General features: G+C 45.8%; 48 protein-coding genes and 1 pseudogene (2 of these 49 cut by a window edge). 36 read left to right on the top strand and 13 right to left on the bottom strand.

Annotated elements, in window-relative coordinates:
• The 5 genes from ROR01S_RS02030 to yegD all read right to left on the bottom strand — a co-directional run.
• Nucleotides 1–185, bottom strand: the 5' portion of a protein-coding gene (locus ROR01S_RS02030) for a helix-turn-helix transcriptional regulator (protein WP_015583893.1). 433 nt of this gene lie to the left of the window's left edge; the window shows 185 of its 618 coding nt (coding positions 1–185); it begins with the start codon at nucleotides 183–185; its stop codon lies off the left edge, out of view.
• Nucleotides 186–336: 151 nt separating this feature from the next.
• On the bottom strand, nucleotides 337–474 hold the full coding sequence (locus ROR01S_RS26935) for a small membrane protein (RefSeq protein WP_054829388.1): 138 nt from the start codon (nucleotides 472–474) through the stop codon (nucleotides 337–339).
• 417 nt (nucleotides 475–891) lie between these two features.
• A complete protein-coding gene (locus ROR01S_RS02025) occupies nucleotides 892–1,587 on the bottom strand; it encodes a response regulator transcription factor (protein WP_032717909.1) in 696 nt (231 codons plus the stop codon).
• Entirely contained in the window at nucleotides 1,584–3,512 is a 1,929-nt protein-coding gene (locus ROR01S_RS02020) for a sensor histidine kinase (RefSeq protein ID WP_048024023.1), read from the bottom strand. Before ROR01S_RS02020 ends, ROR01S_RS02025 begins: the two co-directional genes overlap by 4 nt.
• A 510-nt stretch (nucleotides 3,513–4,022) precedes the next feature.
• Complete coding sequence (gene yegD, locus ROR01S_RS02015) at nucleotides 4,023–5,375, bottom strand: molecular chaperone (protein WP_032717933.1); 1,353 nt, start codon at nucleotides 5,373–5,375, stop codon at nucleotides 4,023–4,025.
• 137 nt (nucleotides 5,376–5,512) lie between these two features.
• Here yegD and alkA point away from each other — a divergent pair, with 137 nt between their 5' ends.
• From alkA to asmA, 4 genes are all read left to right on the top strand, one after another.
• Nucleotides 5,513–6,361, top strand: coding sequence for a DNA-3-methyladenine glycosylase 2 (alkA, locus tag ROR01S_RS02010; RefSeq protein ID WP_064359065.1), 849 nt, complete (start codon nucleotides 5,513–5,515; stop codon nucleotides 6,359–6,361).
• Nucleotides 6,362–6,590: 229 nt separating this feature from the next.
• Entirely contained in the window at nucleotides 6,591–7,232 is a 642-nt protein-coding gene (gene udk / locus ROR01S_RS02005) for a uridine kinase (protein ID WP_004864593.1), read from the top strand.
• Nucleotides 7,233–7,322: 90 nt separating this feature from the next.
• Complete coding sequence (gene dcd / locus ROR01S_RS02000; protein WP_004864592.1) at nucleotides 7,323–7,904, top strand: dCTP deaminase; 582 nt, start codon at nucleotides 7,323–7,325, stop codon at nucleotides 7,902–7,904.
• 27 nt (nucleotides 7,905–7,931) lie between these two features.
• Complete coding sequence (asmA, locus tag ROR01S_RS01995; protein WP_064359064.1) at nucleotides 7,932–9,779, top strand: outer membrane assembly protein AsmA; 1,848 nt, start codon at nucleotides 7,932–7,934, stop codon at nucleotides 9,777–9,779.
• Nucleotides 9,780–9,913: 134 nt separating this feature from the next.
• On the opposite strand, the gene ROR01S_RS01990 is transcribed toward asmA, so the two are convergent.
• Nucleotides 9,914–11,500: a TerC family protein gene (locus ROR01S_RS01990; RefSeq protein WP_032717932.1), complete on the bottom strand. Its 1,587-nt coding sequence runs from the start codon at nucleotides 11,498–11,500 to the stop codon at nucleotides 9,914–9,916.
• Between the two features lie 447 nt (nucleotides 11,501–11,947).
• Between ROR01S_RS01990 and ROR01S_RS26930 the strand changes: the two genes are divergently transcribed.
• From ROR01S_RS26930 to ugd, 24 genes and pseudogenes are all read left to right on the top strand, one after another.
• On the top strand, nucleotides 11,948–12,241 hold the full coding sequence (locus tag ROR01S_RS26930) for a hypothetical protein (protein WP_162268828.1): 294 nt from the start codon (nucleotides 11,948–11,950) through the stop codon (nucleotides 12,239–12,241).
• A gap of 165 nt (nucleotides 12,242–12,406) precedes the next feature.
• The gene (gene galF / locus ROR01S_RS01985; protein ID WP_073972271.1) at nucleotides 12,407–13,303 is read left to right on the top strand and encodes a UTP--glucose-1-phosphate uridylyltransferase GalF; all 897 of its coding nucleotides are present in this window, start codon (nucleotides 12,407–12,409) and stop codon (nucleotides 13,301–13,303) included.
• A 473-nt stretch (nucleotides 13,304–13,776) separates the two neighbouring features.
• Nucleotides 13,777–14,406, top strand: a complete 630-nt coding sequence (locus ROR01S_RS01980) for a phosphatase PAP2 family protein (RefSeq protein ID WP_064359062.1) — start codon at nucleotides 13,777–13,779, stop codon at nucleotides 14,404–14,406.
• Nucleotides 14,407–15,364: 958 nt separating this feature from the next.
• Complete coding sequence (locus ROR01S_RS01970; protein WP_064359060.1) at nucleotides 15,365–16,798, top strand: capsule assembly Wzi family protein; 1,434 nt, start codon at nucleotides 15,365–15,367, stop codon at nucleotides 16,796–16,798.
• 145 nt (nucleotides 16,799–16,943) lie between these two features.
• The gene (locus tag ROR01S_RS01965) at nucleotides 16,944–18,077 is read left to right on the top strand and encodes a polysaccharide export protein (RefSeq protein ID WP_064359059.1); all 1,134 of its coding nucleotides are present in this window, start codon (nucleotides 16,944–16,946) and stop codon (nucleotides 18,075–18,077) included.
• 4 nt (nucleotides 18,078–18,081) lie between these two features.
• Nucleotides 18,082–18,516 (top strand): arsenate reductase/protein-tyrosine-phosphatase family protein, encoded by a 435-nt coding sequence (locus tag ROR01S_RS25675; protein ID WP_073972270.1) that lies wholly within the window; start codon nucleotides 18,082–18,084, stop codon nucleotides 18,514–18,516.
• Nucleotides 18,517–18,530: 14 nt separating this feature from the next.
• Nucleotides 18,531–20,681: a polysaccharide biosynthesis tyrosine autokinase gene (locus ROR01S_RS01960; protein WP_064359058.1), complete on the top strand. Its 2,151-nt coding sequence runs from the start codon at nucleotides 18,531–18,533 to the stop codon at nucleotides 20,679–20,681.
• Between the two features lie 28 nt (nucleotides 20,682–20,709).
• Complete coding sequence (locus ROR01S_RS01955) at nucleotides 20,710–21,966, top strand: oligosaccharide flippase family protein (protein ID WP_064359057.1); 1,257 nt, start codon at nucleotides 20,710–20,712, stop codon at nucleotides 21,964–21,966.
• Nucleotides 21,967–22,070: 104 nt separating this feature from the next.
• A complete protein-coding gene (locus ROR01S_RS01950) occupies nucleotides 22,071–23,273 on the top strand; it encodes an O-antigen polymerase (protein ID WP_155728875.1) in 1,203 nt (400 codons plus the stop codon).
• A gap of 12 nt (nucleotides 23,274–23,285) precedes the next feature.
• Complete coding sequence (locus ROR01S_RS01945) at nucleotides 23,286–24,416, top strand: glycosyltransferase family 4 protein (protein WP_064359055.1); 1,131 nt, start codon at nucleotides 23,286–23,288, stop codon at nucleotides 24,414–24,416.
• A gap of 121 nt (nucleotides 24,417–24,537) precedes the next feature.
• On the top strand, nucleotides 24,538–24,942 hold the full coding sequence (locus tag ROR01S_RS27655; protein ID WP_081213128.1) for a DapH/DapD/GlmU-related protein: 405 nt from the start codon (nucleotides 24,538–24,540) through the stop codon (nucleotides 24,940–24,942).
• Nucleotides 24,935–25,477: a putative colanic acid biosynthesis acetyltransferase gene (locus ROR01S_RS26925; protein WP_155728874.1), complete on the top strand. Its 543-nt coding sequence runs from the start codon at nucleotides 24,935–24,937 to the stop codon at nucleotides 25,475–25,477. Before ROR01S_RS27655 ends, ROR01S_RS26925 begins: the two co-directional genes overlap by 8 nt.
• The gene (locus tag ROR01S_RS01940; protein ID WP_073972268.1) at nucleotides 25,470–26,396 is read left to right on the top strand and encodes a glycosyltransferase family 2 protein; all 927 of its coding nucleotides are present in this window, start codon (nucleotides 25,470–25,472) and stop codon (nucleotides 26,394–26,396) included. Before ROR01S_RS26925 ends, ROR01S_RS01940 begins: the two co-directional genes overlap by 8 nt.
• A gap of 7 nt (nucleotides 26,397–26,403) precedes the next feature.
• Nucleotides 26,404–27,522: a GDP-mannose 4,6-dehydratase gene (gmd, locus tag ROR01S_RS01935; protein WP_064359054.1), complete on the top strand. Its 1,119-nt coding sequence runs from the start codon at nucleotides 26,404–26,406 to the stop codon at nucleotides 27,520–27,522.
• A gap of 4 nt (nucleotides 27,523–27,526) precedes the next feature.
• Complete coding sequence (gene fcl, locus ROR01S_RS01930) at nucleotides 27,527–28,495, top strand: GDP-L-fucose synthase (protein ID WP_064359053.1); 969 nt, start codon at nucleotides 27,527–27,529, stop codon at nucleotides 28,493–28,495.
• Nucleotide 28,496: 1 nt separating this feature from the next.
• Nucleotides 28,497–28,955, top strand: a complete 459-nt coding sequence (locus tag ROR01S_RS01925; RefSeq protein ID WP_064359052.1) for a GDP-mannose mannosyl hydrolase — start codon at nucleotides 28,497–28,499, stop codon at nucleotides 28,953–28,955.
• An 11-nt stretch (nucleotides 28,956–28,966) separates the two neighbouring features.
• Nucleotides 28,967–30,181, top strand: a complete 1,215-nt coding sequence (locus tag ROR01S_RS01920) for a glycosyltransferase WbuB (RefSeq protein ID WP_064359051.1) — start codon at nucleotides 28,967–28,969, stop codon at nucleotides 30,179–30,181.
• Between the two features lie 320 nt (nucleotides 30,182–30,501).
• Nucleotides 30,502–31,905 (top strand): undecaprenyl-phosphate glucose phosphotransferase, encoded by a 1,404-nt coding sequence (wcaJ, locus tag ROR01S_RS01915; RefSeq protein WP_064359050.1) that lies wholly within the window; start codon nucleotides 30,502–30,504, stop codon nucleotides 31,903–31,905.
• 165 nt (nucleotides 31,906–32,070) lie between these two features.
• Nucleotides 32,071–33,477: an NADP-dependent phosphogluconate dehydrogenase gene (gnd, locus tag ROR01S_RS01910; protein WP_064359049.1), complete on the top strand. Its 1,407-nt coding sequence runs from the start codon at nucleotides 32,071–32,073 to the stop codon at nucleotides 33,475–33,477.
• Between the two features lie 173 nt (nucleotides 33,478–33,650).
• Nucleotides 33,651–34,084, top strand: a pseudogene (gene tnpA, locus ROR01S_RS01905) (IS200/IS605 family transposase).
• A 204-nt stretch (nucleotides 34,085–34,288) separates the two neighbouring features.
• Complete coding sequence (locus ROR01S_RS25660) at nucleotides 34,289–36,199, top strand: right-handed parallel beta-helix repeat-containing protein (protein ID WP_073972267.1); 1,911 nt, start codon at nucleotides 34,289–34,291, stop codon at nucleotides 36,197–36,199.
• 300 nt (nucleotides 36,200–36,499) lie between these two features.
• Nucleotides 36,500–37,915 carry a mannose-1-phosphate guanylyltransferase/mannose-6-phosphate isomerase gene (locus tag ROR01S_RS01900; RefSeq protein ID WP_064359048.1) on the top strand — a complete coding sequence of 472 codons (1,416 nt, stop codon included), beginning with the start codon at nucleotides 36,500–36,502 and terminating at the stop codon, nucleotides 37,913–37,915.
• Between the two features lie 23 nt (nucleotides 37,916–37,938).
• The gene (gene rfbK / locus ROR01S_RS01895) at nucleotides 37,939–39,309 is read left to right on the top strand and encodes an O9 family phosphomannomutase RfbK (RefSeq protein WP_064359047.1); all 1,371 of its coding nucleotides are present in this window, start codon (nucleotides 37,939–37,941) and stop codon (nucleotides 39,307–39,309) included.
• Nucleotides 39,310–39,470: 161 nt separating this feature from the next.
• A complete protein-coding gene (ugd, locus tag ROR01S_RS01890; protein ID WP_044350299.1) occupies nucleotides 39,471–40,637 on the top strand; it encodes a UDP-glucose 6-dehydrogenase in 1,167 nt (388 codons plus the stop codon).
• 385 nt (nucleotides 40,638–41,022) lie between these two features.
• Here ugd and ROR01S_RS01885 read toward each other — a convergent pair whose 3' ends face one another.
• A complete protein-coding gene (locus tag ROR01S_RS01885) occupies nucleotides 41,023–42,027 on the bottom strand; it encodes an NAD-dependent epimerase (RefSeq protein ID WP_064359046.1) in 1,005 nt (334 codons plus the stop codon).
• Between the two features lie 1,383 nt (nucleotides 42,028–43,410).
• Here ROR01S_RS01885 and ROR01S_RS01880 point away from each other — a divergent pair.
• The 8 genes from ROR01S_RS01880 to ROR01S_RS01845 all read left to right on the top strand — a co-directional run bounded on the left by ROR01S_RS01880 (nucleotide 43,411) and on the right by ROR01S_RS01845 (nucleotide 52,813).
• Nucleotides 43,411–44,178 (top strand): ABC transporter permease, encoded by a 768-nt coding sequence (locus tag ROR01S_RS01880; protein ID WP_015583927.1) that lies wholly within the window; start codon nucleotides 43,411–43,413, stop codon nucleotides 44,176–44,178.
• Nucleotides 44,178–44,918 (top strand): O-antigen export ABC transporter ATP-binding protein RfbB, encoded by a 741-nt coding sequence (gene rfbB, locus ROR01S_RS01875; protein ID WP_000433876.1) that lies wholly within the window; start codon nucleotides 44,178–44,180, stop codon nucleotides 44,916–44,918. The genes ROR01S_RS01880 and rfbB overlap by 1 nt, the downstream gene beginning before the upstream one ends.
• A 14-nt stretch (nucleotides 44,919–44,932) precedes the next feature.
• Entirely contained in the window at nucleotides 44,933–46,825 is a 1,893-nt protein-coding gene (locus tag ROR01S_RS01870; RefSeq protein ID WP_048023819.1) for a DUF4422 domain-containing protein, read from the top strand.
• An 18-nt stretch (nucleotides 46,826–46,843) separates the two neighbouring features.
• A complete protein-coding gene (glf, locus tag ROR01S_RS01865; protein ID WP_044352105.1) occupies nucleotides 46,844–47,998 on the top strand; it encodes a UDP-galactopyranose mutase in 1,155 nt (384 codons plus the stop codon).
• Nucleotides 47,995–48,885: a glycosyltransferase gene (locus tag ROR01S_RS01860; RefSeq protein WP_048023822.1), complete on the top strand. Its 891-nt coding sequence runs from the start codon at nucleotides 47,995–47,997 to the stop codon at nucleotides 48,883–48,885. Before glf ends, ROR01S_RS01860 begins: the two co-directional genes overlap by 4 nt.
• Nucleotides 48,886–50,031 carry a glycosyltransferase family 4 protein gene (locus tag ROR01S_RS01855; protein WP_023157139.1) on the top strand — a complete coding sequence of 382 codons (1,146 nt, stop codon included), beginning with the start codon at nucleotides 48,886–48,888 and terminating at the stop codon, nucleotides 50,029–50,031.
• A gap of 121 nt (nucleotides 50,032–50,152) precedes the next feature.
• On the top strand, nucleotides 50,153–51,457 hold the full coding sequence (locus tag ROR01S_RS01850; RefSeq protein ID WP_064359045.1) for a glycosyltransferase family 2 protein: 1,305 nt from the start codon (nucleotides 50,153–50,155) through the stop codon (nucleotides 51,455–51,457).
• A gap of 348 nt (nucleotides 51,458–51,805) precedes the next feature.
• Entirely contained in the window at nucleotides 51,806–52,813 is a 1,008-nt protein-coding gene (locus tag ROR01S_RS01845; protein ID WP_044023510.1) for an acyltransferase family protein, read from the top strand.
• A gap of 106 nt (nucleotides 52,814–52,919) precedes the next feature.
• On the opposite strand, the gene hisIE is transcribed toward ROR01S_RS01845, so the two are convergent.
• The 6 genes in view from hisIE to hisC are tightly spaced (each overlapping or abutting the next) and all read right to left on the bottom strand, a layout consistent with a single transcriptional unit that may run on beyond the window.
• Nucleotides 52,920–53,519: a bifunctional phosphoribosyl-AMP cyclohydrolase/phosphoribosyl-ATP diphosphatase HisIE gene (hisIE, locus tag ROR01S_RS01840; RefSeq protein WP_015583934.1), complete on the bottom strand. Its 600-nt coding sequence runs from the start codon at nucleotides 53,517–53,519 to the stop codon at nucleotides 52,920–52,922.
• On the bottom strand, nucleotides 53,513–54,289 hold the full coding sequence (hisF, locus tag ROR01S_RS01835) for an imidazole glycerol phosphate synthase subunit HisF (RefSeq protein ID WP_004864530.1): 777 nt from the start codon (nucleotides 54,287–54,289) through the stop codon (nucleotides 53,513–53,515). Before hisF ends, hisIE begins: the two co-directional genes overlap by 7 nt.
• Complete coding sequence (gene hisA / locus ROR01S_RS01830; protein WP_044348427.1) at nucleotides 54,271–55,008, bottom strand: 1-(5-phosphoribosyl)-5-[(5-phosphoribosylamino)methylideneamino]imidazole-4-carboxamide isomerase; 738 nt, start codon at nucleotides 55,006–55,008, stop codon at nucleotides 54,271–54,273. Before hisA ends, hisF begins: the two co-directional genes overlap by 19 nt.
• On the bottom strand, nucleotides 55,008–55,598 hold the full coding sequence (gene hisH / locus ROR01S_RS01825) for an imidazole glycerol phosphate synthase subunit HisH (RefSeq protein ID WP_015583936.1): 591 nt from the start codon (nucleotides 55,596–55,598) through the stop codon (nucleotides 55,008–55,010). The genes hisA and hisH overlap by 1 nt, the downstream gene beginning before the upstream one ends.
• A complete protein-coding gene (hisB, locus tag ROR01S_RS01820; RefSeq protein ID WP_015583937.1) occupies nucleotides 55,598–56,665 on the bottom strand; it encodes a bifunctional histidinol-phosphatase/imidazoleglycerol-phosphate dehydratase HisB in 1,068 nt (355 codons plus the stop codon). Before hisB ends, hisH begins: the two co-directional genes overlap by 1 nt.
• A protein-coding gene (gene hisC, locus ROR01S_RS01815) for a histidinol-phosphate transaminase (RefSeq protein ID WP_064359044.1) crosses the window boundary here: on the bottom strand, nucleotides 56,662–57,671 show its 3' portion. It continues 52 nt past the right edge of the window; 1,010 of the gene's 1,062 nt are visible here — the last part of the coding sequence; its start codon lies off the right edge, out of view; its stop codon occupies nucleotides 56,662–56,664. The genes hisB and hisC overlap by 4 nt, the downstream gene beginning before the upstream one ends.

Genomic DNA, 57,671 nt, shown 5'->3' with positions numbered 1-57,671 from the left:
CAGAGGTGAATCTCACCCGGGAGAATCTCAGCGATGATGATGTCCTGCGCGGACAACTCGCTGGAGTGACCGCTGAACTCAATCGTCAGGGCGTCGCTGGCCCGGGTGAGATCGTGGATAATTGCCATTAGCGACGCCCTGAGGAAGGTGTTGCGGCTGATAATCGCGATATTTATTTTTCTCATGACGTGACTATCCTGCGGCACTGGCATATAGCCATGCTGCGAGCAACCTTTCGGGCGTTTACGGCAATTGCCGTGTCTCAGGAATATCGTATTTATGAACGGAAGAATAACCTTTCATAACCACGACGGCAGTGGCAGGAGGCTGCCACGATTATTTTCTGCGCATTTTTCTGTTCGCGAAAGGAATACGCTCTTTTCTCCTGTCTTTTATATAAGAAATAAGGCTGTAAACGGAGACAGCGAGGAAAAACAGGCATAGCAATAAGGCCAGCCACGTTTGTAAGGCCATAATGAATAATCCTTAACTGAGTTTTATGCTGTGATAAATACGCCTCGGCGTGAATGCGAATATTATTATTCTGTTATTCCGCGTGAAGCTGCTAGCGTCGCGGCGTCTGCCGCAGAGAATATTCGCGTAACGTCGCCGCCTTGAACGAAACCCTGGCAGGGTTAAACCCCGCCTGTCCGCAGGTTGGCTAGTGCGAAAGGGGGCGCGCGTTCCCCTTCCGCAGCATGGCTGATTTCGGTCACGACATTTGCGGCATGAGGTCAATGTAAGAAAATTCTTAATTCACTGTCAGTCTCATTTCTCTCATTTCTCTCAAAAAATAAGAAAAATTAACAACAACAGCAAAATGAATAACTTATGGATAATAAAACTGGCGAAGAGTGCGTCTGCCCGCTGGCACGACGGCGATGAGAAACCTCAGGGAATAAACGCCAGGCCTTTGCCAAAAATGGCCCGGATGGGCAATGTTACCCCGTGCAGTCGCGCTTTGTTGCGCAGTCGGCTGATCACCACGTCAATGCGGTGCAGCTCCGCCTCAATTTCATCGGGGAAAAGAAACGCGTGCAGATCGACCTTGCGACAGACCTCGCCTGGATTGCGCATTAAGCGCGCCATCATCCGATGCTCCTGCTGGGTCAGCGGCAGCGCTATGCCGGACGGCGCCACCAGGTTTTCCGGCTGCAGTACCCAGGATGAAGAGGCTAATTTCTCGGCTACGGGGGCCGCGACCGGGGAGCCGGGGTGTTGCTGCATCAGCCGGGCGCCCAACGCATGGATGGTCTCTGCCAGAACGGAAAAATTCACCGGCTTGATGAGATAGAAATCTGCGCCAAGATTGAACGCCTGCAGTTTATCCTGCTCATGCCCCCTGGCCGTCATCACAATCAGCCCGTACTCGCCAAGCTCATGCAGATAGTCCAGAACGCTGAAGCCATCTTCGCCAGGCAAGCCAATATCAACCAGTACAATATCCACCGGGTCACGATGCAGCTGCCGCCAGAAGGCTTCCGCGCTGTGTACCCCCCATGCGTCGAAGCCGCGAAAGCGCAGGAAGGCCAGCAGTTCATCGAGGAGATCGGCGCTATCTTCAATGATGGCCACGCGTAATGTCATGATTTACCCTTCTGCTGTGGTAGGTCATCCTGGGGCAGCGTGAGCGCAAATTCGCATCCCGTCGGACCGTTATTGGCCAGCCAAAGCTCACCGCCGTGAGCTTGTATGATTTGCCGGGCGACATACAGTCCAAGACCGGTGCCGGCGGGCGTCGCGGTGCGGACTGCGCCGCGCCGGTAACGCTCAAAGATCTGGTCGATATGATCGACGGCAATACCCGGTCCCTGGTCACGGATCGCAATTTCACAGCAGTTCGCGTTTGGGCGAATGGCAATCGCAATCTCGCCGGACGGCGTGTACTTCACCGCATTGTCCAGGAGATTGGCCAGCGCAATGCACAGCAGCGCGCTATCGGCAAAGAGGGGGGGCGAACGGGTCGTCGCGTCGACGGTGCGCCCGGCCAGGGTGATCGTCAGAAAATGGTTTGACGAGAGTTCAACCACTGTTGCCGCCATGCGAATGACCGCTAGCAGATCGGCATTTTGCTTATCGACATGCAGCGCGCTGGATGAGAGCCGGGCATCGGCCAGACAGTTATCGGTTAACTGAACCAGACGCGTGGTGGCGCGCTGCATGCGGTCCAGGCGCGGCCGTTGCGCCGCCTCCGGAGAGCACAGGCGCAGGTTCTCCAGCGCGGCCTGGATAACCGAAAGCGGCGTTCTGAACTCGTGCGCCACCATCCCCATAAACTGACGTTGATGAAAGCTTGCTTCGCGTTCGATCTGCAGTTCGCGCGTCAGCTGTTGTTTTTGCACCAGCCTGCGATTTTCAGCCCGTACTCGCAGGACCGCAATGATAAGGACGGTGACAATATGAACAATCAGCGCGTACTGCCAGGCGGAATAGATGGTGTTATGAAAAGGGATCACCCCGTGTATCGAGAGAAGCACCAGCGCGGCGGAGGCCACGTAGACGGGCGGAAGCAGTCCCAACAGCAGCGTATTCAAATCGATGGCTTTGCGTCGCCAGAGCAGCCATGAGGTGATCAGCAGAATCGGCGCGGCAATAAAGAACATCGCTGCCTCGATCTGCATGGCCAGCCCATAAAAGCCGAGGGGCACGCTGGCGAGAAGCACAATATTGACGCCAATAGCAACGAGCAGCAGCCGGTGCAGGCGCGGCATATTGTTTTTAAGATCAAAAACCTCGCTATGCAACCACAGCGCGGTGGCGTAGCTGAGCAATGACAGGTAGCTGATCATCGCATCCTGCACGGGGAGAACGGCATCGCCAAAAAACCATTCCGGGTAGCCGTGTAGCGCCGCCACCAGCGGATAGTTGAGGGAAAACAGGCATATTCCCCACAGCAGGCGGCGACGTAACACTAAGGCAAGCCACAGGGCAATTCCGCTGGCAATCGCCGCCAGGCCAAAATAGAAGCTCCAGAATGCGGTATCCCGGGTTGCGGTGCTGACAAACTCCTGTGGAGAAGAGAGCGTCGCCAGCAGGATCAGGGTACTGCTGCTGCGCAGGCGAAAAACCATCTCGTATCCCGCGTCGCCAGGGGGCGGCGGTAAGATCAGAACGCTTTCACGATAGTCCAGGTCACTATCGCGGGTCGAGGCGTGGTCGCCAAACTCTTTGTGCGTCCACGGAAGATCGCTGCCGGCAGGACGATAGAAAACGCTGAGATGATCGATAAAGGAGGGGCCGAGCTGCAGCCAGCGAGATTCACCGTCAAAATCGGCCGCCGGCAGGCGGCTCTTAAACCAGTACGTTTTCGATGAGTAGCCAAATGAGGGGATGCGCTGCCCCGAATTGAGCTTACTCTCCGGCAGGGCGAGAAACGCCTCCAGCGTCATCGACCCGTCAATATCGGTCACCCACTGCACGGGAATATCAATGCCAATCTGACGACTTTGCGCCGCGACGGGGGAAGAAAACGACAGGCTGGCCGCAATGCTAAAGCCGACCCAGAAGAGCACTCTGTAGACCCAGGCGAACGACACGGCGAAGCCAGGAACGGCGCGTATACGATTCAAACTCCCCCCTGCGGCATGGATGAATAACGGTGACTGGAATAATCAATCATGTCTGCGACATGCACAGGCGGTCCCCCCGGATGTCGGGAAATAAAAGCGCAGTTTCAGACGGCACAGCATTCTGCAGGGGGCGGGGAGATTGTACCAGCGTTATTTGCAGCAGGCCGCACTGGCCAGACCTGTTCGCTACGCCGCGTCAGACAAGGCATGCGCGGTGAGGGTATCCGGCATGACGAGCCCCAAACGGGGTAACATGATGTCGCTTTGCCTATGCTGCGATATAAAACGCTACTGCCGGGAAAGCAGGGCGATGATAAAACCGCGGGGAGCGCATGTTTGCCTGGCGAGAGCCCATTTCCGGGAAGCTGATTTATGCCATGGCGCGATTTTCGGCGGTGGCGTTCCGGGAGGAGAAGCCACAGAGGAAAACGGGGCAGGGCTGCCCCGTGAACGTTAAGCGAAAACGACCTGCGCCCAGCGGGCCAGACCGGCGGTAACGGAGCCAAAATCATCTCCGCCGGCGATCGGAATACCCGGCAGGTGGGCCGCCAGCGCTTTCTTAATCAGCGGTGAGCGGGCGCTCCCCCCGGTCAGGTAGATCACATCCGGCGTTTCGCGGCTGTTGTCCAGCGCCAGCTGAACCTGCTCCATAATACGCGTCAGCGGCTGATTCAACGCCGCTTCAAGTCCCTGCTGGCTGATAGCCGTGGCCAGTTCGTTGCCGATAAACGGCAGCCCGGCGGTCACCTGCTCCTGCGCGGAGAGGGCGATTTTACTCTCCTCCGCACTGCGCACCAGGCGATAGCTCAGACGCTGGCGCCAGACTTTCAGCAGCAGCGCCACTTTATCGGCATCGCGGGCATCGCGCAGCAAGTCATTGAGCAAACGACCGTTGGCGCTGCTGTAGAAATCGGTTTGCGCCGGCACATCGTTGATCGCCACGGCGTTCCACCACGGCAGCACCGGTAAGGCGATCCCTTTTTCAGTTTCGCCACCCATCCCCAGCAGCGGCATCAGGCATTTAAAGGCCAGCGCGATGTCGAGATCGTTCCCGCCGACGCGGCAGCCGCTGTGGCCGAGTAAACTTTGCTGACGATCGGCTTTCTGCCGCCACTGCGGCCCCATCAGCAGCAGCGAACAGTCGGTGGTGCCGCCGCCGATATCGACGACCAGTACGCGTTTTTCTTCGCTGAGCGTCGCTTCGAAATCCAGCCCGGCGGCAACCGGTTCAAACTGGAAAACGACGTCACGGAAACCGGCGCGTTTCGCCGCGCGCTCGAGGATCCCCTGCGCCTGGGCATTGGCGTCATCGCCGCCCAGCCCCTGGAAGTTGATCGGCCGGCCAATTACCGCCTGGTCAATCGTCTCCGGAAGCTGGGTCTGCGCCTGCTGTTTAATATGCAGCATCATGGCGCATACCAGGTCTTCAAACAGCGCAACCTGCTGCGGCTTCAGGCCGCTGGCGCCGAGGAACGATTTCGGGGATTTAACGAAGTACACTTCTTCCGGATCGTCGACATATTGATGCAGCGAGGCCAGACCAAACTGGACGCTGTTGCCGAGGACGTCGATGTCTTCATCGCGGTTATAGTTGATGGCGCGACGCAGCAGCGCCTGGTTTTCAGCGCCGTTGGTCGGCACGTCATGATGGCGATAGAGCCATTCGCTGACCGCTTCGCGGGTCGGCGCCGACAGCATTGATGGCAGCAGCTTGCTGCCGTTTTCCAGCGTTAACAATTGCGGAAGGTTATCGCGCATTACGGCAACCGAACAGTTGGCGGTTCCGTAGTCAAAACCAATAAACATGACCTGAAAAATCCCCATGCCAGTGAAGAAGGGGGGCGACTTTAGCGGATTGCCGCCACGGCGACAACTGGAATTTAAAAGCAAGGTATGTCGGACGTGGAGCGTCTATCATTGAGGCAATTAAAGAAGGAGAAATGATGAAGCTGTTACCCTGGCACGCCCCCTACGACCCGGAATGGATATTCGGTTTTCTACGCGCCCGTGCGGTGGCGGGTATTGAAACGTTCAGCGCGGGGCGTTACACCCGCAGCTTTTCCCTCGCGGGCCATCGCGGCCTGATCGTGGTTGAGCCCGATATGGCGGCGCAGGGATTACGCGTAACCTTATCTGACGGCCTGCAGCCGGTGGCCGATGCATGCCACGACCGGGTTGCGCGCTTGTTTGATTTAGCCTGTGACCCGCATCGGGTGGCCCAGACGCTGGGCGCGCTGGCCAGCGCGCGTCCTGGGCTGCGCCTGCCGGGATCGCTTGATGCCTTTGAACAAGGAGTGCGCGCGGTGCTGGGGCAGCTGGTCAGCGTGGCGATGGCGGCGAAGCTGACGGCAAAAGTGGCGGCAGCTTACGGGGAAACGCTGGCGGAGGCGCCGGAATACAAGCTCTTTCCTGAACCACAAAGCCTGGCGCGAGCGGATCCGTTAGCGCTTAAAGCGCTGGGGATGTCGCTGCGGCGCGCTGAGGCCCTGATCCATCTGGCGCAGGCGGTGATTGACGGTCAGCTGCCGCTGGCGGCGCCGGACGACATTGAGGCCGGGATGAAACAGCTGCAAACGCTGCCCGGTATCGGCCGCTGGACCGCCAGCTATTTTGCCCTGCGCGGCTGGCAGGCGAAGGACATTTTTCTGCCGGATGATTACCTGATTAAGCAGCGGTTTAGCGGTATGACCCCGGCGCGCATTGCCCGTTACGCCAGCCGCTGGCAGCCGTGGCGTTCCTATGCGTTGTTGCATATCTGGTATAGCGAAGGATGGGCGCCGACTGAGGAATAGCCATGCAGGGTGCATATCACTGGTATCGACGCGCTGAAATCCCTATAATTGCCGCGTTTGACGGTCAAACGTCACCCTTCCAATACATGAAATTATTCGAGATGCGCCTCAAAACTCGTTAGCGTTTTGAACAAACCCCACAGGGGCGAGGCTGCAAGCCGAGTCACGCGGCGGCAGCTCGAAGGGTTATGTGTATATACATCCAGGTTAATCAGGTCGCAAAAAAGTTATGACTGATACGTCTCATCAGTGCGTCATTATAGGTATCGCCGGCGCATCGGCTTCGGGAAAAAGTCTTATCGCCAGCACGCTGTATCGCGAATTGCGTGAACAGGTTGGTGATGAACATATTGGCGTTATTCCGGAAGACAGCTACTACAAAGATCAAAGTCATTTGTCGATGGAAGAGCGTGTTAAAACGAACTATGACCATCCCAGCTCGATGGATCACAGTTTACTGTTTCAACATTTGCAGATGTTGAAAAGCGGCCAGCCGATTGAATTACCGGTTTACAGCTACGTTGAACATACGCGTATGCCGGAAACGATCCACATTGAACCCAAGAAAGTGATCATCCTCGAAGGGATTTTATTGCTGACGGATGTTCGCCTGCGCAATGAGCTGAGCTTCTCGATCTTCGTTGATACGCCGCTGGATATCTGCCTGATGCGCCGCATCAAGCGCGATGTGAATGAACGCGGGCGCTCGATGGACTCGGTGATGGCGCAATATCAGAAAACGGTTCGTCCGATGTTCCTGCAGTTTATTGACCCTTCCAAGCAGTATGCCGACATTATTGTGCCTCGCGGCGGTAAAAACCGCATCGCGATTGATATTCTGAAGGCAAAAATCAGCCAGTTCTTTGAATAACACAGACGAATTGTGTAACGTGCAAAGAGAACCCAAATTGCCCTTAGCCCCGGAAGGTGTAGGGGCGCGATGCCATAAAGGAGAGAGCTCATGCGTCTGTGCGACCGAGATATAGAAGCCTGGTTGGATGAGGGGCGGCTATCTATCAGCCCGCGCCCGCCCATTGAACGTATTAACGGCGCGACCGTAGACGTTCGGCTGGGGAATAAATTCCGCACGTTTCGCGGCCACACGGCGCCCTTTATCGATCTGAGCGGGCCAAAAGCGGAAGTGACCGCGGCGCTGGATCGGGTGATGAGCGAAGAGATCGTGCTGCCGGAAGGCGAAGCCTTCTATCTGCATCCGGGAGAGCTGGCGCTGGCGGTGACCTATGAGTCGGTGACGCTACCGGCCGATCTGGTTGGCTGGCTGGACGGACGCTCCTCTCTGGCGCGTCTGGGGCTGATGGTGCACGTCACCGCTCACCGTATCGATCCCGGCTGGTCTGGCTGCATCGTGCTCGAGTTCTTTAACTCCGGCAAGCTGCCGCTGGCGCTGCGTCCGGGGATGCCGATCGGCGCATTGAGTTTTGAACCGCTGTCAGGCCCTGCGGCACGGCCCTATAACCGCCGTGAAGACGCCAAATATCGCGACCAGCAGGGCGCGGTGGCGAGCCGAATCGACAAGGATTGATAACGTAAGCGGTGTACTGAGGGTGCCATGAGACGAATTCTGACGACGCTGATGATCTTGCTGGCGGTGGTTGTCGCCGGGCTGACCGCGTTGGTATTGCTGGTCAATCCCAACGATTTTCGCGCCTATATGGTGCATAAGGTGGCGGAACGTAGCGGTTATCAGCTCGAACTCGATGGCCCGCTGCGCTGGCACGTCTGGCCGCAGCTGAGTATTCTTTCCGGCCGCATGACGCTGACGGCGCCGGGGGCGGCTGAACCGGTGGTGCGCGCGGACAATATGCGTCTCGATGTCGCCCTTATGCCGCTGATTTCCCATCAGCTGCAGGTCAAACAGGTGATGCTCAAGGGCGCGGTCATTCAGCTGACGCCGAAGACCGAGGCCGTTCGCGGCCAGGATGCGCCGGTAGTTCCTCATGATAATCCGCTGCCGCTGGTGGCGGAAGACAGCGGCTGGTCCTACGACGTGCGGCAGCTGCAGGTGGTGGACAGCGTCCTCTTTTTCCAGCATGAAGATGGCGAACAGGTGACCGTGCGCGATATTCGTCTGCAGATGGATCAAGATGAGCATCATCACGCGACCCTCGACTTTGCCGGGCGAATCAACCGCGATCAGCGCGATCTGGCGCTCTCTTTCACTGCTGAGGTTCAGGGCGGTGACTATCCGCACTCTCTGAAGGCTGACATCTCCCGGCTCGACTGGCAGCTGCGCGGCGCCGAGCTGCCGGCTAACGGGGTGAGCGGGCAGGGCAGTATGCAGGCGAACTGGCAGGAAGACGAGAAAAAGCTGAGCTTCGATAACCTCAATCTGACGGCGAACGGCAGCACGATTGCCGGCAACGCCAGCGTGATTTTAGGCGACCGGGCCGACTGGAATCTCAATCTTCACGCCACGACTCTTGACCTCGACAGTCTGCTGACGCACGGTTCACCGGCGACGGACTCTGGCGTCAGCCAGCAGGGACAAAGCCAGCCGAGGCAGCTGCGCCCGGTGATTGCCGACAGCGATATTCAGGAAGATTACGACAGCCTGCGCGGCTTTACCGCCCATATGGCGCTGACGGCCGACCAGCTTCAGTGGCGTGGGATGACCTTTACTCAGGTGAAAAGCGACATCAGTAATCAGCTCGGACTGCTGACCATCAACCAGCTTCAGGGCGAACTGGATGGCGGCCTGATATCGTTGCCCGGCACCCTCGACGCGCGGGGAGAGACCTCGCAAGCCTCTTTCCAGCCCAAACTGGATAACGTTGAGATTGCCACCATCCTGAAAGCCTTTAACTATTCGCTCAATCTGACCGGTAAGCTCTCTTTAACCGGAGATTTCTCCGGCGAAAGAATTGATGCCGACGATTTCCGTCGTCGCTGGCAAGGGGATGCGCAGATACAGATGGCGAATACCCGCACTGAAGGGCTTAACTTCCAGCAGCTCGTGCAGCAGGCCGTTGAGCGCAGCACCAATGTGCAGGCGCAGGAAAATTACGACAACGCGACCCGCCTTGATGCCATGAGCAGCGAGCTGCAGCTGGCGCAGGGACAGGTCACCTTACATAGCCTGCAGGGGCAATCAGAGATGATGGCGCTGACCGGGCAGGGCGACCTGAATTTGCTGAAAGAAGAGTGCGATATGCGCTTTAACGTGCGCGTGCTGGGCGGCTGGAAAGGCGAAAGCAAGCTTATCGACAAGCTCAAACAGACCGCGATTCCGCTGCGTATCTACGGGAAATGGCAGGCGCTGAGCTACAGTCTGCAGGTTGACCAGGTACTGCGTAAACAGCTGCAGGATGAAGCTAAACAGCGGCTTAATGACTGGATTGAACGTAATAAAAACAGCCAGGACGGGAAAGAAGTGAAGAAGTTGCTTGAGAAACATTAACCGGGATTGACCGGTGGAGCGACTTTACCGGCCCGGATAGCGGCGCTAATGCCTTATCCGGGCCACCTGAGCGGACTCTCCCTGTAGCCCCGGTAAGCGTAGCGCCAGCGGGGCATATCTACCGACTGCGGGGATTACACTTCGTAGCTCAGTTCATCTTCCCGCGGCGGCGGCGGGATAATCTGCACTTTCTGTACCCGGTGGCTCTCGACCTGCAGCGTACGTACGATGTAGTCGCCGATTTTCACCTCTTCTCCCGCTTCGGGGACATGCTGCAGATTTTCCATCAACAGACCGGCAATCGTGTGATACTCGCGCTTATCATCGAGCGGCAGGGGGATGTACTGCACTAAATCTTCCAGCGGCATATGCCCATTGGCGGTCCAGCTGCCGTCAGGATTTTTTGCGATATCGTGGCGGGCATCAATCTCTTCAGCTTCGTTGGGTAAATTGCCGGCGATGGTTTCCATCACATCGCTCAGGGTCACTACCCCCTCAACGGAACCAAACTCATCCACTACGAAAGCGAAATGGGTCCTGGCATGGCGGAACTGCTCCAGCGCTGGCAACAGAGGCAGCGTCTCAGGGAACACCAGCGGCTGACGAAGCAGGACGCGCAGGTCGAGCGGTTCATGACGCAGCGATTGCTGTAGCAGGTCGATGACGTGAACCACGCCGAGCAGATCTTCATCATCATTTCCGCCGGTGACGACCAGCCGGGTATGCTGGTTTTTCTCCAGCAAGGCGCGAATTTCCTCTTCCGGGGCGCTAAGGTCTATATGCTCGATATCATGGCGCGAGGTCATAATGCTGCTGACGGTGCGCTGGTTGAGATTAAGCACCCGCTCAATCATCCGGCGTTCCTGGGGGTTGAACAGCGGGTTATCGGCCTGGCTGTCGATCAGCGCGGCCGTATCGCTGCTGAGCTCGGCGTGTTCTTTATGTCCGCTAAGTAGATTCATCACCGCTTCGGTTGTGCGCTGGCGGAGCGTGAGATTGGCGGAGAGGAAGCGACGGCGGTTGAACAGCGCCAGCTGGTTCAGCGACTCAATGATGACGGAGAAGCCAATGGCCGCATACAGATAACCTTTCGGGATGGGGAATCCAAACCCTTCGGCAATCAGGCTGAAACCAATCATCAGCAGGAAGCTCAGACAGAGAATAACGATAGTCGGGTGGCTGTTGACAAAACGCGTCAGCGCTTTGCTGGCGAGCAGCATCAAACTCATGGCAATAACTACCGCTGCCATCATCACCGCCAGATGGTCGACCATGCCGACGGCGGTGATCACCGAATCGAGGGAGAAGATGGCATCCAGCACCACAATCTGAGCGACCACTCCCCAGAACTTCGCGCCCTTGCGCTGAACCGGATTATCGCTGTCTTTGCCTTCCAGTCGCTCATTGAGCTCAACAGTCGCTTTAAACAGCAGGAATAACCCGCCAAACAACATAATCAAATCTCGCGCGCTAAAGCTGAGATCGTGGTAGGTGAACAGCGGTTTGGTCAGGGTGACCAGCCAGGAGATCGAGGCGAGCAGCAGTAGACGCATCAGCATCGCCAGCAGCAGGCCAATCACCCGCGCGCGGTCACGCTGAGTCGCAGGGAGCTTTTCCGCGAGGATCGCGATAAAAACGAGGTTATCAATACCGAGGACCAGCTCTATAACCACCAGCGTTATGAGACCGGCCCAAATTGAGGGGTCGGCAATCCATTCCATCATTCGCTAAAACCTATACTACCTGAGAGTGCCATCCGACGATCATGGATAAGCGACCGATAAATTGCAATATATTCTCGTCTTATGATGTCTGGCGGGTGCGGGGGCGGGAGAAATGCCGCGGCTGGCAATATTAAACTGCATGAATTATAGCCGTGCGCGCTTATTTTTTATGCAAATAAGCTTATTAATAAAAGATATGACTGTGGACGACTGAATATAAACTTGCAGAGAGTGCACTGGATCAATAATGGCGGTTATTGCCCCTTCTGACCAAACCGAAGTATGAAAATCAGACGAATTCAGAAGCAGAGGTGTAAACACCCGATTCAATCACTCAATAGTAGCGATCCAGGTTTTCATACTACTGAATGTCGTGGCTTGCAAAATATCTTGTTTAATCAGACGATATCAGCAGCTTTTAATCAGGTGTAAAAGCCAGTGCCGATGGATGACATGGATAGCGGGCAACAGGTGAAGGAGGGCATGATGAGCGCAGCGGTGAGCTTTCTGCGCTATTTTCTATTGAAAATAGTGTCTGCAGATTATTTTTATGAATTATGTCCTGGTGTTCATGAGAATAAACCCTCTTTTTTTCTGCATTTTACGCATTATCCAAACGCTTCTTCTACAGTATTCTCTGCCGGGAATACAGCGATAAGTCCTGCGGGTGAAGAAAGTGCAGATGAAAATCCTGAGGCAGCGCGCCATATGACTCCTGAGTTATCAGAATTTTCTTAAACCGCTCTGTCGGAGCTAATACTTTGAGTGTATTCTCTGATGAAACATGTAGTTTCGGAATTTTGCTGGAAGTCGGACTGATAGCAAAACGGTAATATCATAGATTGATACCAGGGGAACCTGTAATCAGGCGGGTATCGAAGATTTATCACTATATGGGTGGATATGAGAATGGCAAGTTTGAAAGCAGTTATTCCGGTAGCCGGATTGGGGATGCATATGTTGCCGGCCACCAAGGCGATTCCGAAGGAGATGCTGCCAATCGTTGATAAACCAATGGTTCAGTATATCGTCGACGAGATTGTGGCGGCAGGCATCAAGGAAATTGTACTGGTTACCCACTCGTCTAAGAATGCCGTGGAAAACCATTTCGATACCTCCTATGAACTGGAAGCGCTGCTTGAGCAGCGTGTCAAACGTCAGCTGCTGGCTGAGGTACAGGCAATCTGTCCGCCGGGCGTGACTATCATGAACGTACGCCAGGCGCAGCCGCTGGGGCTGGGACACTCTATTCTCTGCGCGCGCCCGATCGTCGGAGATAACCCGTTCGTTGTGGTACTGCCGGACATCGTACTGGACGATGCCAGCGCTGACCCGCTGCGCTATAACCTCGCGGCGATGGTGGCCCGTTTTAATGAAACCGGGCGCAGCCAGGTGCTGGCCAAGAGAATGGACGGCGACCTGTCGGAGTATTCCGTGATCCAGACCAAAGACCCGCTGAACGTGGAAGGGCAGATTGGTCGGATCGTTGAGTTTATCGAGAAACCTGACGAACCGCAGACCCTGGATTCCGATCTGATGGCCGTAGGACGCTATGTGCTTTCCTCCGATGTGTGGGCCGAGCTGGAGCGGACTCAACCTGGCGCATGGGGCCGTATTCAGCTGACCGATGCGATCGCTGAACTGGCGAAGAAGCAGCCCGTTGACGCGATGTTAATGACCGGCGATAGCTACGACTGCGGTAAAAAAATGGGCTATATGCAGGCCTTCGTAAACTACGGGCTGCGTAACCATAAAGAAGGCACGAAATTCCGCGAGAGCATTAAGAAGTTACTCGCGTAAATAGGCTCTGCCGGATTTCAGAAGTGTGAAAATGTAGGGGTTACAGAAGTATGTGGCTTAAGTCCGCGATGTTGCATGCTTCTGTAGACAGCCCTGCAGATTAAATAAGGCTATTTTAGATAAATATTAATCAATATAAATCAGATGGTTATGCTGATTTGCTGAAACACGCTTAATATGTAAACAAAAAACGACTTCAGAGACATCTGGTTGCTGTGCTGGCCCTCCTGTGATGGAATGGTCGGAGTAGCATAATTTTATGTTTGCTAATAATGAGTTAGTCGGAATCTTCTTAAAAAAATATGCCTGCCGCTGGCTGTCATAAAAAAATAAAACTTGACTGAGATCATGCTTACGCATTAAACAACAGTGATGCATGCATAAAAATGTGAAGTTATCGGATGTGTATGCCCATACCAACGTCATGGACAAAGGCGCTGCGAACTGGAAAATCGTCAAAGGATGAAAAATAAATGAACTGGCAGTGGGTCTCTTTTTTTGGTGATAGTACCGTGTTGTTACCCAGCGCGGCAGCCGTGTTCATAGTTTTATTTCTGCGCAGGCCTTCCAGACAGATTGCCTGGCAATGGGGATTGCTGTTTGGTATTACCGGCGCCATTGTCAGTGCATCAAAACTGGCGTTTATGGGCTGGGGCATCGGCATCCGCGAGTTAGATTTCACCGGTTTTAGCGGGCATACCGCTTTATCTACCGCCTTCTGGCCTATTTTTTTATGGCTGCTCTGTACTCGCGGTAGCATTGCTTTACGTCGGACTGCCATGGTGATGGGGTATCTGCTGGCTGGCCTCGTGGGGTATTCCCGTCTGGCAATTCATGCCCACTCCCCATCGGAAGTGATTGCCGGGCTGCTGCTTGGCGCCTGCGGTAGCGCGCTGTTTCTGCTGCTGCAGCGGAATTCATCACGTGTCGTCGATGCGCAGCTCTCCTGGGGCGGGGTGCTCAGTCTGATTATCATCCCCGTCGTGTTGCTAAATATTGGCACTAAAGCGCCGACCCAGTCACTGCTGGGCGAAATTGCCGTCAAGCTTGGGCCGCTGGAAAAACCCTTTACCCGGGCGGATATGCATAAGCATTTTTACTGAGTGTGCTGCTGACAATGAATGAGACCAGCGAAAATAATAGAATCAGTCCCGGCCTCACGCATTCATATTCATGAAATAAATAGTTGATACTACATTCTGCAGCAATGTTTTGCTGGCACAGGAAATAACGTGGCTGAGAACAATCCTAAATAGACAGCCAGCGCCTGATACCTGAAGTTAAATTATCTTTGTCAAGTATAAAAAGTGAATGAAAGGTATTAATTTTTGTAGTTGACGAAAGTGACGGCAATTTGACTGGCTAGTATATTTTGTCAGTAAAACCATTAAAAAACATGATGTTACTTTTGTATTGATGCGTGGGTCAGTTTCGCTGGCTGGAACAGCGAGATATTATTAAACAATCTTATTGTGATGTCGTCCGCTTGTCGGAGGAGTAAGATGTGGTTGTTTTTATAAGCGAATAGTTGTCATTTTTACTCCCATTTGCCGGCAGAATCTCGTAAACTTGATGCCGCTAAAATATTGTCAGTGACTAATAATCAGGCGGGCGCTGCGCCAGCAAAAATGTATAAATGAAGTACAGTGCATTGGTAGCTGTTAAGCCAAGGGCGGTAGCGTATCGAAACCGTCAGCGTCAATTCTGCAGTCATCTTCTATATGTTCTAAATTCCTAAAACCGGTTGCGACGGATGATTATCCGCAAGCACCGTATATAATCGGCACTCTTTCTGACTCAACAGCGTTTTATCCCTCTGTCTGACCTGAGATAGTTCATGTCCAGGGTCGGCGGCGATCGGTGTGAGGGGCGTCGCTGGCGTTTTGACTGTGGCACTGACATTTCAAATAGTGCGTGGCTGATTACGTTCGAAGGGACTGCTTATTGCATCATCACTGTTGAACAAACATACTACGACTGGCGTCAGCGTGCGCTCTCTAAACTCATATTCCCCATGACTCGCCAGCTTGCGGAAACGGGGCTAAAAATGGATCTTGTATAATGATGAAAATCGCGCGTCTTGCACTTGCTTTGGGGCTGTTGACATCGGTGAGTGCGCAGGTTTATGCCTCTGGTCTGGTACTCAATGATAACGAACTGCGTAACGATCTCTCCTGGCTGTCTGACCGGGGAGTTATTCAGCTTAGCCTTTCTACCTGGCCCTTGAGTCAGGAAGAGATTACCCGGGCGTTAAAAAAAGCCAAACCTTCCTATTCTTCTGAACAGGTGGTGCTGGCGCGTATTAACCAGCGGCTTTCCTCATTAAAGGCTGATTTCCGCGTCAGCGGCTACACCTCTACCGATCAACCGGGAACCCCGCAGGGCTTTGCACAAAGCCAACCGGCAGATAATTCGCTATCGCTGGCCTTTAATAACAGCGGCGACTGGTGGGATGTTCATCTGCAGGGCAATGTTGAAGGTGGTGAGCGTATCAGCAATGGTTCCCGTTTCAATGCCAACGGCGCGTACGGCGCGGTAAAATTCTGGAACCAGTGGCTGTCGTTTGGCCAGATGCCGCAGTGGTGGGGGCCAGGCTATGAAGGGAGCCTGATCCGCGGGGATGCGATGCGACCAATGACCGGATTCCTGATGCAGCGCGCTGAACAGGCGGCTCCGGAAACCTGGTGGCTGCGCTGGATTGGCCCCTGGCAGTACCAGATTTCCGCCAGCCAGATGAATCAGTATACCGTTTACCCTCATACAAAAATCATAGGGGGCCGTTTTACTTTCACGCCGTTCCAGTCATTAGAATTAGGTGCGTCACGCATTATGCAGTGGGGGGGGGAAGGGCGACCTCAATCTTTTAGCAGCTTTTGGGATGGGTTTACTGGCCATGATAACACCGGGACAGATAACGAACCGGGTAACCAGCTAGCCGGCTTTGATTTTAAGTTCAAACTCGAACCGACACTTGGTTGGCCTGTAAGTTTCTACGGTCAGATTATTGGTGAGGATGAAGCTGGCTACCTACCTTCGTCAAATATGTTCCTGGGCGGAATTGAAGGGCATCATAGTTTGGGAAAAGGTGCGGTAAATTGGTATGTCGAAGCTCATGATACGAGAACAAATATGAGTGGAACACGGTACAGTTACTGGCATCATATTTATACTGATGGTTATTATCAGCAAGGCTATCCACTTGGAGATGCAATGGGAGGGGATGGTCAACTTTTAGCTGGAAAAGTTGAACTCATTACCGAAAGTAATCAGCGATGGAGCACCCGTTTGGTCTTTGCGAAAGTCAACCCAGATAGTTTAGCAATTAATGGTGCTTTCCCTCATTCAGACACATTGAAAGGTGTACAACTGGGATGGAGTGGAGATCTTTACCAGTCGATCCGTCTGAATACTTCTCTGTGGTATACCAACGCTAATAATAGCGACAGCGATGACGTCGGGGCAAGTGCAGGAATAGAAATACCGTTTAGTTTATAAGGCTGAATGCTGAAAATAGGAGAGAGAGGGTGGTAGCGCTGCCGGAGGCAGTCGTCTTTTATCTCTCCGTAAGCCGGTAAGGAATCAACGGCAATGACAGCTACTCAGGAATTGGCAAATTTTGTTTTACTGATGATGTGACATTATGAAAAAAAAACTTGTTAGATTTTCGGCATTAGCATTGGTAATAGGATTTTTATCGGGTTGTACAGTTATTCCGGGACAAGGGTTAAACAGCCTGCGTAAGAATGTGGTAGAACTTCCGGACAGCGACTATGATTTGGATAAACTTGTCAATGTATACCCAATGACGCCAAGTTTGATTGATCAACTCAGGCCTGACACAGTGTTGGCCCGTCCAAACCCACAGCTGGATAATTTACTGCGTAGCTACGAGTATAGAATAGGGGTAGGTGATGTGCTAATGATCACCGTATGGGATCATCCAGAATTAACTACTCCTGCAGGGCAGTATCGTAGTGCTAGCGACACTGGTAACTGGGTTAACTCCGATGGCACCATCTTCTATCCTTATATTGGTAAGGTGCAAGTGGCAGGTAAAACTCTTAGTCAGGTACGCCAGGATATTGCTAACCGTTTGACCACATATATTGAAAGCCCGCAGGTTGATGTCAGTGTTGCTGCATTTCGATCACAAAAAGCATATGTTACCGGCGAGGTTGTGAATTCTGGCAAGCAACCTATCACTAATATTCCATTAACAGTGATGGATGCTATTAATGCTGCCGGAGGTTTAGCCCCTGATGCGGATTGGCGAAATGTAGTTTTAACACATAACGGTAAAGACACAAAAGTGTCTCTGTACGCGTTAATGCAAAAAGGAGATCTTACACAGAATCATCTACTCTATCCTGGCGATATTCTGTTTGTTCCACGTAATGATGATTTAAAAGTATTCGTTATGGGGGAAGTAGGTAAACAGAGCACATTGAAAATGGACCGAAGCGGGATGACCCTCGCAGAAGCAATTGGAAATGCAGAAGGGATGTCGCAAGCATTTAGTGATGCAACTGGCGTGTTCGTAATTCGTCAATTAAAAGATAGTAAAGAAGGGAAAATTGCTAATATATATCAATTAAATGCCCAAGATGCATCGGCAATGGTATTAGGTACTGAATTCCAATTACAACCTTATGATATTGTTTATGTAACTTCTGCTCCTTTGGTTCGCTGGAATCGTGTTATTTCCCAGTTAGTACCAACCATTACGGGAGTACATGATATAACTGAGACTGGAAAATTTATTCGTACTTGGTGATTTTATGTTTAATTCAATTTTGGTTGTATGTACAGGAAATATTTGTCGTTCACCTATAGGTGAACGCTACTTGCAAAAATTACTACCAAATAAGATAGTTGCATCCGCTGGTACTGGTGCGTTAGTCGGCCATGAAGCTGATGAAACAGCTTTAAAAGTATCTCAAAGAAATGGTTTGTCATTATCTGGGCACGTAGGTAAGCAGTTCAATGTAGAGCTAGGTTGTCAATTTGATCTAATATTAGCAATGGAAAGAGCACATATTGAATATATTTGTCAGATTGCACCTCAATTACGTGGAAAAACAATGCTTTATGGTTATTGGATTAATAATTTAGAGATACCTGATCCTTATCGTAAAAGTGAAGAGGCCTTTTCATCAGTATATAAACTTATTGAACAAGCTGCTAATTGCTGGGCTGATAAACTAGGTAATTAATCAGGGAAAATTGTATGAGCACTGTGAATAACCAAAAAAAAACACCGACAGAAACAGATGAGATAGATTTAGGGCGTCTTATCGGTGAACTAATTGATCATCGTAAGTTGATAATAGCAGTTACATCCTGTGTGACATTCATAGCGCTTTTTTATGCTATACTGGCTACGCCTATTTATCAGTCCAATGCGTTGATACAAGTAGAGCAAAAACAAGGGAATGCTATACTAAGTAGCCTTACTCAAATTTTGCCTGATGCTCAACCACAGTCTGCACCTGAAATAGCTCTATTAAAATCTAGGATGATACTCGGTAAGACTGTTGATGATCTTAATTTGCAGACGCAAATAGAGCCTAAGCATTTTCCAATAATTGGAGATGGTCTGGCACGATTGCTTGGGAAAGAAAATGGTCATATTGATATCAGTAATTTATACATCCCTCAGAATAATGGAACTAAGACTCCGGAAATAACCATTACTATAAAAGGTGAAGGAAAATATGAAGTTGATGGCAATACATTTACAGCTTTAGGAAATGTTGGTGAATTGTTTCAAAAAGATGGAGTAAAGCTTATAGTAAATGGTTATGATGCAAAAGAAGGTGAGAAATTCGTTGTAAAATATTTCACAAGGCTGAAAGCGATTAGTAACCTTCAGGATGAATTTGGTGTTTCAGATCAAGGAAAAGATACTGGAATGCTTACCCTAACATTAACTGGTTCTAATCCGAAAAAGATTTCAGAAATTTTAAATAATATTTCTGAAAATTATTTGGAGCAAAACGTTGCCCGACAAGCTGCACAAGATGCCAAGAGTTTAGATTTTCTTAATAAACAGTTACCAATTGTCCGTACAGACCTCGATAATGCTGAAAATAAGCTTAATACCTATAGAAAACAACGAGATTCAGTCGACTTATCAATGGAGGCTAAATCTGTATTGGATCAGATTGTTAACGTCGATAATCAGTTAAATGAAATTACATTCAGAGAGGCTGAAATATCTCAACTTTATACCAAAGAACACCCGACTTATAAGGCCTTAATAGAAAAACGACAGACTTTACAAAGTGAAAAGACTAAACTGAATAAAAGAGTTAGTAGTATGCCTACTACTCAGCAGGAGGTTTTGCGGTTAAGTCGCGATGTTGAATCCGGTAGAGCTGTATATTTACAATTATTGAACCGTCAACAAGAACTAAGCATTGCAAAATCGAGTGCGATTGGTAACGTTAGAATTATTGATAAAGCAGTAACAGAACCGCAACCGGTTAAGCCTAAAAAATCGTTAGTTGTAATCGTTGGTTTTATCCTTGGTTTATTTATGGCTGTTTCAGCAGTATTAATCCAAGTGTTTTTGCGTCGTGGAATAGAATCTCCCGAACAATTAGAAGAAGCCGGAATTAATGTTTACGCAAGTGTTCCTGTTTCAGAGTGGCTTACAAAGGATCATAATAGAAATAAAAACTGGAGAAAAGAAACGACCAAGCTTCTTGCTGTGGAGAATCCCACTGATTTAGCGGTTGAAGCGATACGTAGTTTACGAACAAGTCTCCATTTCGCTATGTTGGAAGCGAAAAATAAAATACTTATGATATCTGGGGCAAGTCCAAATGCAGGTAAAACTTTTGTAAGTACAAATTTAGCAGCCACAATAGCATCGACAGGTAAGAAGGTATTATTTATTGATGCGGAGCTTCGTAAAGGATATGTTCACAAAATATTAGGGAACATAAAACAAGTTGGGATCTCTGATATTTTATCTGGGCAATGCGGAATTGAAGATGCATTAACCAGAGCTTCAAGTGGAGATTTTGATTATATAGGTCGTGGTAAAAACCCACCAAATCCTGCTGAATTATTAATGCATCCAACATTTGAAAAATTATTAAAATGGGCTGATGAGAATTACGATCTGGTAATCATTGATACACCTCCAATCTTAGCTGTTACTGATGCTGCAATTATTGGTAGGTATGTAGGTACAACACTGTTAGTAGCTAGATTTGAGAGTAATACCGTTAAAGAACTTGCTGTTAGTGTTTCGAGGTTTGAACAGAGTGGAATTATAGTAAAAGGCTGTATATTAAATGGAGTGGTAAAAAAAGCCAGTAATTACTACGGGTATGGATATGGCTACTATGATTATTCATATAAAAAATAATCAATACTAATATAATAAAAGTGCCTTTATGCAAGGCACTTTGTTCTATGATTCTAATACTATAGGGGGTTACTTGCTTAGGAAACAGATAATTTGGTCATTATTTGAGAAACTGATGAAATCAGTTACTGCTATTGCAACACTATCTCTGATATCAAGAAGTTTAAGCGAATTGCATTTTGGTGAGTATGTTACCCTTGTTTCACTTGGTGGCGTTTTTTTAGCGCTAACTAACATTGGTGCTGAAAGCTTAATACCAAAAATAATTTCAAAAAAAGAATCTGGAAGCGAGTTTTACTTATTAAAAGTTGCAGCAACATTTTTATTTTCATTGATGTTTTTAATCATTTGCTTCACTTATTACAAAAATATACCTTGGCAATATATATTAATTTTTAGTATTTCTTTTTTTTGCTATTTCTATAGCTATAGTGAATATATTGCAAACCAGAAAGGTTTGATCAGTCTTTTTTCTAAAATCTCCATTAGTATACAAGCAATATCTCTAATATTAAAAGGTATGTATGTCTATTACGGTGGAGATAATATCCTTTTCTGGTTGTGTATATTCTCTGCGGAATATTTACTTACAGGTTTAATATCATATCTTTTATTAAAAGAACCAGTTACCCTGAAAGCGATTGATAAAAGCAAATTGAAAATAATGATGAAGGATGTATCATTCATCTTGTTATCATCTGCAACGATCGCTGCATATATGAGAATAGATACCCTGATGATAAGTTATTATCTTGGCAGTGATGCTGCCGGTAAATACTTTGCTGGTTCACGGCTTAGTGAAGGGGTTTATTTTATAGGTATTTCGGTTGCTAATATTTTTTATTCACAGACTTTAAGAGATAACATAGCGGGAAAAATAACTGTATCGAGAGATATAAAAAAATATATATTGTTTTTATTTCTATTGGGAATAATAGGGACAAGTTTTATTAATCTACTTTCAAAAATTGCAGTTGAATTTTTGTATGGCGAAGAATTTTCCATAAGTGCAACAATACTATCAATACATAGCATATCAATAGCATTCGTTTTCATTGGCGGTTATCTCAGTCGATTATATATTGGTTGTGGTTATGCTAATAAAAATTTCAGACGAACATTTTTCTCTTTAATTATAAATATAGCTTTAGTTTATTATATGATCCCGCATTTTGGAATATCAGGTGCAGCCTATGCAATGGTTATCAGCCAGATATTCTCTAGTTTTATAATGTTTATAATTGATAAGGAATTTATGTCTAGGTTGGCAAAAGGGAAAATATGAGTTTACTAATAACATTCTTACTTGTATTACATCTTCTTCTATGTTTTTTGAAAATAAAATCAGATATAAGGAGTAAAAGATTTGGATTAATAACAGGTTATTTCTTGAGTATTATTTACTTTATTATAATACCTCTTTTTTATTATGTATTAAATGGTGAACTAAACTTAAATGATGCTACAGCGCCAGCAACATATTACTATTTAGAAAGTGATTATAATACGCAATCAAATATTCTGTTGTTTCTAATATCATTCTTAATAACAAACATTGTTATTATGATATTTGAAAATATATTTGCAAATACTCTAAATTTGGGTACGGAAAAATATGAATTTAAAGTAGACTCAAAACTAAATATAGCATGGCTATTTAGTTTTGGTTTTTTGATTTCATATTATTTCATAGTGATGAAAGGTGCCGATCATTGGTATCATGCCAAAGGAGAGTTTTTCGAGAACTATGGTACAGTTGGGGTAATATTTGGTTTCTTGTTATTTGGCTCAAAAATGTATTTTCTCAGTGAATTTTTTAAAGCCATCGACAATAATCATAATAAACTTAAGCTAGCCTTTTATTCATTATCAATTATAGCCGCAGAGTTGTACGTAACAGGTAATAGAGTATTTATATTCGTATTCGCATATACATTTTTATTTTATTTGATACTAAACAAAAAATATAAATATTTACTATGGTTGTTAATAGTATCAGTTATATCAGCTTTTGTTCTGGGGTGTTATTCTGTTTTTAGAAGTTATCTATATTCAGAAGGTATTGAAGTTGCATTGGATAAAACAATTGAATTTATAGCAACTAATAGCGTTATTTATGACTATGTTTTTAAAGCTATATTCGAGACAGTAAACATAAACATACTAATTTCTCTATATAAATCAGCTGATTTTATTAACTTGGATTTAACGCATTTAACTTTTCTAAAGCCTTTTATTTTCTTCATTCCACGTAGTCTTTTAGAAAACAAAATTGAATCAGTAACTGTCATCGCGGGTCAAATGTTAGATGGCAGGGAAGGTTTATCACTAGTTACGCTTCTTCCTGGGGAAGCAATACTAAATTTTGGATATATATTTTTCATATTTTTACCATTTGTGGTTATAATTTTTAATCGATTTGCGTTGCTTATAAGTAAAGGAAACGTTAATAATTGGGCTTTACTTGGATATGGTTTGTTAATAATGCGTTTCCCTTTTTCAGATGTTTTTATTCAATATATCGCCACTACATTATTGATTATATTTGGTAACCGGTTGTCAAAATTCAAAGTGAAAAAAACTTACAGATAAAAAGGTAATAAAATGCAAAAAGTAGCTGTAATATATCATTTTTTTCCTCATTATCGGTCTGGCATCATAAAAGAACTATTAAAATCAAATGAATATGAATTTCATTTCTTTGGAGATGATATAGAACAATATCAAGGTATTAAGAGATTTAAAGATATACCTGATAATAGGTTTCATGTTATTAAGTTTACGAATTTCAAAGGACTTATCTTTCAACATGGTTTAATAAAATTAGCAACAGACAGTACCTATTCAAAAATAATTATACTTGCTGATCCACATTTTGTTACATCGTGGCCTTTATGTTTTTTAGGGAAATTACTTGGGCGAAAAATAATATATTGGACTCATGGGTGGACTAGAAATATCAGTGGCTTAAGATATTTTATAAAAAAGAAATATCATAATTTAGCTGATGATTTACTTCTTTATGGTAATCGTGCAAAAGAACTCGCTATACAGACCGGATATCCAGAGAAAAATTGCCATGTAATTTATAACAGTCTCGATTATGAAAATCAGTTAGAAGCGAGAAATAAATTAGCTCGTATTGATCCAGAAACAAATAGGATGGAAAGATTTGGTGTTGTGGAAGGAGCTATTGTTACGGTAGCTCGATTAATTGAGAGCTGTAGATTTGATCTATTAATTCAGTCACTTAAACTAATTAAAGAACAACATAATTTAAAACCGAAAGTTATTATTATAGGCGAAGGCCCAGAGAAAAATAAGTTACAAATATTGGCAGATGAACTTGATGTTGCTGATCAGATAATGTTTATGGGGCCTTGTTATGACGAAACGGTATTATCTGAAATTATTTACGCAGCTGATGTCACAGTTTCTCCTGGCAAGGTAGGGCTTTTGGCCATGCATAGTTTAAATTATGGCACACCAGTAATTACGCATGACAACTTTGAAAAGCAAATGCCAGAATATGAAGCAATTATACCTAACAAAACTGGATCGTTTTTTAAGCATAATGATCCAAATTCACTTGCGGAAGAAATAATAACATGGATCAACAATAAAAAAGATGCTCGTGTTATTGAGGATTGTCATAGCGTCATAGATAATAAATATAACCCTCTAGTGCAGAGTAAGATAATTCATGAGGTTTTGAATGATAATAAGCAAAAATAACTTTGTTTATCGTCTTCTTCGAAGAGCAAAATGTAAGTTCTCACATATAAGATACAGAGTAAAGCAGGTACATAATTCCGCAATGATAAGTAAAGGATGTGATATCAGTAATGATTTGATTATGGAAGCTGAGACCTATATTGGACCAGGTTGCTTGATTGGACCAAATGTTGTTGTAAAAAAGTTCGCAATCATTGGCCCGAATGTTTCTATAGTTGGACATGATCATCTCTTTGATAAGGTTGGTGTACCCATTATTTATTCTGGAAGACCTATTGGGGTCTCTAAAACATACATCGGTAAAGATGTTTGGATAGGTGCGGGGAGCATAATATTAAGTGGTGTTAATATCGGCTCAGGAGCTATTGTTGCTGCCGGATCAGTTGTTACAAAAAATATTCCTGATTGCACTATTTTTGGTGGAGTTCCAGCAAGATTCATTAAAAATAGGTTTTCAGAAGAGGATAAAATAAAACATTTGCATTTAATAAAAAATGAGAAATTAACTGGTGACTATTGTGAATAATAGCTATGAGCTTAATTTTTTTAGCCGCATAAATAAATTATATCGGGTTGCATGGAGTGTGTTTTATATACTATTTTTTAAGTATACACCACCACAATTATTTTCTTACAGAAATTTTGTTTTAAAGCTATGGGGGAGCAAAATTCATGCAGGAGTCCGTATATACCCTACTGTTAAGATTTGGAGTCCGAAGAATCTGGTCATGCAAAAGGGAGCATCGATAGGACCACGTGCATATATATATAATCAAGGAAAGGTTGAAATTGGTGAATATAGTATAATAAGTCAAGATGTAACTATTTGTGCTAGTACACATAATTATAAAAGATTTGATCACCCTTTGATATTAAAAAAAGTTACTATCGGTAAGCGAGTATGGGTCTGTGCAGAATCTTTCATCGGGCCTGGGGTAACTTTGTATGATGGGTGTATTCTAGGTGCGCGTGCCGTTGCTAAAAAGGACTTGGATTCATGGTATATATATGATGGTAATCCGTGTCAAAAAATTAAAAAAAGAGTGATGGGAAATGAATAATAAACATGTCACAGTTTTTATTTTGACAAAAAATGAGTCGATACATATAAAGAGGTGTCTTGATTCCCTTCGCAATATAGCAGATAAAATAGTAATTATTGATTCATATTCTACTGATGATACTAAAGAAATTTGTCTTTCATATGGCGATCTTGTTGAGTTTTCTGAACATCCTTGGAAAAATTACGCTGACCAATTTCAATGGGGGTTGGATAACCATTCTGTAAATACAAAATGGTGTATGCGGATGGATGCAGATGAATATATCGATTCAGAACTGCAAAATGAGCTTCTCTCAAAATTATGTGAACTCTCAGATGATATAAATTGTGTTTTTATCCGCAGGAAGTATATATACAAGGATAAGTGGATTAAACATGGTGCTGTTTACCCATTAAATTTACTTCGCGTATGGCGTACAGGAACTGGTAGAATTGAACAGCGCTGGATGGATGAACATATTGTTGTGCAGAGTCCTAAATCCACCCAATTTCATGGGCATATATACGATCATAATTTAAATGATATAAGATGGTGGAGTGATAAACATTTAAATTACGCAGATAGAGAGGTCGTTGACCTTTTAAATATAAAGTATTCACTATTCAAAAAGGACGATGAAGTCAAAAAAAATGGAGGGTATCAAGAGAAAGTTAAACGGCTTTTAAAAGAAAAGATCTATTTTAAGCTACCACTTTCTTTAAGATCTTTACTATATTTTCTATATAGATATCTGATAAGATTAGGTTTTATGGATGGTTCTAAAGGTTGGGATTATCATTTCTTACAAGGGCTTTGGTATAGAAGCTACGTTGATATTAGGTTTAAAGAATTAGATAATGCTATTTCATCCATTACCAATAAAGATGAAATATTAGATTATTTATCTGTTAAAACTGGGTTGAATTTTAAGCGCTGAGGTTTATATGCATAAGAAAGCTTTGATTACAGGTGTTACTGGTCAAGATGGTTCATATTTAGCTGAGTTTTTACTTGAAAAAGGGTATGAGGTTCATGGTATTAAGCGCAGGTCATCATCATTTAACACAGATCGTGTAGATCATATTTATCAAGATCCTCATTCTTCTAATCCTAAGTTTCATTTGCATTATGGAGATCTTAGCGATACTTCAAACTTAACAAGACTATTGTCGGAAATTCAACCAGATGAAGTATATAATTTAGGGGCGATGAGTCATGTTGCTGTCTCTTTTGAATCCCCAGAATATACAGCTGATGTAGATGCTATTGGTACGTTACGTCTATTAGAGGCTATCCGTTTTCTTGGGCTTGAGAAAAAAACTCGGTTTTATCAAGCGTCTACTTCGGAACTTTACGGTTTAGTTCAAGAAATACCACAAAAAGAAACAACGCCTTTCTATCCTCGTTCACCTTATGCAGTTGCAAAATTATACGCCTATTGGATTACTGTTAACTATCGTGAGTCATATGGAATGTACGCGTGTAATGGTATTCTGTTTAACCATGAATCGCCTCGCCGTGGTGAAACGTTTGTAACACGAAAAATTACACGTGGGCTTTCCAATATTTCTCAAGGTTTAGAAAAATGTCTTTATCTGGGTAACATGGACTCCTTGCGAGATTGGGGTCATGCGAAAGATTACGTTAAAATGCAATGGTTGATGCTTCAACAAGAACAACCGGAAGATTATGTTATTGCAACAGGAGTTCAATACTCTGTACGTCAATTCGTTGACTTTGCCGCATCCGAATTGGGTATTAAATTACGTTTTGAGGGGCATGGTATTGATGAAGTCGGAATTGTGGAAAGTGTTATTGGTGAAGATGCACCTGCTGTTAAAGTAGGTGATGTAATTGTAGCTGTAGATCCTCGTTATTTCCGTCCTGCTGAAGTTGAAACCTTGCTTGGAGATCCTTCTAAAGCTCACGATAAATTAGGCTGGAAACCTGAAACAACCTTACAAGAGATGGTTGTCGAAATGGTTAGGAAGGATCTCGAGGCAGCTAAAAAGCATTCATTACTTAAATCTCATGGATATGAGGTTTCAATTTCTTTGGAGTAATGAAATGACAATTAAAAAGAGAGTTTTTGTTGCTGGTCATAATGGTATGGTTGGCTCAGCAATAGTAAGACAGTTGCAAAACAGAGAAAATATTGAGCTCGTAGTGCGTTCACGTCAGGAGCTCAATCTGCTTAATGCTCCTGCAGTGAATGATTTTTTCTCAACTGAGCATATTGATGAGGTGTATTTAGCTGCAGCGAAAGTTGGCGGAATAGTTGCGAATAATACTTATCCTGCTGATTTTATTTATGAAAACATTCTTATTGAAGCAAATATTATTCATGCTGCACATGTTAATAATGTCAATAAAATTATGTTTTTAGGATCATCGTGTATTTATCCAAAATTTGCAAAGCAACCGATTAGTGAATCTGAGTTACTACAAGGAACACTTGAATCTACTAATGAACCGTATGCTATAGCAAAAATTGCAGGTATCAAACTCTGCGAGTCTTATAATAGGCAACATAATCGAGATTATCGTTCAGTAATGCCAACCAATTTATATGGGGAAAACGATAATTTCCATCCTTCAAACTCGCATGTCATTCCCGCGTTACTCCGCCGTTTTCATGAGGCTAAGTTAGAAAATCAGCCACAAGTTGTAGTGTGGGGTAGTGGAACGCCGATGCGAGAATTTTTACATGTTGATGATATGGCTTCTGCATCTATTTATGTCATGGAGCTAGACCAGGCGCTTTGGCAAGAAAAAACTCAGCCAATGTTGTCTCATATCAATGTAGGTACTGGTGTTGATTGTTCTATTCGGGAATTAGCTGAAACAATTGCCAAAGTTGTTGGTTACCAGGGAGAGGTTTTTTTTGATTCGACTAAACCTGACGGTACCCCACGAAAGTTGTTAGATGTTTCCAGATTGGAAGATTTAGGCTGGAAGTATCAGATTAAGCTTGAATCAGGCTTATCGCGGACTTATGAATGGTTTTTAAAAAATCAGCAAAGTTTCCGGAGTTGATATGTTTTTAGATGACAATACATTTAAAAATGTGATTAAAAATACGCCACTTATTTCAATTGATTTGATTATTCAAAATGAAAAAAGTGAGTATTTAGTTGGAAAAAGAAACAACCGCCCCGCGAGGGGCTTTTGGTTTGTTCCTGGAGGGCGCATACAAAAGGATGAGTCATTGGATAATGGTTTTGCCAGATTGACAAACAATGAAATTGGTATTGAGAGGATGCGAAATGAAAGCATCTTCCTCGGTATCTTTGAACATTTTTATGATGATAATTTTTATGATAGTGCATTTAGTACACACTATATTGTACTGGCGTATAAAATATCTATTATATCCAATGGCTTCGTGTTTCCACATGATCAGCATAATGAATATCAATGGATGAGTGTGGATGAAATACTTAATAATGATTTAGTACATGTCAATACTAAAACTTATTTTATGGATGTTTATTAGGACCTTTAAGTATGAAATTACTTGTATATGGCATCAATTATCGTCCTGAATTAACTGGTATTGGTAAGTACAGTGGTGAAATGGTGAAGTGGTTTGCATCTAATGATCTTGATGTTAGAGTCATTACTGCTCCACCATACTATCCTGCATGGAAGGTTGCTAACAATTATTCTGGATTGAAATATACTAAAGAGAAACATTCCGAAATAGTATATAGATGTCCACTTTATGTTCCTAAAAAACCCTCAACGATAAAACGTTTATTACATTTATCAAGTTTTGCATTAAGTTCTCTATTCCCTCTTTTAATTCAGGCGCGCTGGAAGCCTGACTATATTATATGTGTTGTTCCAACCTTATTTTGTGTGCCGGGTGCAATATTATTACGTAAGCTAACTCGTGCTAAGGTAATAATTCATATCCAGGATTTCGAGGTAGATGCTATGCTCGGCTTGGGGATGGCTAAGAAAGGTCTATTTGCAACATTTGCTAGAAGGTTTGAGAAGTGGTGTTTGACGTCTGCCGATAAAGTTTCAACTATCTCTAAAATGATGTTACTTAATGCGGCTAATAAAGGTGTGCCTCAAAATAATCTAATTTTTTTCCCTAACTGGTCCGAGCTTGAAAGGTTCCAGAATGTCGAAAGTGAACAATCAGTAAAGCTTAAAGAGGCATTAGGGATACCTGAGGACAAGAAAGTTATACTTTACTCCGGTAATATAGGCGAAAAACAAGGACTTGAAATTGTTGTTAGTGCTGCACAAAAAATGGCCACAAAAAATTATGTATTCTTGTTTGTTGGTCAAGGAGGTGGTAAAGAAAATTTAGAGAAAATGTGTGTTACCTTAAATTTGAATAATATCTTATTTAAGCCTTTACAACCATATGAACTATTACCAGCTTTATTAAATCTTGCCGATTGTCATCTTGTCGTTCAAAAGAAAGGCGCTGCTGATGCTGTCTTACCTTCTAAGCTTACCAATATTCTTGCTGTTGGTGGTAATGCGGTAATTACTGCAGAAGAAAATACTGAACTGGGTCAATTATGTAAGAACAATCCTGGAATAGCGCAATGTGTTGAACCTGAATCTGTTGATGCTCTCATTTCTGGTATTGAAAAATGTTTTCTTATGCCACGTCAAAATAATATAGCGATTGAGTATGCAAATAAATCATTTGATATGAATAATGTTCTTTCAAAATTCATAGTCGATATACAAAACTAGAATTAGTATTTAACATGGAGTGTATTATTTAAGTTGCTGCTATTGGAATGGATTCCTCATATTTATTTATAGTATAAAATATTTTATTTTCCCTGTATATTAATGTCTGTAAAAAACTTAGGATTCTTTATGGGAATCATTAATATTCGCCATTGTTAATATCATGGTTATTTTCTTTTCCATTTTATATGCTTTGTAAGTTCTATTATATTGGTGTAAGAGTTCGAGATTAATTGAGAAATAAACCTTTAATCTTGTAAACTTCAGGATTTCTAGTGCAAATTATTATTTCATAAGATTCAATATTTAAGGAAATCTTCATGGCAACCTTGTATCATCGGACTCGCTCGAATGCGAATGCTTCTTTGATCTCAATGGCTCAACGCTTCTCCGATGTGGTCATAATCTTTTTGGGATTATATTTGGTATGTGTTATTAATTCAGTTACATTTCAATACCAGCATGCTCTAATGTCTCTACTATCTTTGGTCATTTTCCAAATGATAGGCGGTATAACAGATTTCTATCGTTCATGGCGTGGTGTCGCTTTTTCCACAGAGTATATTTTAATACTAAAGAATTGGAGTCTTAGCTTATTAATTGCTTTGGGGCTTTTGTCTCTGGACTCATCAATTGATACGCGTTTCTTCTTTTTTATTGAATGGTATTTGCTAGTTGATGTTGGTTTTTTTGCATGTCGTTCAGTTATCAGATTGATCTCAGGTTTACTAAGAAAGTTTGGCTATAATACCAGGCGAGTAGCTGTTGTCGGCTCATTGCCTGCGGGCATTAATTTGTTAAAAAGCTTTATTGAACAGCCTTGGTTAGGCTTTGTTGTTAAAGGCATTTACGATAATATAAAACTGGATAGTGCCGAATATGACAATGTACCTTATGCTGGGAATATAAACGAGCTTATTCAGGAAGCTCGTGAAGGAAAGATCGATCGTATTTATATTGCGATGAGCATGCGCGATGAATCAAAAATCAAGGATATCATTAGGCAATTAACTGATACTACTTGTTCCGTATTATTAATTCCTGATATTTTTACTTTTAATATTCTTCAGTCACGTACCGAAGAAATCAATGGTGTTCCGGTTGTTCCTTTGTTTGATTCACCATTGAATGGCATCAATATGGTGTTTAAGCGTTTGGAAGACATAATTGTATCTTCTTTGATTCTTATTTTGATCTCACCTATTCTCCTTGTTATTGCTACTGCTGTTAAAATGACTTCGAAAGGACCAGTTATTTTTCGCCAGGTACGTTATGGAATGGACGGAAAACCAATTAAAGTCTGGAAGTTTCGCTCGATGACAGTGATGGAAAACGACGATAAAGTTATTCAGGCTACAAAAAATGATATTCGCGTGACTAAGGTCGGTAAGTTTTTACGCAGTACTTCCTTAGATGAACTTCCGCAGTTTTTTAATGTTCTATTTGGTCAGATGTCCGTTGTCGGCCCCAGACCTCATGCTGTTTCCCATAACGAGCAATATCGGTCTTTAATCCAGGGCTATATGCTTCGTCATAAGGTCAAGCCTGGCATTACGGGGTTGGCGCAAATTAATGGTTGGCGTGGTGAAACAGATACGCTTGAAAAAATGGAAAAACGAGTAGAATATGATTTGTTATATATCAGGGGATGGAGCATCTGGTTAGATTTCAAGATAATATTCCTGACAGTTTTTAAAGGATTTATAAACAAATCTGCTTATTAGCAATATCTGTTGCGAAGGAAAAGCATTGTGCATTTATAGTTCAATATTTATATCTTGTGCTAGTTAACAAATTTTCACTATGAGCTCTTTGTTCTTTGGGCTAACATTATCATCACATTTAAGCTGCGAGCGTGTCGCAGTGACCACACCAGACAGGAGTATGTAATGTCCAAGCAACAGATCGGGGTTGTCGGTATGGCAGTGATGGGGCGTAACCTTGCGCTCAACATCGAAAGCCGTGGTTATACCGTCTCTGTTTTCAACCGCTCCCGTGAAAAGACCGAAGAAGTGATTGCCGAGAATCCGGGCAAGAAACTGGTCCCACATTATACCGTTAAAGAGTTTGTTGAATCCCTCGAAACTCCACGCCGCATCCTGTTGATGGTGAAAGCAGGCGCTGGCACTGATAGTGCGATCGATTCTCTTAAGCCATATCTGGACAAAGGCGACATCATCATTGATGGGGGTAATACCTTCTTCCAGGACACAATTCGTCGTAACCGCGAATTGTCTGCTGAAGGTTTTAACTTCATTGGTACCGGCGTTTCTGGTGGTGAAGAAGGCGCACTGAAAGGCCCGTCTATCATGCCTGGTGGGCAGAAAGAAGCTTATGAGCTGGTAGCGCCAATTCTTGAGCAGATCGCTGCTCGTGCTGAAGACGGTGAACCTTGTGTCGCCTATATTGGTGCTGACGGTGCTGGTCACTATGTCAAGATGGTGCATAACGGCATCGAGTATGGCGATATGCAGCTTATCGCAGAAGCATACTCTTTACTGAAAGGTGGCCTGGCGCTTTCTAATGAAGAACTGGCAACAACCTTTACCGAGTGGAACGAAGGCGAGCTCAGCAGCTACCTGATTGATATCACCAAAGACATCTTCACTAAAAAAGATGAAGAAGGCAAATACCTGGTTGATGTGATTCTTGATGAAGCCGCCAACAAAGGTACCGGTAAATGGACCAGCCAGAGTTCACTTGACTTGGGCGAACCGTTGTCTCTGATTACCGAATCTGTCTTTGCGCGTTATATCTCTTCGCTTAAGGACCAGCGTGTTGCAGCGTCTAAAGTCCTGACGGGGCCAAAATCTCAACCGGCTGGTGACAAGGCTGAATTTGTAGAGAAAGTTCGTCGCGCTCTGTATCTGGGCAAAATCGTTTCTTATGCTCAGGGCTTCTCCCAGCTGCGTGCTGCCTCTGATGAATACAACTGGGATCTGAACTACGGTGAGATTGCCAAAATCTTCCGTGCCGGTTGCATTATCCGTGCTCAGTTCCTGCAGAAGATTACTGATGCCTACGAGCAGAATGCGGGTATCGCCAATCTGCTGCTGGCGCCATACTTCAAGCAGATTGCTGATGAATATCAGCAGGCACTGCGTGATGTCGTGGCTTATGCTGTTCAGAACGGCATCCCTGTTCCGACATTCTCTGCTGCCATTGCCTACTACGACAGCTATCGTTCTGCAGTCCTGCCGGCTAACCTGATTCAGGCTCAGCGCGACTATTTCGGTGCTCATACCTATAAGCGCACTGATAAAGAAGGCGTATTCCATACTGAGTGGTTAGACTAAGTATAATTGATTGTAATGAATAAAAGTCCATTTATTTCTGGACTTTTATTTTATTTTGATCCCTAAACCATCTCCTAGGGAGGTGGTTATTGATCCTGAAAGGCATAGCCTGAAGAATGTCCATGTCGGAATATCTCTGCTTACTCACGACAAGTAAAAGGAGACAAACCGATATGGGACTTTACAGGAGTTCATCACATGTATCTTGGTGTTGCAAATATCAAATAGTCTGGATGCCCAAGTACCGATTCAGGATCCTGAAAGATAAGCTGGGTAAGGAGCTGTACAGGACGATCTATATCCGCTGCGGTATTAAGGATTGTGAGGTTCTGGAGCTAAATGTTCAGCCCGATCATGTACATCTGGTCGTAATCATCCCACCTAAGATCTCGATATCAACTCTGATAGGCCATCTAAAAGGATGCAGGGCCATCAGGCTTTATAACCGTTTTCCACATATCAGGAAGAAGCTATGGGAAACCATTTTTGGTCCCGAGGTTACTTTGTCGATACGGTGGGGGTGAATGAAGAGATTATCAGACGATATATGAAGTATCAGGAGAAAACGGAACAAACGCATGAACAGCAGATGGAATTGCTAGAGTAGTAATCGAAAGTTGACAGTAACCCTCTTACAGGGGCATTCTCAAAAACCACCTTTTCAGAAGGTGGTCTTTTACTTATACCTGTATGCTTTTGTCGAATATATTTTTATTTCTTTAGGTTGTTTGATAGAAAGCTTGATTACCTTCCTATGAAGGCTGAAATAATCCCGGATACTTTTATCAGTTGTAAATAGTAAGGGTAGGCTATGAATCGACGTGTCTTATTAAAACAGTTGTTGAGTTTTTTGTTTATTAGTCCCCTGTCAAGGGCTAAAGCCAGTATTCAGGATAAAAAAAATAATTTAGTCGAATTATTGCCTTCATTATTTACCTTGAATAATGAACTGCATTCATCATTAAGATATAAAATTTCCTTTTTTGTTGATAAGGATAATGGATGCAGCGGGGGCTATTTTAAGGTCGGGAAAGGAGAGCTAAATATCTTGAAGGAGGATATTTATTTCGATAAGGGTTTTTTTTATTCTTCAAGTGGCGAAGTGTTGAATGTTTACATTTATCCAAATACACCAGCAAAAATTTATGATAAAAAAAACCAATGCATTAAATTTGTATCAGACGTTTATTTAGGTGAAGTGGATACGTCGTATGCCTCAATGGAAGATCATGCAAAAAGTACCGATAAATTTCATAAGTTCATAACTCCTGAATATTTTGGTGCGGTTGGTGATGGTAAAGCAGATGATACAATACCTATCAATGAAACTGTTGTAAGTGGTTATTCGATCTTATTCTCTGCGCAATATTTAATTAGTTCTTCAATTTCTCCAGTTGACAATCAAAAATTCGTTGGTGTAAATGATGCTGAGTTAATTCTTTTGAAGCCCAATATGTCTCTTATTAAAACTAAAGGTGTTTCTAATGTTGTCATTAAAGGTCTTATTCTGACTTCACACCCTACATTAAGTAAACCCTATAACGGGTCATGTATACGAAATGAGGACTCTAAAGGATGGTATATAGGGGATAATATATTTTCCAATTATGGTGCATCTGCTATATTCTGTTATAACTCGAGTGAGATGCTGATATGTAATAATAAGTTCTCCGGAATAAAAGATGCTGCTGGTGACATCACAATGTGGGGAAGTAGTCGTAAGAATAAAATCACAAACAACGTCATGCAATCAGGTTCGGATTCCGCAATAATTATCCAAACTATCACTGATGGTGATTTTTGTAGTGACAATATCATTCAAGATAATAACATTTCAAACTGTACAAGATATGGCATTGTTGTTTATAATAATCTTTCATCAAAAAAAAGCGTTCTTCAGAATACAAAAATTCTTGGTAATAAAATAGATAATATTCTCGGCGAGGTTAGAAACCCATCTGTTCATGATACAAGGACTTATGGTGCTGGCATCTATGTTCTAAGTGCTGAAAATATAACAATTCAGTATAATAAAGTTTCTAAATGTAATCTTTTGACTAATTCTTCAACTTTAGCTCCGGGCTGTATAGGACTTAATGCCACATCAAGCGCTATAATTAGTGATAATATTATATCTAGAGGTGCTTATTATGGCATTTTTATAGGTGATGCGCTTCAGCAAGGCAAAGGCTATAAAGCAAAGTCTCTCAATTTTAGGCCTGATAATATTGTTCGTGTTCAGCGCAATAAAATAACGAGTTGCGTTCGTGATGGGGTATTTGTTATTAATAAACATCGTGTCACTATTAACGACAACTTGATTTCAGATAATGAAGGTTGTGGGATAGCAACGTCTGTAAGCAACAATCAAATCTATCATACCCTGAATGATATCATAATAACTAACAACTCGTCATGTAATAATGGACTTGATGGTATAAATCTTAGTAGTGCTAATTGCGCAGTTATTTCTGGTGGTGCCTACTCTGATAATCTTCGATGCGGTGTTAATGTAACTTCTTTTGGTACTAAAGTTTCCTTATTGAAATGTCAGGGTAATAAGATTGGTATTTCTGTAACTGATAAAGGCGTAAAGTGCCGTCTTGAAGATTGCACCTTAACATCTAATGATGTTGGGGTGCTGGCTATGGTTCCTTATGAAGAAAGTGGATGTGTATATACTAAAAACAAGTTGTCACGTAAGGTTAATGCGGCCTCTTAGAGTGAATGTTGCTTTTTATATTTCTAAAAGTTGTTGTTTTTTTTATTACTTATTCTGTTAGGATTGTGATTTTTTGTGTTGTTCATGAATTTAATATCATTTCTGGATTTCTATTTGATCTCACTGTCAAACTGATCAAGTTATTTTGATCAAATTTGGGGGGCAGTATGGATGCGATTTTTTATGGTGTGAATGAATATAGATAGTGCAATGCTCATGAGATAAGTGCATTTGACAATAAAAATTAATTTATGTCGTTGATTATATGCTTTTTCATAATTAATATTTAAGGAATTCATTATGTTACTTCCTGTAATTATGGCTGGTGGTACCGGCAGTCGTCTCTGGCCGATGTCTCGTGAGCTTTACCCGAAACAGTTCTTACGGCTGTACGGGCAGAATTCAATGCTGCAGGAAACCATCACCCGACTCTCGGGCCTTGAAATCCATGAACCGATGGTCATCTGTAACGAAGAGCATCGCTTCCTGGTGGCCGAACAGCTGCGCCAACTCAATAAACTGTCGAATAACATCATTCTTGAGCCAGTCGGGCGCAATACCGCCCCGGCCATTGCCCTGGCTGCCCTCCAGGCCACTCGCCATGGGGACGACCCGCTGATGCTGGTTCTTGCCGCAGACCATATCATCAATAACAAACCGGTCTTCCACGATGCCATCCGCGTCGCCGAGCAGTATGCCAATGAAGGGCATCTGGTCACTTTCGGGATTGTGCCAAACGCTCCAGAAACCGGCTACGGCTACATCCAGCGCGGCGTAGCGCTTACTGACAGTGACCACGCCCCTTACCATGTGGCTCGCTTCGTTGAGAAGCCAGACCGGGAACGCGCCGAGGCCTACCTCGCTTCCGGAGAGTACTACTGGAACAGCGGCATGTTTATGTTCCGCGCCAAAAAATACCTCTCCGAGCTGGCCAAATTCCGCCCGGATATCCTTGAGGCCTGCCAGGCAGCGGTCAGCGCCGCGGATAATGGCAGCGACTTCATCAGCATTCCACATGACATTTTCTGCGAGTGCCCGGACGAATCCATCGACTACGCGGTGATGGAAAAAACCGCCGATGCGGTGGTGGTCGGTCTCGATGCCGACTGGAGTGACGTTGGCTCGTGGTCGGCGTTGTGGGACGTTAGCCCTAAAGATGCGCAGGGTAACGTGCTCAGCGGCGATGCGTGGGTGCATAATAGCGAAAACTGCTACATCAACAGCGACGAGAAGCTGGTGGCGGCGATTGGCGTGGAGAACCTGGTGATTGTTAGTACCAAGGACGCGGTGCTGGTGATGAACCGCGAGCGCGCCCAGGACGTGAAGAAGGCGGTCGAGTTCCTTAAACAGAACCAGCGCAGCGAGTACAAGCGCCACCGCGAGATTTACCGTCCCTGGGGCCGCTGCGACGTGGTGGTGCAGACCCCACGGTTTAATGTCAACCGGATCACGGTGAAACCGGGCGGGGCCTTCTCTATGCAGATGCACCACCACCGCGCCGAGCACTGGGTTATTTTGGCTGGCACCGGTCAGGTGACGGTGAACGGGAAGCAATTCCTGCTGACGGAAAACCAGTCCACCTTTATTCCCATCGGAGCCGAGCACTGCCTGCAAAACCCGGGCCGTATTCCACTGGAAGTTCTGGAAATCCAGTCCGGTTCCTACTTGGGCGAAGACGATATTATCCGTATTAAAGACCAGTATGGTCGTTGCTAATCTTTTGGGGAATAAGGTGCAGAATGACACAGTTAACATGCTTTAAGGCTTATGACATCCGTGGTGAACTGGGAGAAGAGCTGAACGAAGACATTGCCTACCGTATCGGGCGCGCCTATGGCGAATTTCTGAAACCCGGGAAGATTGTAGTGGGGGGCGATGTGCGCCTCACCAGCGAGTCGCTGAAGCTGGCTCTGGCCCGGGGGCTGATGGACGCCGGTACCGACGTGCTTGATATCGGCCTGAGCGGCACCGAAGAGATTTACTTTGCCACCTTCCACCTCGGGGTGGACGGCGGGATCGAGGTGACGGCAAGCCACAACCCGATGAACTACAACGGCATGAAGCTGGTGCGCGAAAACGCGAAGCCCATCAGCGGCGATACTGGGCTGCGCGATATCCAGCGCCTGGCGGAGCAGAACCAGTTTCCGCCGGTGGACCCGGAGCGCCGCGGCACCCTGCGTCAGATTTCGGTGCTGAAGGAGTACGTCGACCACCTGATGGGCTATGTAAACCTGGCGAACTTCACCCGTCCGCTGAAGCTGGTGGTGAACTCCGGCAACGGGGCGGCAGGGCACGTGATTGATGAGGTGGAGAAACGCTTCGCGACGGCCGGGGCGCCGGTGGTTTTTATCAAGGTGCATCACCAGCCGGACGGGCATTTCCCGAACGGTATTCCGAACCCGCTGCTGCCGGAGTGTCGCCAGGATACTGCCGACGCGGTGCGCGAGCATCAGGCGGACATGGGGATTGCTTTTGATGGCGACTTCGACCGCTGCTTCCTGTTTGATGACGAGGCGTCGTTTATCGAGGGGTACTACATTGTCGGGCTGTTGGCGGAAGCGTTCCTGCAGAAGCAACCGGGGGCGAAAATCATTCACGACCCGCGCCTGACGTGGAACACGGTGGACATCGTGACCTGCAGCGGTGGTCAGCCGGTGATGTCGAAGACCGGGCATGCGTTCATCAAGGAGCGGATGCGCCAGGAAGACGCCATCTACGGCGGGGAGATGAGTGCGCACCATTACTTCCGCGACTTTGCCTACTGCGACAGCGGGATGATCCCGTGGCTGCTGGTGGCGGAGCTGCTGTGCCTGAAAAACAGCTCGCTGAAGTCGCTGGTGGCGGATCGCCTGGCGGCGTTCCCGGCGTCAGGGGAGATTAACCGCAAGCTGGGTAATGCGGCGGCGGCTATTGCGCGTATCCGCGAACGCTATGAACCAGGTGCCGTCAACGTGGATACCACCGACGGTATCAGTATTGAATACCCGGAGTGGCGCTTTAACCTGCGCAGCTCGAATACTGAGCCGGTAGTGCGTCTCAACGTGGAGTCAAAAGCAGATGATGCATTAATGAAGGCTAAAACAGAAGAAATATTAGCTCTACTTAAATAGAACTTATTTTACTTAGAGCTATAGGGCTGATGTGTGGGATTATACATCACCTTATGGCTCTTCCTTGACTTCCTATTTTTCTGAGAGTAAAACCGCCAGAAGTGTTGATTACAGGGTGGCTACTATGCCGCCGTCCAGTTAACTGATTAAAGTGTGATCGAATGAAAATTACTATTTCCGGTACCGGTTATGTTGGTTTATCGAATGGCATCCTGATTGCGCAGAACCACGAAGTGGTTGCGCTGGATATCGTACAATCTAAAGTCGATATGCTTAACCAGAAGATGTCGCCGATTGTCGATAAAGAGATTCAGGAATATCTGGCCGAAAAACCGCTGAATTTTCGTGCGACAACTGACAAGCAAGATGCATATCGCAATGCTGACTATGTCATTATCGCCACACCGACTGACTACGATCCGAAAACCAACTACTTCAATACCTCAACCGTTGAAGCCGTTATTCGTGATGTCACTGAGATTAACCCCAACGCCGTCATGATCATCAAATCGACCATTCCGGTCGGTTTCACCCGTGATATTAAAGAGCGTCTGGGCATCGACAATGTCATCTTCTCCCCGGAGTTCCTGCGTGAAGGCCGTGCGCTGTATGACAATCTGCATCCTTCTCGTATCGTCATCGGTGAACGTTCGGAGCGGGCAGAGCGTTTTGCCAGTCTGCTGAAAGAGGGGGCTATCAAGCAGGATATCCCGACGCTGTTTACCGACTCGACCGAAGCGGAGGCGATCAAGCTGTTTGCCAATACCTACCTTGCTCTGCGTGTCGCTTATTTTAATGAGCTGGATAGCTATGCAGAAAGCCAGGGTCTCAACAGCAAGCAGATTATTGAAGGCGTGTGCCTGGACCCGCGGATCGGCAATCACTATAACAACCCGTCATTCGGTTACGGTGGATACTGCCTGCCGAAAGATACTAAACAGCTGCTGGCGAACTACGAATCGGTGCCAAACAATATCATTGGCGCTATTGTGGATGCTAACCGTACCCGTAAAGACTTTATTGCTGACTCTATCCTTGCGCGTAAACCGAAAGTGGTTGGGGTTTATCGTCTGATCATGAAGAGCGGCTCAGATAACTTCCGCGCCTCTTCAATCCAAGGGATTATGAAGCGTATTAAAGCCAAAGGTATCCCGGTTATTATTTACGAACCGGTGATGCAAGAAGATGAATTCTTTAATTCTCGCGTCGTTCGCGATCTGGATGCCTTTAAGCAAGAAGCTGATGTCATCATTTCTAACCGTATGGCGGAAGAGCTGGCTGATGTTGCGGATAAGGTTTATACCCGCGATCTCTTTGGCAACGATTAGTCCTTTCGATCCTGAGTGCCAGCGGTGCTGCCGCTGGTCTCATCTCTCCCTTGCCTCCGCTTTTACAAATTTTCTATAACGACGACCTCGGTAGTGTGATGCAGTCTGTAATTTTATGCTAAAACCATTGCCCGGCTTACGGTGGTCAGATATGTTAAATCATACCTTGTGAAGAGCTACCGTCACTGAGATGTAGATGCCGGAGATAAGCGCCGGAAGGGAAAAGAAGCCTGCTATGCGGGCTTTTTTTGTTTTTGTACTCAGGGCTTGGGCACGAAATAAACTGGAGCCGACCAAAGCGGAGGCTCATCAAAGCTTCTGTAAAACGCGGGAACAAAAAAACCGCAACCCTGCGATTGCGGTTCAGAAAGAATCAGGTAACCACTCAGGCGTTGTAATACGCCTTGTACCACTCCACGAATTTCTTCACGCCATCCTTAACGGATGTCTGCGGTTTAAAGCCAACCAGATCATACAGTGGTTTGGTATCGGCGCTGGTTTCCAGGACATCGCCCGGCTGGATCGGCATCATGTTTTTCTCAGCTTCCATCCCCATCGCTTCTTCCAGAGCGGTGATGTAGTCCATCAACTCCACTGGCGAGCTGTTGCCGATATTATAGATTCGATAAGGGGCTGAACTGGTGGCCGGTGAGCCGTTTTCTACGGTCCATTCAGGATCTGCCTGCGGAATGACATCCTGCACGCGGACAATCGCTTCTACGATGTCATCGATGTAGGTGAAATCACGCTTCATCTTGCCGTAGTTGTAGACGTCAATGCTCTTACCTTCCAGCATCGCCTTAGTGAATTTGAACAGGGCCATATCTGGACGCCCCCACGGGCCATACACGGTGAAGAAACGTAAGCCGGTGGTGGGGATGCCATAGAGATGAGAGTAGGTATGCGCCATCAGTTCATTGGCTTTTTTGGTTGCCGCATACAGTGACACCGGGTGATCGACCGAATCATTCGTGGAGAACGGCATCTTGCGGTTCAGGCCATATACTGAACTGGAAGAGGCGTACAGCAAATGTTGTACTTTGTTGTGTCGGCAGCCTTCCAGAATGTTCAGATAACCAATCAGGTTGGCATCGGCATAGGCATGCGGATTTTCCAGCGAATAACGCACGCCAGCCTGCGCTGCCAGATGGATCACCCGATCAAACTTCTCAGTAGCAAAAATTTGCGCCATGCCTTCGCGATCGGCAAGATCGATTTTGTAAAAACTGAACCGAGGAGACTGTAAAAGATCCAGGCGAGACTGCTTGAGATTGACATCGTAGTAATCGTTCATGTTGTCGATGCCAACAACCTCATGACCCGCCTCCAGAAGGCGCTGACTTGCATGAAAGCCGATAAATCCTGCGGCTCCAGTGACTAAAAACTTCATATTCATCCTCCGGGTTCGGTGTTCCCCGCTATATATATTTGTCGATTTTACACTGGCTTGCCTTCGGGATCATCTGCTTTACCGTTGCAGGATATAAGCGGGTACCGTAGAAAGTGCAGGGTTGCACACTTCCCGGGTCCTGGTGAGTGCTGAAGATTTTAGGGTAAGTTCGCAAATGATAATCATTATTACATGAAAATAAGTTAGCTGAATAATTGTTACTGCTGTTCTTTGATAGTTACCGTACTCTGTTCGCCTCGCAAGCAAAGCAGCGGAAAGGCTGAGTCTGGTCAATATTGTTTCTTTTTATATATTTTCCGAACAATTCCTCAATAATCAGTCAGTATTACTATTGTAATGATAGTAATGAAATCTATTTTTTCTTTTATAATCATATTGTTAAGTGGGTGCGTTGAAGTGTTCGAATAATGTGCAGCAACTGTGTATTTTTTGGCTGAATGGATTGGTCATGCTTTTTCATTTTTATTCTTCCAGACCAGAGCTATAATGCGCGCGTAATTCACATCCTACGGATGCATTATTGATAATGCGCAGCAAACGTACCCTACGACGCTCGGATTTGACCACTTTTGAAGAAAAGTCAAATTCACTTTTATGCAAGAGAGGGTGAGGAAGGACGTTATCCTGGTGGTGTTGCCGCTGCCTGCCCGCGAACTTAATACTCTGCCTGACTCATGTAGAGATGCGGAGCGCCCAGCTACATGGCTGTTGAAGTCATACTGCCGAGAGTGACGCTTTTTGTTGGTTTCAAGGGTGAAATGAGAAAGTCCTGATGGATAGGATGCCATAAACTGGGGAGAGTAGCGGTGCATTTGTTGCGGTGTAGCGATGGATGTGAGTCCGGAGAGGGGCGCTGAGTACAGATATCCGTTTGTTTTTAGCTTTTTTGCCGAACGCTGACTAGGCTGTTTGTGGCTTCATGAATGCTGCGCCGGTCATGCTTGTGGAGCTAACGACGAGCGAATCCTCTTCGTTACGGTAAGACCGGGTAAGACAGACACTTTAGAGAGGGGAGTCCGCATTTTGGTTGCGATAGCCAATGGCGGTAGCGTGTCTGAATTTTAGAATAAACTCATTGTTCGATTTAACATTTTATTTACAATCTTAAAGGATGGTTTATGTGTCTTCCACGAGAATCACATTTTCATTCAGCGGTGACTGAGGTTAGCGATCATCTCCGATTCCGGAGTGCTAATGCGCAGGAAAGATTGTTTACATATTGCTTGTGCAAAATAATGTTACAATTGGTCTTTGTTTATGGGAATAGCTGTTCGTCTCTCGAGCACAGCAGATCTTATCGATAATTCTGTTTGATACATATTACGTACGGAATTTTTTGTAGAATAATTTATGAGTATAAAAATGAAGTATAATATAGGGTATTTGTTTGATCTTCTTGTTGTTATAACAAACAAAGATTTAAAGGTACGTTATAAAAGCAGCGTATTTGGTTACTTATGGTCAATTGCGAATCCACTGCTTTTTGCAATGATATATTATTTCATTTTTAAACTCGTTATGCGAGTGCAGATCCCGAATTATACCCTTTTCTTGATTACCGGTTTATTTCCGTGGCAGTGGTTTGCCAGCTCGGCGACAAATTCCTTGTTTTCGTTTATAGCCAATGCGCAAATAATCAAAAAAACAGTTTTTCCGCGCTCAGTTATTCCATTGAGTAATGTCATGATGGAAGGGTTACATTTCTTGTGTACAATTCCTGTGATTATTGCATTCCTGTTCGTGTATGGTATGCGTCCATCGCTCTCATGGCTCTGGGGCGTACCAATTATTGCGCTTGGTCAGGTAATTTTTACATTTGGTATTTCAATCATATTTTCTACGCTAAATCTGTTCTTCAGGGATTTAGAGCGATTTGTCAGCCTTGGTATCATGCTCATGTTTTATTGCACGCCGATATTATATGCGTCAGATATGATTCCTGAAAAATTTAGCTGGATTATTACCTATAATCCTCTGGCAAGCATGATCCTCAGCTGGCGGCAGCTGTTCATGGATGGCGTCTTAAATTATGAATATATTTCAATCCTTTACATTACAGGTTTAGTCCTGACAATTGTGGGCCTGAGTATTTTTAATAAATTAAAATATCGATTTGCAGAGATTTTGTAATGGAACCAGTAATAAACTTTAGTCACGTTACGAAAGAGTATCCTCTTTACCACCATATTGGCTCAGGAATTAAGGATCTCGTATTTCACCCTAAAAGAGCTTTTCAGCTGTTAAAAGGGCGTAAATATCTTGCGATCGAAGACATTACCTTCACCGTGGGTAAAGGCGAGGCCGTAGCGCTGATTGGTCGTAACGGCGCAGGGAAAAGTACCTCCCTCGGGCTGGTGGCCGGCGTCATTAAGCCAACAAAAGGCACTGTTACAACCCAGGGGCGCGTTGCCTCAATGCTTGAGCTAGGCGGCGGTTTTCACCCTGAATTAACCGGGCGAGAAAATATTTATCTCAATGCGACCCTGCTTGGGCTACGCCGCAAAGAGGTTCAGCAACGGATGGATCGGATAATTGAGTTCTCCGAGCTGGGTGATTTCATTGACGAACCTATTCGCGTGTACTCAAGTGGTATGCTTGCGAAGCTTGGATTCTCTGTCATCAGCCAGGTAGAACCCGATATACTTATTATCGATGAGGTACTTGCTGTCGGTGACATTTCGTTCCAGGCCAAATGTATACAAACAATACGAGACTTCAAAAATAAGGGTGTAACGATATTATTCGTTAGCCACAATATGAGTGATGTTGAAAAAATCTGTGACAGAGTTGTTTGGATCGAAAACCATAAACTCCGTGAAATTGGCTCAGCAGAGAGAATCATTGAACTTTACAAGCAAGCAATGGCTTAATAATTGGTAATAAGATGAATAGTATCAAAATTTATACATGTCACCACAAACCCAGTGCTTTTCTAAATGCCTCTATTATTAAACCACTGCATGTCGGGAAGGCTAATACTTATAATGATATTGGCTGTGAAGGGGATGATAGCGGAGACAACATTTCCTTTAAAAACCCCTTCTATTGTGAGCTGACGGCCCACTACTGGGTGTGGAAGAATGAATCCCTGGCTGACTATGTGGGATTCATGCATTACCGCAGACACTTGAACTTTGCAGAACAACAAAATCATCCTGAGGATAACTGGGGGGTGGTCAACTACCCGCTCATCAATGCCGAATACGAAAGCCAGTTTGGATTAAGTGATGAATCCATAAGCACCTGCGTTGATGGATATGATCTGCTGTTACCCAAAAAATGGTCGGTAACATCGGCAGGAAGTAAGAATAACCTTGATCATTATGCAAAAGGTGAGTTTTTACACATTAAAGACTATCAGTCTGCCCTGGATGTCGTTGAAGAGCTGTATCCACAATATAAAGCTGCGATTCAACAATTCAATAATGCAACTGATGGTTATTATACGAACATGTTTGTTATGCGCAAAGACATGTTCCTGGATTATTCTGAATGGCTTTTTGCTATTTTGTCTAATCTTGAAGATCGGATTTCGATGAATAACTACAACGCTCAAGAAAAACGAGTTATAGGACACATTGCTGAGCGTTTATTCAATATCTATATCATCAAATGTCAACAAGATAAACAGCTAAAAATAAAAGAACTACAGCGCACGTTTGTTACTGCTGAAACATTTAATGGTAAATTAAAGCCCGTTTTTGACGAAAGCGTACCGGTTGTTATCAGTTTTGATAATAACTATGCATTAAGTGGCGGGGCATTAATCAATTCAATTGTTCGCCATTCTGATGCGAACAGAAACTATGATATCGTTGTTCTGGAAAATAAGGTCAGTCATTTAAATAAACAACGCCTTATCAAGCTAGTTGCTGGTCATAACAACATATCATTGCGCTTTTTTGATGTGAATTCATTCACTGAGATGAGTGATGTTCATACCCGTGCACATTTTAGTGCGTCGACCTATGCGCGCTTGTTCATCCCGCAACTTTTCCGCGAGTATAAAAAAGTTGTGTTTATCGATTCTGACACCGTGGTGAAGGCTGATTTGGCGACACTTCTGGATGTCGAGATCGGCACTAACCTGGTTGCCGCTGTTAAAGACATCGTCATGGAAGGGTTTGTGAAGTTTGGTACCATGTCAGAATCAGATGATGGCATTATGCCTGCAGAGCAATACCTGAAAAAGACATTAGGAATGACTAATCCTGACGAATATTTTCAGGCCGGGATTATTGTTTTTAATGTCGAACAAATGGTTACAGAGAATACCTTTGCTCAATTGATGTCAGCATTGAAAGCCAAAAAGTATTGGTTCTTAGATCAGGATATCATGAACAAAGTCTTCTTTGGCCGAGTCAAATTCTTACCATTAGAATGGAACGTGTACCATGGTAATGGTAATACCGATGATTTCTTCCCGAATCTTAAGTTTTCAACCTATATGCGCTTTTTACAAGCCAGAAGAAATCCAAAAATGATTCACTATGCGGGTGAAAACAAACCATGGAATACTGAGAAAGTCGATTTCTATGATGATTTTCTTGAGAATGTTTTAAATACGCCATGGGAAAAAGAAATCTACTATCGCCAGTTACCTGTGGCCACGGTAGTACCTAACCAACATACTGAACTGCAGCAAACCGTGTTACTGCAGACAAAGATTAAAAGAGCTTTAATGCCATATGTTAACAAATATGCTCCTGTCGGTTCGCCAAGAAGAAATAAGCTCACCAAATATTATTATAAAGTTCGCCGTTCGATTCTTGGCTAATACAACTGGAGATACATTATGAAGCGTAACAATATTCTCATCGTCGGCGCTGGTTTTTCAGGTGTGGTCATTGCCCGCCAGCTTGCTGAACAAGGTCACAAGGTTAAAATCATCGATCAGCGGGACCACATTGGAGGAAACTCTTATGACACTCGCGATCCTCAGACTGATGTCATGGTTCATGTCTACGGTCCGCATATTTTCCATACGGATAATGAAACCGTCTGGAACTATGTCAATCAGTATGCGGAAATGATGCCCTATGTGAATAGAGTAAAAGCTACTGTTAATGGTCAGGTTTTTTCACTGCCGATTAATCTGCATACTATTAATCAGTTCTTTGCTAAAACCTGTTCTCCTGATGAAGCTCGCGCGCTCATTAGCGAAAAAGGTGATAGTTCCATTCTGGAACCGAAGACTTTTGAAGAGCAGGCCTTGCGCTTCATTGGTAAAGAATTATACGAAGCGTTCTTCAAAGGCTACACCATAAAACAGTGGGGGATGCAGCCTTCTGAGCTTCCGGCATCTATACTCAAACGTTTGCCTGTGCGTTTCAATTATGACGATAATTATTTCAATCATAAATTCCAGGGCATGCCGAAGTTAGGCTATACCCATATGATTGAAGCGATCGCCGATCATGAAAATATCACTCTGCAATTACAGCGTGAGTTTGCGGCTGAAAATCGCGAAAGTTATGATCATGTATTTTATAGCGGGCCGTTAGACGCCTTCTATTCATACCAGCATGGGCGTCTTGGCTACCGTACTCTGGACTTTGAGCGATTTACCTGGCAAGGTGATTACCAGGGCTGCGCGGTCATGAACTATTGCTCAGTTGATGTCCCGTATACGCGCATTACGGAACATAAATATTTTTCCCCGTGGGAAAACCACGAAGGCTCCGTATGTTACAAAGAATATAGTCGCGCCTGCGGTGAAAATGATATTCCTTACTATCCAATCCGCCAGATGGGCGAGATGGCTCTGCTGGATAAATATCTATCACTGGCGGAAGGTGAGAAAAATATTACTTTCGTCGGACGCTTAGGGACTTATCGCTATCTTGATATGGATGTAACGATTGCAGAAGCCTTAAAAACGGCCGATAAATACCTGTCTTCATTGTCCAACGACGAAGCAATGCCTGTATTTGTGGCCGATGTACGATGAAACATACTGCACTAATAGTCACTTTCAACCGTCTTGAGAAGCTAAAAAAGACGGTTGCTGAAACTGTTAAGCTGCACTTTACCTCTATCGTTATTGTCAATAATGGGTCCACGGATGGGACCTCTGACTGGCTGCAGACAATCACTGATCCCCGAGTCATTGTCTTAAATCTGGCCAGTAATAACGGGGGGGCCGGCGGGTTTAAGGCCGGTAGTCAATATATATGCAGTTCTGTTGATAGCGATTGGGTCTTCTTTTATGACGATGATGCTTATCCGCAAAGTGATATTCTTGATAAGTTCGCGACGATAAATAAAGAAGATTGTCGTGTTTTTACGGCTTTAGTTAAAGATTTACAGGGCCGGACATGCGCGATGAATGTTCCATTTGCAAAAGTCCCGACCTCGTTTAGTGATACCTTGCAATATATCAAACATCCCCAACGATATGTACCAGATAATAAGAAAATGCTGGTGCAAACCGTTTCATTTGTTGGCATGATCATTAAGCGTGAAGTCTTGAATGAGCACCTTCATCATATTTATGATGAACTTTTCCTTTATTTTGATGATCTCTATTTTGGTTATCAATTAACTTTAAGTGGCGAGAAAATCACTTATCAACCGGAACTTGTTTTTACTCATGACGTGAGTATTCAGGGAAAGGTTATATCGCCAGAGTGGAAGGTTTATTATCTTTGTCGGAACTTGATTTTGGCTAAGAGAATATTCACGGAAGTGGAAATTTTTAGTAGTTCATCAATCCTTTTGCGCCTGTGTAAGTATATCACCATATTCCCTGTGCAGTGCCGGAAATGGGTATATCTAAAGTTTTTATGCCGTGGGATTGTACATGGTGTAAAAGGAATCAGCGGTAAGTTTCACTAAGTGGACATAGCAATGAAAAAACTGTGTTATTTCATAAATTCGGATTGGTATTTTGATTTGCATTGGACCGATCGTGCAATTGCCGCCCGAGATGCCGGTTATGAGATTCACATTATTAGCCATTTTGTCGATGATAAAATAGCGGAAAAATTCAGGACATTAGGTTTTGTTTGCCATAACATTCCACTTGTCGCTCAATCATTCAATGTTTTGATTTTCTTTCGGGCCTTTTCTAAGGCTCGGAAAATTATTCAAAACATCAACCCAGATTTATTGCACTGCATTACCATCAAGCCCTGTTTGATCGGCGGTTTTCTGGCTAAAAGTACCCATCGTCCTGTTATTCTGAGTTTTGTCGGTTTGGGCCGAGTATTTTCCGCAGAGTCTGCCTGTCTTAAGCTGCTGCGAAGTTTTACTGTTATGGCATATAAGTATATCGCCAGTAACAAATGCAGTTTGTTTATGTTCGAACATGATAAAGACAGAGCTAAACTTGCCGATCTGGTTGGTATCGATTACAAACAGACTATTGTTATTGATGGCGCGGGTATTAATCCTGAGATTTACAAATACTCTCTGGAGCAGCAGCGTGATGTTCCGGTCGTCCTTTTTGCCAGCCGTATGCTGTGGAGTAAAGGACTGGGTGACCTGATTGAAGCCAAAAAAATACTGAGTAATAAAAATATTCACTTTACGCTGAATGTTGCCGGTATTTTAGTTGAGAATGATAAAGACGCGATTCCGCTAGCGACGATACAGAAGTGGCAAAGCGAAGGCGTGATTAACTGGCTCGGTCATTGCTCTAATGTATTTGATTTAATTGAAGAATCAAATATCGTTGCTTTGCCGTCGGTCTACGCCGAAGGCGTACCGCGTATCTTGCTGGAAGCTTCCTCTGTCGGGCGCGCTTGTATCGCTTATGATGTTGGTGGCTGTGATAGCTTAATTATCAATAACGATAATGGGTTGATTGTAAAAAGTAAATCTGTCGAGGAATTAGCGGAGAAACTCGGTTTCCTGTTGGATAACCCAGAAACGCGCGTCGCAATGGGTATCAATGGCAGAAAACGCATTCAAGATAAATTCTCGAGCGTGATGATCATTAATAAAACATTAAAAACATATCGTGATGTTGTTGAAGAGTAATTTTTGATGAAGCTCAGTCGCTTTCATCTTACCCATCCTTAATAAACTGGCAACCTACAAATTAAACGCTACCCATAAATAAATATAATTGCGTTTATAAGCTAAGCGTCAAGGTGATTGCATGTCTGAAAAAGAGAGTATAGCTGTTTCCGTTATTATCCCTGTGCACAATGCGGCGGGATATATTTCCGACACATTGAGCACTGTTTTGTCGCAAACATTAAATGATATTGAAATCATTATTGTCAACGATTGTTCTGACGATAATACCTTAGAGATTGTCTCGGCGCTGGCTGAAACTGATTCACGAATTAGAGTCATTAACAACACGACAAATCTTGGTGGGGGAGGCTCAAGAAACATCGGGTTGGATGCTGCTACCGGTGAGTACGTTATTTTTCTTGATGACGACGATTATGCCGATAACATAATGTTGGAGCGCATGTACGCACGTGCTAGCGATATACAAGCAGATGTCGTTATCTGTCGCAGCCAGTCTTTTGATCCCGCCTTGCAGGTTTATGCTCCGATGCCGTGGTCAGTGCGCCAGGAGCTGTTACCTGATCTCAAGTTTTTTTCATCCCAGGATATTCCCTCTGACTTTTTCCGCACCTTTGTCTGGTGGCCATGGGACAAGCTTCTCAGGCGTCAATTTATTACTAGTCATCAGCTTCGTTTTCAGGAAATCAGGACGACCAACGATCTTTTCTTCGTCTGCGCATTTATGCTCATGGCGAACAGAATTTCGGTCTTAAATGAAACGTTAATTTCTCATACCATCAACCGTAGTGAATCCCTATCCGCCACGCGAGCAGAGTCGCACCGCTGTGCTGTTGAAGCATTGGTGGCTCTTAAAGCGTTTATCTGTCAGCAGGGGATGATGGAACACCGTCTCAGAGATTATAAAAACTATGTTGTCGTGTTCCTTGAGTGGCATTTAAACACGATTTCTGGTCCGGCATTTCACCCGTTTTATCAGCAAGTGAAAGAGTTCGTTGTTGCGCTGGATGCAAAGAGTGATGATTTTTATGATGAATTTATCGCCGCCGCCCATCATAGGATCACCACGCTGTCAGCTGAAGAGTACCTATTCTCACTTAAAGATCGGGTTCTGAAGGAACTTGAGTTTTTCCAGGCCAGGAGCTCCGCATTACAGCAAGAAGTTGAGACGCTTACCCACTCATTCGCCGAGCAAAAGGATGAAAATGCGATATTGCATAATCAATTGCATGAGATTGAAGAGCGGGTAACTGAACAGGAACAGAATATTCGTCAGTTAACCGACAAAAATAATGATATGCATCATGAAATGACTATCAAACAGCAAGAGTTCAATGAAATTTATCAGCATCACAAAAATTTAATCTCTTCTTTATCCTGGAAGTTGACTAAGCCGCTACGAGTGGTAAGACGTTTTTTTAAATAATTTCAAAAAGAAGTTAAGCAAGTTTCACTTCTTTGTCAGTGATCTTGTTATTTTCAATAAAGATGTTTTTTCGTTAAATAAAAGAGCTCGTGGTCACATGATTTGCGAGTCTCTATTCCTGTTAGATTAATGATTTATTAGCTAGAGAGTAATAGATTTTTTGTCGAGTTTTACTGGGGGCAGTAAAATTTTGATGTGTGTACTTGTGTTTTTTGTGACTTCCTGCCTTTAAAATTTTTCCTATTGGGCAGTAATCACCTTTGAATATTGATAGCTATTCTTTTTATTACTAATAAATTCTTTCTTCTAAAAGAATGTAGTTTTACTCATTGGAATATGGGGTGTAGATTGTCTGTTAACAGATTTGATGCCATTGATGGCACTCGTGGGATATTGGCGGGTATGGTCATGCTCAGCCATATGTTTGGCAGCTTTATGGGTTGGCCGCAAGTCAGACCATTTAGCGGTGCCTATCTGTGTGTGGTATATTTTTTCATCATGAGTGGCTTTGTTCTAACCTATGCCCACGCATCAGGAAACTTTTTCAAATACGTTCTTACACGATTTGCCCGATTATGGCCGCTTCATTTTCTGTCGACGATGCTGATGGTAGCCATTTATTACTATAATGCGCACCATGGCGGCTACGTTTCCAGCCCGGATGTTTTTTCTATTAGCGTGATATTAAAAAATATATTATTTCTTCATGGTCTTTATTGGCATGACTTCAAGTTAGTCAATGAACCATCGTGGAGTATCAGTATTGAATTCTGGGTATCGCTTTTAATTCCTCTGATCTTTACGCGATTAGGAAATATGACTCGCGCTGTTGTTGCAGGATTGTTTTTTATTTTCCTGTGGCATAAACATCCATCAGGGATACCCCCATCAATGCTGACAGCAATGCTGTCAATGCTGATTGGTTCATTGTTTTTTTCTTTATCACAGACAGAGTATTTTAAGTGTCTGATGAAAGAAAAATTTATGGCATTTTTTATTACCGCTGCGGCTGTCGTATCGATCGTTGGCGTATATGCTATGAACCATAGCCGACTGGATTACTTTTTATTCGTTGCATTTATCCCGATGCTCTTCATCGATCACCTTCCTGATAATCAACTAATAAAGAGAGTTTTCACCTCAAATTTATTCTTATTTCTCGGTTATATTAGTTTCCCTTTATATTTATTGCATGAGCTGGTTATCGTATCCGGATTCATTTTTGACGCTGAGAATGCCTGGGTATCGATATCATTAGCGGCATTTGCCTCAATATTCATTGCCTATATTTATGCCCGATTTATCGATTATCCTCTCTATCGGGCATTAAAGCGTCAGATTGCCAAAATAAGTTAATTATGGTTTGGATTTTATTGAACGGTAGTTGACTGATTAGTGCGCTGTCGTCGGAGTAGCGTTGCGACGCTTAAAAGGGGAGGGGGAATCCCCTCCCTTCATCGATTTATTTATGCCTGCTACGCAGGTTCTCGACCACTGCCGTCAAATCCAGCCCCTGATCCTGCAGCAGTACCAGCAGGTGATACATCAGATCCGACGCTTCGTTCTTCAGTTCGAACTGGTCATGCACCGTCGCGGCCAGCGCGGTTTCCACGCCTTCTTCCCCGACCTTTTGCGCAATACGCTTGGTACCGCTGGCGTACAGCTTCGCGGTATATGAGCTTTGCGGATCCGCATGCTTACGCTCGGCCAGCAGTTGCTCCAGCTGATACAGGAACAGCCACTGGTGGCCGGCGTCACCGAAGCAGCTTGATGTGCCTTTATGGCAGGTCGGACCGATTGGGTTAACCAGCACCAGCAGGGTATCGTTGTCGCAATCCGGCGTAATGCTCACCACGTTGAGAAAGTTGCCGGAGGTTTCCCCTTTGGTCCACAGACGCTGTTTGGTCCGCGAATAAAAGGTCACTTTACCGCTCTCTTCGGTCTTCGCCAGCGCATCCTGATTCATATAGCCCAGCATCAGGACTTCGCCGGAGATGGCGTGCTGTACGATGGCCGGCATCATGCCGTCGGTTTTTTCCCAGTCCAGCTGTTCAGTTAACATACCCTAATCTCCACGCCCTGTGCTGCCAGGTACGTTTTTAGTTCACCAATATTAATAATCTGCTTGTGGAACACCGACGCCGCCAGCGCACCGTCGACGTTGGCGTCGCGGAAGGCTTCAAGGAAGTGCTCCATGGTGCCGGCGCCGCCGGAGGCGATAAGCGGTACGTGGCAGACGGCGCGGACTTTGCGCAACTGCTCAAGATCGTAGCCGTTACGCACGCCATCCTGATTCATCATGTTCAGCACGATCTCGCCGGCGCCACGTTTCTGGACTTCCTGCACCCAGTCGAGAGTCTCCCACTGAGTCACGCGCGTGCGGCTCTCATCGCCGGTGTACTGGTTGACGTGATATTTACCGCTCTCGGCATCAAACCAGGTGTCGATACCCACCACAATACACTGCACGCCAAAACGATCGGCCAGACGGGTAATCAGCGTCGGATCGGCCAGCGCCGGGGAGTTAATCGAAATCTTGTCGGCGCCGAAGGAGAGAATCTGCGCCGCATCGTCGAGGGATTTAATTCCGCCCGCGACGCAGAAAGGAATATCGATCACTTCCGCTACCCGCGACACCCAGCTTTTATCGACGACGCGGCCGTCGCTGGAGGCGGTGATATCGTAGAACACCAGCTCATCAGCGCCTTCGTCGGCATAGCGTTTCGCCAGCGGGACGATATCGCCGATGATTTCGTGATTACGGAACTGCACGCCTTTCACTACCTGGCCGTCACGAACGTCGAGGCAGGGGATTATCCGTTTTGCCAGCATTGAATGGCCTCCGTTACATTAAATTTACCTTCCAGCAGCGCGCGACCGACAATCACGCCGCGCACACCGGTTCCGCGCAGCGCGGCAATATCCTGCAGATCGCCGATACCGCCAGAAGACTGAAAGGCCACTTGCGGATAGCGGGCGCACACTTCTTCATACAGCGCGACGTTGGACCCCGCCAGAGTGCCATCGCGAGAGATATCGGTGCACAGGACGTGCTGCAGCCCGACGGATTGATAGCTCTCCACCAGCTCTTCCAGCGTCACGCCGGAGTTTTCCTGCCAGCCGCTCACTGCCACCTGCTTGTTGCCTTCCGCGTCGATACGCACGTCCAGCGCCAGCACCAGATGCTGCGGGCCAAAACGCTTAAACCAGCCTTTTACCACTTCCGGCGATTTCACCGCCGTCGAACCCACCACCACGCGCGCCACGCCTGCGGCAAGCAGGGCCGCCACATCTTCTTCCGTCCGCACGCCGCCGCCAACCTGCACCGGTACGTTCACGCCGGCCACCAGCGTTTTCAGCAGCGGGATCTGGCGCCTGGCCGGGTCTTTCGCGCCGGTCAGGTCGACCAGATGCAGCACTTCGGCCCCTTGCGCCGCGTACGACTGCAGGCGCGGCAGCGGATCGTTGCCGTAGTCGCGCTGCTGACCGTAATCGCCCTGATGGAGACGGACAACCGTGCCGTCAATTAAATCTAAAGCAGGAATGATCATCACATCTCCAGGAAGTTTTTCAGCAGCTGTGCGCCGGCGCTGCCCGAGCGTTCCGGGTGGAACTGGACGCCAAAAAAGTTATCTTTCTGTACCGCCGCGGTGAACGGCTCGCCGTAATGACACTGGGCGATGGTGTAAGGATTCACCGGCATGGCATAGCTGTGAACGAAATAAAAATAAGCGCCGTCATCGATACCGCGGAACAGACGGTTCCCGGCTTTCGGATAGACCCGGTTCCAGCCCATATGCGGCAGCGGCAGCCCGTGGTCGGTCATTTTAGGCACGTCTTCTTCGATAATGCCCAGCAAATCCACGCCGTTGCTCTCTTCGCTACGCCGCCCCAGCAGCTGCATGCCGAGGCAGATGCCGAGCACCGGCTGGGTGCAGGCTTTCACCAGCTCAATCAGCTCGCGTTCGCGAATCTGGTCCATGGCCGCCTGCGCGGTACCGACGCCGGGTAAAAACAGTTTATCGGCGCGCAGCACCACATCCGGATCGCGGCTGACCGCCGGCTCATAGCCGTGGCGGCCGATTGCCGACTTTACCGAATTGAGGTTGGCGCAGCCGGTGTCGAGGATCACCACGTTCATCACAGGACTCCTTTCGACGAGGGCAGCGTATCGCCCTGCACGCGAATGGCCTGACGCAGCGTACGGCCAAAGGCCTTAAACAGGCTTTCGACGCGATGATGGTCGTTCTTGCCCTTCGTTTTCAGGTGCAGCGTGACCGCCATGGTGTAGGAGAGCGAGCGGAAGAAGTGCTCAACCATCTCGGTGCTCAGATCGCCGACGCGCTGATAGGCGAAGTCGGCTTTATATTCCAGGTGCGGGCGACCGGAAATATCCAGCGCGCAGCGGGCCAGACATTCGTCCATCGGCAGCACAAACCCAAAACGGTTGATCCCGCGCTTATCGCCCAGCGCCAGCCTCAACGCCTCGCCCAGCGCCAGACCGGTATCTTCCACGGTGTGGTGATCGTCAATATAGAGGTCGCCGCCAACGTTAATTTCAAGACGGAAGCCGCCGTGGGTGGCGATTTGATCGAGCATATGATCGAAGAAGCCGACGCCGGTGTGGATTTTGCTGCCGCCTTCGCGATCCAGCCAGACTTTGACATCCACCTGGGTCTCTTTGGTGTTGCGCTCAACGTGGGCATAGCGGTCGCGGCGAGTCAGCTGTTCGCAGATAGTCGGCCAGTTCAGCGTCTCGCGATCATAGCGCAGGCCAGTAATGCCCATGTTATCCGCCAGCTGGATGTCGGTGGCGCGATCGCCGATAACGTAGCTGTGAGCTTTATCCATGACGCCTTCTTCCAGCCACGGCAGCACCAGCTGGGTTTTCGGCTTACGGCATTCGCAGTTGTCAGCCGGCAGATGCGGACAAATCAGCACGTCGTCGAAACTGACGCCCTGGGAAGAGAACACCTGCATCATCAGATTGTGCGGGCCGTCAAACTCCGCCTGCGGCAGACTGTCGGTCCCCAGACCGTCCTGATTGGTGATCATCACCAGTTTGTAACCTTCCTGCTGCAGTTTCAGCAGGGCCGGGATCACCTGCGGCTCAAAGGCCAGCTTTTCAAAGCGGTCTACCTGAAAATCAACCGGTGGCTCGGAAATCAGCGTACCGTCACGGTCAATAAAGAGAAACTTCTGGGTCATACATTCTCCGCAGTCAAAGCGTCAATCACGCGCTGGCTCTCTGCACGGGTACCGATAGTGATACGCAAACAGCCGCTTAATGAGGGTTGTTTATTCTGGTCTCGTAAGATAATGCCCTGATCCCACAAAGATTTAAACACTGCGCTGGACGCTTTAAAGCGCACGAGGACATAGTTAGTCTCGGAGTCAAAGACCTGTTCAACGCACGGGATACCGCGCAGCTGGCCGATCAGATACTCGCGCTCGTCGAGAATCTGCGCCACGCGCGCGCGCATCGCGGCGATACCCTGCTCGTTGAGCGCCTGGGCGGCAATGTCGGCTACCGGCGTTGACAGCGGGTAGGGGGCGATGACCTTCATTAACAGGCTAATCACCTCGGCGTTCGCGAGGGTAAACCCACAGCGCAGCCCGGCGAGGGCAAAGGCTTTTGACAACGTGCGCAGCACCACCAGGTGCGGATAGTCGCTCAGCCAGCCGGCCAGCGTCGCCTGCGGGCAGAATTCGATATAGGCTTCATCGGCCACCACGATCGCCTTCCCGCGGGTCATCTCCAGCAGCTTACGCATGTCGTCGGGATTGATAATCTGTCCGGTCGGGTTATTGGGGCTGCAAACAAAAACCACCTTCACACCGTCGAGATTGGCGGCAATACCGGGCAGATCGAGCTGCCAGTCGCTCAGGGCCGGCACGGTACGACAGGCCACGCCGATGGTTTCGGCGCTGACGCTGTACATGCCGTAGGTTGGCGGGCAATAGAGCACCGCATCTTGTCCCGGTTCGCAGAAGGCGCGGATCAGCAGCTCGATACCTTCATCGGCGCCGCGGCTGACCAGAATCTGCTCCGGCTTAACGCCGGCATAGCGGGCATAATTCTCAATCACCGCCCTGGGCTGGCATTCCGGATAGCGGTTCAGCGTCTGCTGGGTCAGCTGAAATTCGACGGCGGTCGGGAATTCATTAGCGTTCAACCAGACATCGCCTTTGCCGCCCAGACGGCGAGCAGACT

Origin of the sequence: Klebsiella ornithinolytica NBRC 105727 = ATCC 31898 (assembly GCF_001598295.1) — a bacterium.
In the GTDB taxonomy this organism is placed as follows: domain Bacteria; phylum Pseudomonadota; class Gammaproteobacteria; order Enterobacterales; family Enterobacteriaceae; genus Klebsiella; species Klebsiella ornithinolytica.
The sequence above is the reverse complement of the archived record's forward strand: the minus strand, read 5'-3'. Positions and strand labels throughout refer to the sequence as shown.

What these genes read in the sequence shown, in the direction of transcription:
- ROR01S_RS26935 (WP_054829388.1), bottom strand. Translation starts at nt 474, where the DNA reads ATGGCCTTACAAACGTGGCTGGCCTTATTGCTATGCCTGTTTTTCCTC.
- ROR01S_RS02025 (WP_032717909.1), bottom strand. Translation starts at nt 1,587, where the DNA reads ATGACATTACGCGTGGCCATCATTGAAGATAGCGCCGATCTCCTCGAT.
- yegD (WP_032717933.1), bottom strand. Translation starts at nt 5,375, where the DNA reads ATGTTTATTGGTTTTGACTACGGAACCGCCAACTGTTCGGTTGCCGTA.
- alkA (WP_064359065.1), top strand. Translation starts at nt 5,513, where the DNA reads ATGAAGCTGTTACCCTGGCACGCCCCCTACGACCCGGAATGGATATTC.
- udk (WP_004864593.1), top strand. Translation starts at nt 6,591, where the DNA reads ATGACTGATACGTCTCATCAGTGCGTCATTATAGGTATCGCCGGCGCA.
- dcd (WP_004864592.1), top strand. Translation starts at nt 7,323, where the DNA reads ATGCGTCTGTGCGACCGAGATATAGAAGCCTGGTTGGATGAGGGGCGG.
- asmA (WP_064359064.1), top strand. Translation starts at nt 7,932, where the DNA reads ATGAGACGAATTCTGACGACGCTGATGATCTTGCTGGCGGTGGTTGTC.
- ROR01S_RS01990 (WP_032717932.1), bottom strand. Translation starts at nt 11,500, where the DNA reads ATGGAATGGATTGCCGACCCCTCAATTTGGGCCGGTCTCATAACGCTG.
- ROR01S_RS26930 (WP_162268828.1), top strand. Translation starts at nt 11,948, where the DNA reads ATGGATGACATGGATAGCGGGCAACAGGTGAAGGAGGGCATGATGAGC.
- galF (WP_073972271.1), top strand. Translation starts at nt 12,407, where the DNA reads ATGAGAATGGCAAGTTTGAAAGCAGTTATTCCGGTAGCCGGATTGGGG.
- ROR01S_RS01980 (WP_064359062.1), top strand. Translation starts at nt 13,777, where the DNA reads ATGAACTGGCAGTGGGTCTCTTTTTTTGGTGATAGTACCGTGTTGTTA.
- ROR01S_RS01970 (WP_064359060.1), top strand. Translation starts at nt 15,365, where the DNA reads ATGATGAAAATCGCGCGTCTTGCACTTGCTTTGGGGCTGTTGACATCG.
- ROR01S_RS01965 (WP_064359059.1), top strand. Translation starts at nt 16,944, where the DNA reads ATGAAAAAAAAACTTGTTAGATTTTCGGCATTAGCATTGGTAATAGGA.
- ROR01S_RS25675 (WP_073972270.1), top strand. Translation starts at nt 18,082, where the DNA reads ATGTTTAATTCAATTTTGGTTGTATGTACAGGAAATATTTGTCGTTCA.
- ROR01S_RS01960 (WP_064359058.1), top strand. Translation starts at nt 18,531, where the DNA reads ATGAGCACTGTGAATAACCAAAAAAAAACACCGACAGAAACAGATGAG.
- ROR01S_RS01955 (WP_064359057.1), top strand. Translation starts at nt 20,710, where the DNA reads ATGCAAGGCACTTTGTTCTATGATTCTAATACTATAGGGGGTTACTTG.
- ROR01S_RS01945 (WP_064359055.1), top strand. Translation starts at nt 23,286, where the DNA reads ATGCAAAAAGTAGCTGTAATATATCATTTTTTTCCTCATTATCGGTCT.
- ROR01S_RS27655 (WP_081213128.1), top strand. Translation starts at nt 24,538, where the DNA reads ATGGAAGCTGAGACCTATATTGGACCAGGTTGCTTGATTGGACCAAAT.
- ROR01S_RS01940 (WP_073972268.1), top strand. Translation starts at nt 25,470, where the DNA reads ATGAATAATAAACATGTCACAGTTTTTATTTTGACAAAAAATGAGTCG.
- gmd (WP_064359054.1), top strand. Translation starts at nt 26,404, where the DNA reads ATGCATAAGAAAGCTTTGATTACAGGTGTTACTGGTCAAGATGGTTCA.
- fcl (WP_064359053.1), top strand. Translation starts at nt 27,527, where the DNA reads ATGACAATTAAAAAGAGAGTTTTTGTTGCTGGTCATAATGGTATGGTT.
- ROR01S_RS01925 (WP_064359052.1), top strand. Translation starts at nt 28,497, where the DNA reads ATGTTTTTAGATGACAATACATTTAAAAATGTGATTAAAAATACGCCA.
- ROR01S_RS01920 (WP_064359051.1), top strand. Translation starts at nt 28,967, where the DNA reads ATGAAATTACTTGTATATGGCATCAATTATCGTCCTGAATTAACTGGT.
- wcaJ (WP_064359050.1), top strand. Translation starts at nt 30,502, where the DNA reads ATGGCAACCTTGTATCATCGGACTCGCTCGAATGCGAATGCTTCTTTG.
- gnd (WP_064359049.1), top strand. Translation starts at nt 32,071, where the DNA reads ATGTCCAAGCAACAGATCGGGGTTGTCGGTATGGCAGTGATGGGGCGT.
- ROR01S_RS25660 (WP_073972267.1), top strand. Translation starts at nt 34,289, where the DNA reads ATGAATCGACGTGTCTTATTAAAACAGTTGTTGAGTTTTTTGTTTATT.
- ROR01S_RS01900 (WP_064359048.1), top strand. Translation starts at nt 36,500, where the DNA reads ATGTTACTTCCTGTAATTATGGCTGGTGGTACCGGCAGTCGTCTCTGG.
- rfbK (WP_064359047.1), top strand. Translation starts at nt 37,939, where the DNA reads ATGACACAGTTAACATGCTTTAAGGCTTATGACATCCGTGGTGAACTG.
- ugd (WP_044350299.1), top strand. Translation starts at nt 39,471, where the DNA reads ATGAAAATTACTATTTCCGGTACCGGTTATGTTGGTTTATCGAATGGC.
- ROR01S_RS01885 (WP_064359046.1), bottom strand. Translation starts at nt 42,027, where the DNA reads ATGAAGTTTTTAGTCACTGGAGCCGCAGGATTTATCGGCTTTCATGCA.
- ROR01S_RS01880 (WP_015583927.1), top strand. Translation starts at nt 43,411, where the DNA reads ATGAAGTATAATATAGGGTATTTGTTTGATCTTCTTGTTGTTATAACA.
- rfbB (WP_000433876.1), top strand. Translation starts at nt 44,178, where the DNA reads ATGGAACCAGTAATAAACTTTAGTCACGTTACGAAAGAGTATCCTCTT.
- ROR01S_RS01870 (WP_048023819.1), top strand. Translation starts at nt 44,933, where the DNA reads ATGAATAGTATCAAAATTTATACATGTCACCACAAACCCAGTGCTTTT.
- glf (WP_044352105.1), top strand. Translation starts at nt 46,844, where the DNA reads ATGAAGCGTAACAATATTCTCATCGTCGGCGCTGGTTTTTCAGGTGTG.
- ROR01S_RS01860 (WP_048023822.1), top strand. Translation starts at nt 47,995, where the DNA reads ATGAAACATACTGCACTAATAGTCACTTTCAACCGTCTTGAGAAGCTA.
- ROR01S_RS01850 (WP_064359045.1), top strand. Translation starts at nt 50,153, where the DNA reads ATGTCTGAAAAAGAGAGTATAGCTGTTTCCGTTATTATCCCTGTGCAC.
- hisIE (WP_015583934.1), bottom strand. Translation starts at nt 53,519, where the DNA reads ATGTTAACTGAACAGCTGGACTGGGAAAAAACCGACGGCATGATGCCG.
- hisF (WP_004864530.1), bottom strand. Translation starts at nt 54,289, where the DNA reads ATGCTGGCAAAACGGATAATCCCCTGCCTCGACGTTCGTGACGGCCAG.
- hisA (WP_044348427.1), bottom strand. Translation starts at nt 55,008, where the DNA reads ATGATCATTCCTGCTTTAGATTTAATTGACGGCACGGTTGTCCGTCTC.
- hisH (WP_015583936.1), bottom strand. Translation starts at nt 55,598, where the DNA reads ATGAACGTGGTGATCCTCGACACCGGCTGCGCCAACCTCAATTCGGTA.
- hisB (WP_015583937.1), bottom strand. Translation starts at nt 56,665, where the DNA reads ATGACCCAGAAGTTTCTCTTTATTGACCGTGACGGTACGCTGATTTCC.